Genomic DNA, 57,280 nt, shown 5'->3' on the forward strand with positions numbered 1-57,280 from the left:
GCCTCGGCCTCGAGCGCTCGGTGCTGATCGCCGCAGTCACCGCCGCGGCGATGCTGGCTCTGCGCGCAGCCGCGGTCGACGCGTGGTCGCTGCTGGGCGCGACGGCGGGAGTGTTCGCCGCGGTGGGCGTGGCGAATGTGCTGATCCCCACGGTGGTGAAGAAGTACTTCCCCGAGCGCATCGGCCTCATGACCACCGTCTACAGCACGGCGATGGCGGTCGCGACGTTCACCCCGCCGCTGGTCGCGGTGCCCTTGGCCGACGCGGTGGGGTGGCGCGGCTCGTTCGTGACCTGGGCCGTGGTCGCCCTGGCCGCCGTAGCCCCGTGGATCGCGCTGAGCCTGCGCGCCCGGGCGTCGCGGCGCGATGCGCTGGACGAGCCGCGGGCGGCCGTGCTGTCGCGGATCGTGCGGGTGCCGCAGACGTGGGCCCTCGTGATCACCTTCGGCGTCAACTCGTCGGTCGCCTACGCGATGTTCGCGTGGATGCCGCCCCTGCTCATCGATGTCGCCGGAGTGGATGCCGCGGAAGCCGGTGGACTGCTCGCGCTCTTCTCTTTCATGGGGTTGCCGGTGTCGCTGCTCGTGCCGATGCTCGTGGCCCGGCTCGGGCGCACGACCCCGTTCTACGTGGTGGCCGTCGCGGGCGGATTGACGGGGGTCGTCGGCTTGCTGGTGGCGCCCGCGGCGGCGACGGTGCTGTGGGTGGTGTTGATCGGCATCCCGCCGCTCATGTTCCCGCTGGCGCTCGTGCTGTTCGGGCTGCGTACGCGCTCCCACGAGACCACCGTCGCGTTGAGCGGCTTCGTGCAGAGCGTGGGGTACGGCTTCGCCGCTCTCATGCCACTGGCGATCGGGGTGACCCACGAGTTCACCGGCGGGTGGACGGCGGGGCTCGCGCTCATCGGAGTCGCGCTCCTGCTCGTCGTTCCGGCGGCGATCATCATGGTGCGCCGCGAGAGCGTCGAAGAAGCGTGGGAACGACGCACGGGGCGCGCCTGGTAGCGAGACATCCACCCCGCCCGAGCGGAACCTGCCGTCGTCAGTCGATGGTGATGGGGGTGCCGAGCGGCAGGAGGTTCGCGAGCTCGGTGATGTCGGCGTTGGAGAGGCGGATGCAGCCGTGGCTGGCCGACTGGCCGATGCTGTCGACGTCGTCGGTCCCGTGCAAGCCGATCTGGCCGGGGCCGCCGCCGAAGCTTGAGAGCACGTCCGAGAACGCGGACAGGCCGAACGCATACGGGCCGTAGCCTTCGTTCGTGGGCTTGAGCAGTTCGGTCAGGAAGAACGTGCCGTGCGGGGTCGGGGTGTTGCCGGTGCCGGTGGCGGCGCTGAAGGTCTTCACCGGCTGGCCGTTCTTGAGCAGCGTCAGGGTGTTGTTTTCGGTGGACGCCTCGAGGCTGTACTCAAGTTTGTGCTGCTGAACCGCGTCTGCTTTGATCCAGCCCGTGCTGCCGTTGGGGCGTTGGGCGAGGTGCACCTGCAGCCAGTCCCCCTGGGCCGCGGCCACGAGAAGCGTCAGGGGCGCGCCGGATTGTTGCGGGTTCTGCAGGGTGGCTGTCACGCTGCCGCCGGGCTGTGCGTAGACCTCCAGCGTCGCGCCTGTCGCGGTGGCCGAGATGGCGGTCGCCGCGGGGGCGGTGGCCGTCGGCGTTGCGCTGGGGCTCGGCTGCGTCGCTGCGGACACCGAGGGGGCGGCATCCGGAGTCGCCGCCGGAGAGCACCCGGTCAGCAGCAGAATCGTCAGGAGCGTGGAGGCTCCTACGATGACGGATGCAGTCGTGCGACGGAACATGGAGGACTCCAGGGGTCGTGAGAAGCGGAAGCGCCGGGCCGGAACGAAACATCCCGGCCCGGCGCTGACAGGCCGGAGTGATCAGCCGGTGAAAGTGGCGGCGCGCTTGACCGGGGTGGCCGGGCCCGCGACGGGGGTTGAGGCCGCCGCATCCGCCGTCACCGTGAAGCTGAGCGGCGCAGCCCGAATTGCGCCCGCTTCGGTGAACGCGTCGAGGGTGTAGGTGCCGTCGTTGGCATAGTTGGTGCCGGCCTCGGGCACGAAGCGCAGCGTGACGGTGCCGGTCGCGTCAGCGACGGCGTCGGGACCGGCTTGATCGCCCGTTGTGGGGGTGGAGATACCGAATGAGACCGTGGCTCCGGGGGTGAAGCCGGCGAAGGTCGCGGTGACGCCGTCCTTCAGATACTCCGACAGCGACTGCGTCGCCGGAGTCACCGTCGAGGTCGGCTGCGGAACGACGGTGACCTGGGTGGAAGCATAGACGGTGAAGGCGTCGCCCACGTGCGTGACGGAGACGAGGTGCTGGCCGGGGTCCAGACTGGCGGGGATGCGTGCCGTGCCCTGGTACTTGCCGTCACTGCCGGCTGCCACGGCACTGCCGGTGACGGGATGCGTGGTCAGCGGGGAGCCGTCGATGGTGAAGTCGAGGCTGCCGTTCTCAGGAAAACCCGAGGCGGTGAGCGTGATGGTGCCGCCAGCTGTCACCGTCTCGGAGCTTGCGGTGAGCTGCTGGTCGGGCGCCGCCTGAGCGGAGGCTGCTCCGACCACCGTCAGGATCGCCGCGAGAAGGCCGGCGGTGAAGGTCGCTGCGGAGCGTCCGCGATGCGAACGCGTATGCCGGGGTGTGGTCGACATGAGTGTGTCCCTGTTCTGTGCAGTGACGGCATCCGACGGAAAGGGTGGACGCCATCGGCGAGCAGAGCGTCCAACGGGATCCGAAACCGGAACGGGCGCTCCGAGGGTCATCGTGTCAGAACGGAACAGAAATCACCAATATGCGCAAAACGGGACGAAACGGTTTTTGGTGCGATAGGCGAAGCCGCGCTCACCGTCTGCGGGTACGACGATCACACGACCGTGGCACCGAGGTACGAGCGGTACGAGAACGCGCGGGAAGGTGTCAGGCCTTCTCGTTGTCGTATTCGTCGCTGTACTGGTCGGCCCACTTGTCGACGTACGCGTCTTCACCCGGAGCGGGTGCACCCAATTCGCGCTCGAGAGCGGAGTAGTTCACCGAATAGGTGTCGTACTTCAGCTCACGGGCGATCTTGGTGTTCTTCGCCTTCTGACGGCCACGCCCCATGCGAGACCCCCTCACGATCGACGTCGAGGGCCGACTGTGGGCCCTGCGTATTGCGGTTCCGGACCGAGCCGGTAAGAGTAACAGCCAGGATATCACGGCGTATTCCGGCCGAGCCGTCGAGCGGCGGCCGCCGGGTCCATCGCCGTCGTCGAGAGGAGCCGTCATGACCGACCAGCCCCGCGCGAGCACCGGCAATGGAATGGTGATCGCAGGCGTCGTACCCGGGCAGTCCGCCCGCATCGTGCGCGAGGCAGCCCACTATGCAGCTCTCGCTCACGCCGAGCTGGTCGTCGCCCACGTCGATACGACGCGCTTCGTGGCCTTCGAGGATCCCGACGGCTACGTGCACTCGTCCGCCGTCGATGTCGCCGGGGCTGCGGCCAAAGCCGCCCTCGACGAGGTGCGCCGCATGACGGCCGAGGTGCTGGCAGGCAGCTCCGTCACCTGGACCGTGCGCCAGCTCATCGGAGACCCGGCGCTGGCGCTGATCCAGCTCGCCGATGAGAACGACGCCTCGCTCATCGTGGTCGGAACGCGAAAGCGCGGCCTCGGTGAGTCCTTGCGCGAGTTCCTCACCGGCTCCGTCGCCGCGCGCCTGAGCCACCGGCAGCGCCGACCGGTTCTCGTCATCCCGCAGGGAGAATCGGTCGGCCCCGAGGACGAGTTGCCGTGGGAGTGACGCTCTAGCCGCGCATCGCCCGCGCGACGGCTTCGGAGGCCTGGCCCAGCGCCGACTCGATGTCGTCGACTCCGGATGCCGCGAGCTCCCCGCCGCGCGCGACGTGCGCCCGCAGCTCGGAGCGCACGCGCCCACGGAACTCGTTGATCGCCGCATCGGCGCGCGACAGCTGCTCGCGGCTGCGCGATCGCGCGTCGTCGGCCGGGGTCGCCTGTGCCTGCTCGCGTTCGTCGCGCGAGGCGGCGGCCAGGTCGGCGCGCAGGCTCCGCATGGCGTCGCGCACACTGCCGCGCACCTCGTCGGCGATCAGGCGGACGCTGTCGGCGAGACCGGCCTGGATGCCCTCGAGGTCGCCCGAGCGTGCTGCGACTTCGGCGTGGCCGGCATCGGTGATCTCGTAGACGGTCTTGCGGCCGTCGACGGTCTTGGTGACCAGTCCCTCTTCCTCCAGCTTCGAGAGCCGGGGATAGATGGTGCCGGCAGACGGGGAGTACGTGCCGCCCGTGCGCTCCGACAGGGCCTGCATGAGGTCGTAGCCGTGCCGCGGGGCCTCGTCGAGCAGACTGAGGATGTACAGGCGCAGGTCGCCGTGCGAGAAGACGGGACTCATCACCACTCCTCCTCTCCGGCGAGTTCCTCGGGACGCAGGCCCGAGATGCCGCGGCGCAGCACGGTGATCTCGCCCGAGACGGTGTTGGCGCGCACGTCGACGAACGAGCCGGCGAGGGTGCCGGTCGAGCCGGTGTAGTTCGTCGGGCCGGAGCCGGAGCGCACGTGGCCGTCGATCTGCACGCGCCCGCTCACCGACCGCGAGACGTAGTTCGCGGGCAGGGACCGGTCGAGGCGGATGGTCGCCGTGCCGTTGACGGAGTTGAGGGTGATCGACTGGGTGGGCCCGCTCGAGTCGACGAGCATGGCGCCCGAGACGGTGTCGATCGAGGCCTTCGTGATGCGGCCGGTGGCCGCGACGTCTCCTGAGACGCTGTTGGCGCTGAGTGCGCCCTCGAGCTCGCGCACCTGCACGTCGCCCGAGACGGCGTTGAGGCTGACATCGCCCCGCAGGCCGTCGACGATGATGTCGCCCGACACGGTGTTGAGTCGTACGTCGGTGCGCAGACCCGAGACGAGCGCGCTCGCGCTCACGACGCCGAGGGTAAGGGCGACCGTGCGCGGCACCGCGACGCTCACTTCGGCCTTGGGGCCGCCGGATCCGAAGTTGCGGAAGACCTCGAGGAAGTTGTCCCACCGTAGCTGCGGGTGGTCGATCTCGAGGCGGCCGTCGACCATCTCGATGCGCAGGTCTTTGACCGTGACGCCGTGCACCTCGATGCGGGCGTCGGGCTCATCGTGCGCGATGACGTCGATCTGTCCGCCGACGAGGCCGACTTTGAGTTCACGCAGCGAGTCGATGTCGATGACGCGCGTCTCGCCGGGGTGGATGATCCACTTCTCCATGGCAGGTTCTCCTCACTCGCGATATATCGCGTTGTTCCGAGTATCGCGATATATCGCGAGTTCGTCAACCCGGACCCGCGGCGCGAGGGAGCGGAAGCTTCCCGGGTGCATCGCCGGTTGATGCTCGGGCGCGATGTCAACCCCGAGCGCGCCGGACGGCCCCCGGTCGTAGCGTCAGGAAGCGCAACGGAAGGAGACGGCCATGCCGCAGGGCAGCCTGAAAGACCCGGATCTGTACGAGGAGCTCCGCAAGCAGGGCGACTCGAAAGAGAAGGCCGCGCGCATCTCGAACGCCGCCGCCGCGCGGGGTCGAGACAAGGTCGGCGAGAAGGGCGGTCACGCCGAGAACTACGAGGACCGCACCGTCGCGGAGTTGAAGAAGCGTGCGAAAGAACTCGGTCTCACCGGGTACTCCGGCAAGAAGAAGGCGGAGCTCATCGACATGCTCCGCACCCACTGACGCGATGGCCCGACTCGTCCGCGTCCGCCCCTACGAAGATCCCGGTTACCGCCGGGTGCGCTCCGGTTCGGGGTTTCGATTCGTCGACCACACGGGCGCGTCCGTCCCCGAGCGCGACGCCGAGCGTGCCCGGGGTCTGGTGATCCCTCCCGCGTGGCGCGAGGTATGGATCGCGCGTGAGCCGAACGCGCACATCCAGGCCGTCGGCACCGATGAGGCCGGCCGCCGCCAGTACACCTACCACGCCGACTGGTCGAAGCGTCAGGACAAGGGCAAGTTCGCCCGAGCCCTCCAGCTCGCCGAGTCGCTGCCGCGAGCGCGGTCGCGGGTGACCCAGTCGCTCCGCCGCGCCGAGGCGGACCGCGAGCGGGTGCTGGCGGTGTCCTTCCGCTTCCTCGACCTCGTCGCTCCGCGCGTCGGAAATGCCCGCTACTTCGTCACCAACGGCAGTCGCGGGCTGACGACCCTGCAGAGACGGGATGCCACGGTCGAGGGCGACCTGATCCGCCTGTCGTTCCCCGCCAAGAGCGGCAAGCGCGCCGAGCTCTCGCTGCGCGATGCGGAGCTGGCATCCATCGTCGAAGAACTCGCCCTGGGGCGATCGCGGGCGGCGCTGCTCAGCTACACGCGCGGGCGCCGGCGCGTACCGCTCACTCCCGGGGACGTCAACGGCTACGTGCGCTCGCTCACGGGAGGGCCGTTCAGCGCCAAGGACTTCCGGACGCTGCGCGGAACCATCCTCGCGGCGGAGTCGCTCGCCCAGGTGGGCGCGACGGGCGGCAAGAACGAGCGCAAGAAAGCCGAGGTCGCGGCGGTCCGCGCCACCGCCGAAGCGCTGGGCAACACCCCGGCCGTCGCCAAGGCGAGCTACATCGACCCGCGCGTGTTCTCGCTGTACCGCAAGGGGCGCACCCTGGAACTGGGCGGGTCGAAGGATGCCGCGATCCGGCGGCTCATCCTCGGCGAGTGAGTCCGCCTCTCGGCGGGGTCGAACCGGCCGGTCGACCGATAGCGTGAAGGCGTGCGAGCCGAGACCCCCGACGACGGTGACCGGACGGCCCCGGCGGCGACGCCCCGCCAGACCGGAGCCGTTCCCACCATCCACGATGTGGCCGCGGCCGCGGGGGTGTCGAAGTCGGTGGTTTCGCGGGCCCTCTCGGGGGCGTCCGGTGTCGCCGCGCAGACCGTCGAGCGCGTCCGGCGGGCGGCGACAGACCTCGGCTACGTCGCCAACGCTCACGCGCGGGGGATGTCGGCTCGCCGCAGCCACACCCTCGGCGTCTTCGTCCGCGACGCCTCGACGCCGTTCTACGGTCATCTGCTGACCGCGTTCCAGGAGCAGGCGGCCGCTCGCGGCTATCGGGTCGTCACCGCGACCGGGGCCGGCTCCTTCTCGGTCGACGACGAGCGTCGCGCTCTCGAGACACTCGTGGCGCTGCGGGTGGAGGGACTGATCGTCTGCAGCGGTGCCCTCCCCGTCGAGGACATCACGCCCTTCGCGCGGCGCATCCCCGCGGTCGTCGCGGGGCGCCCGGAGCAGGATCCGACGATCAGCAGCGTGTACTGCGATGAAGTGGGGGGCGGTCGCGCCCTCGCCGACCACGTGGCCGATCTCGGGCACCGCAGGGTCGCGGTGATGACGTTCACCCCGGTCTCGTCGATCACTCAGTCCAGGCGCACGCACGCGATGGCCGAGCGCCTGAGCGAGCGCGGTGTCGACGTCGTCACCTTGCGTGGTGACGATGCCGGACCGGGGTTCGGCGGGGCTGACGCGATCGTCGCGGCCGTGCTCGCAGCCGGTGGGGTCACCGCCTTCATGGCACCGAGCGACGCGTGGGCGGTGGCGGCCCTCGAGGCGCTGCGCGTGCGCGGGGTCGCCGTTCCCTCCGAGATGTCGGTCACGGGCTACGACGGCGTCACGCCGTTCATGACCTCTCTGTTGGGTCTGACGTCGTGGCGTCAGCCGCTGCGGACGATCGGCCGGCTGTCGGTCGACGCGGTCGTCGATCAGATCGATGGCCTCGTCACCACGGTGACGCACCACGCGATCGACGGCGAGTTGATCCCCGGGCGTACAGCCGTCGCCCTCTGACGTCGTCACCGTCCGTTCACCCACCGGATGCCGCGCCGTCGACCGGGTCGCGACCGTTCCGCCCAGAATAGGGAACGTTCCCTATCGGCATCACGGAGAGTCCGCATGAACGACCACATCGCCCACAAGCTGCCCCGAGACGACAGTGATCCTTTCCGCTACGGCGTCTATCTGCGACCCGACGCGAAGACCTGCCGCGCGGTGACCACGGTGACCGATCAACTGCGCGCCCAGTACGGCTTCCTCTCCGCGGGCGCGTTTCCCCCGCACGCCACCCTCGTGGGCAGCCAGCCGTTCGGATTCTCGGAGCCCGCGGTCGTCGATGCGCTCACCGAGATGCTCGACGATCGCCCGGCCTTCGCCGTGCATAACGCCGGCGTCCGCGCGCAGGGCCGGGGCTACGTCTACGACGTGAGCGAGAACCCGGACGGCTCGGTGAACGACGACCTGGTGAGCCTGGCTCGCGACATCGAGGCGACGGTCGCCCCGTTCCGCGCGTCGATGAACAACCCCCTGCCCAACGACTTCGTCCCGGAGCTCTACCGTGGGCACCTCTCGCTCGCGTCGCACGACCTGTACGTGCGTCCCGACCTGTACGAAGAGGTGGGGGAGTTCATCCGCGAGCTCGAGGTCCCCGTCCCGGGCGGCTTCTCGGGCCGCACGGTGGTGATGTACCGCACGTCGAGTCCCGATTGGTCGGGACGCTGGTGGCAGACGATGACGTGGGAGCACGTGCGCACCTGGAATCTCGCCGGCGCGTAGTCCGGTTGGAAGAGTCCGGATGCCGCACGGTCGCGGCATCCGGACTCCCTCACTGCCCGGCCGGCATCCACTGCCCGGACAGGGCGCGCAGGTGTCGGATGAGCACTCCGTGCTCTCCGCCCGCTCCCTCCGCGACGTAGTCGAGGCTCTCCTGGGCGCGAGCGACCTCGACGCCGGAGCGGAAGCCCGTGTACGTGCCGCCGGCCCGTTCGAGGATGTGGGCTCCTGCGGCCACGTCCCAGGGGTGGGTGTCGAAGCCCATCGTGGCGTCCGCCCACCCGGCTGCGACGTGTGCGAGGTTCAGGGCCCCGCTGCCGGTGCTGTGGTGGTGCTGGTACGTGCGAGTGATCTCGGCGAGCAGGTCGAAGGCGCCCTCGCCCAGGAGGTCGACGTCGTGCTGTCCGGGAAAGCTCGTGAGCAGGGTGGAGAGTTCGGCGGGGCCGGATGCCGATCGCATCGGCGCGCCGTTCAGGCGGGCGTGCTCGGCGTCGGCCGAGAACATGTTGTCGGCCACGGGGTCGAACACGACGCCCGCGACGACCTCGCCGTCGAGCTCGGCGGCGATCGAGATGCACCAGTAGGCGAGACCGCGCGCGAAGTTGGCGGTGCCGTCGATCGGGTCGACGATCCATCGCAGGGGGGCCTCTCCCGAGCTGCCGGTCTCTTCGCCCAGGATCACCGAACCGGGTGCACCGTCCTGGAGGATCCTGGCGATGGCGGCCTCGGCCGCTCTGTCGTGGATCGTCACGACGTCGTGCACGTCGCGTTTGAACGACACGCTCATGCCCGAGCGGAACGCCGAGAGCAGGGCTGGCGCGGCCATTCGTGCGGCCGTCTCGGCCACGGCGCGGAGGTCGTCGGGGGAGGGGGAGGGATGCGTGGTCATGGTTCTCCTCGGGGTCAGGGGGATTGATTCAGGTGCTCGTGAACGCCGCGTGAACGCTCGGCGACCGCTCGCCGGTCGCCTTGACCCGGTCTCTCGCGGTGTCGCAGAGTGAGTCCGTTCTCAGAAAAGGGAACGTTCCCTATGACGGAAAGGTAGCCGATGACGCTCTCGACACTCGACCGCCGGCCGACGCTCGCCGACCGTCGTCGGCCGGCCCCGACCCTGGCCTGGCGGCGCGCCGACCGGCGCGTGGGGGCCGCGCTGATGGTTCCGGCGCTCGCGGTCTTCGCGGTCTTCGTCTTCTACCCCCTCGGCAAGGTCGTCTGGCTCAGCACCCAGGGGACCGACATCTTCGGTCAGGCCGCCGGCTTCGTGGGTGCGAAGAACTTCGCGACGATCTTCACCGACCCGCAGTTCGGCGACACGCTGTGGCGGACGGCCGTGTTCTGCGTCGCGGTCGTGGTCGGTCGCATCGTCGTCGGGCTGCTCATCGTCCTCCCGTTGACCGCGAAGCTCCGCGGCATCCGCGTCTTCCGCGCCCTACTGACCTCACCGCTCGTGGCCTCGGTCTCGGTGGCATCGGTCGCCTTCGCCGCGATGCTCTCCCCGGCCGGCGGGCTGATCAACTCCGTGATCACGCGCTTCGGCGGGACGCCGGTGCCCTGGCTGACCAGCACCCCGTGGGCCATGCCGAGCGTGATCGCCGTCACGGTGTGGGGGTCGCTCGGATTCACGGTGCTCCTGCTGCTCGGGGCGTTCGGGGCGATCGATCCCGACGTGATCGAGGCGGCGCACCTGGACGGGGCGGGTCCGCTCCGCACGCTCTGGTCGATCTCGCTGCCGCTGATCACGCCGACGCTGTTCTTCATCGTGGTGACGGGTGCCGTCGAGGCGCTCACGACGTTCGGGCAGATCCAGATCCTCACCGGCGGAGGGCCGGCGAACTCGACGACGACGTTGGTCTACACGATCTATCAGGCGGCGTTCGGGGCGGGGAGCGCCAACTTCGGCATCGCCGCAGCGGTGGGAGTCGTGCTGTTCCTGCTCGTGCTCGGCCTCTCGCTCGTGCAGTTCGGCGTCCTCGAGAAGCGGGTGAACTACTGATGGCGCGGCCGCTGACCGTCCGCGCGCGTCTGCGAAGCACCCTGCTCTACGGCTGGCTCGTCGTCGCGGTGATCGTCGTGTGCTTCCCGCTGTACTACGTCTTCGAGGGCGCGCTCACACCCACCGCCTGGCTCGACGAGGGTCTCGAGGGTCTGCTGCCCGTCCATCTGACGCTCGACAACGTGATCCGCGCCACCCAGGTCATCCCGCTCGGCCACCAGTTCCTCAACAGCGTGGTGGTGACGCTGGTGCAGACCTTCTTCCAGGTCGCCATCGGCATCGCCACCGCCTACGCCCTCGTCTTCTGCGGGCTGCGGGGCACGCGGGCCCTCTTCCTCCTGATCCTGTCGAGCATGATGGTGCCGGGCGAGACCATCCTCATCGCGAACTACCTGACGATCTCGTCGTGGCGGCTGATCGACACCCTGCCGGCGGTGTTCCTGCCGTTCCTCGCCTCGGCGCTCAGCATCTTCCTGTTCCGGCAGGCTTTCCTGAGCTTCCCGGGGGAGCTGCGCGACGCCGCCCTCCTCGACGGTGCGGGGCACGCCCGCTTCATCCGGTCGATGTTGCTGCCGATCGTGCAGCCGACGCTCATCTCGGTGACCCTCGTCAGCGCGACCGCCGCGTGGAACGGGTTCTTCTGGCCGTTGCTGGTGACCAACTCTCCCCAGAACCGCACGGTGCAGGTCGGCATCGCCCAACTCTCCAGCGCCGAGGCCGCCGACGTCGGGGTCGTGCTCGCCGGCGCGGCCATGGTCACCCTCCCCGTTCTCGTCCTCGTGCTGCTCGCGCAGCGCTTCCTCGCCGGTGGGATCACCGCCGGCGCCCTCAAGTAAGACCCGACAGAAAGAAACCCGAGCCCATGTCTCTGCGCCCCCGCACCACGATCGCGGCGACCGCCGCGGGAGCCGTCCTGCTCCTCGCCCTCGCCGGGTGCACGGCATCCGGATCCTCCTCCGGAGACGATTCCGGCCCCGTGACCCTCCAGTTCTGGCACGAGATGAGCGGACCGGCGGCGACCGAGCTCGACGCCCTCGTGTCGCAGTTCAACAGCGAGCACGACGGGAAGATCACCGTCGAGTCGTCGTTCCAGGGGTCGTACGCCGACGCGCAGACGAAGTACACCGCCGCCGTGCAGTCGGGTACGACGCCCGACGTGCTGATGATGAACGACATCTCGACGGGCTTCATGGTCGACTCGAAGAAGACCGTCCCCCTGTCGACCTTCACCGCGAGCGACACCTCGTTCTCTCTCGACAGCTTCCCCCCGGCGGTCAGCGCGTACTACGGCGACGGCGCGGGCGGGCTCGCCGCCATGCCCTTCGCGGTCTCGCAGCCGGTGATGTACCTCGACCGCGACCTCGTGACGCGCTCGGGGTTGAACCCCGACTCCCCGCCGCGCACGCTCGCCGAGGTGGCCTCGTGGGCCGAGAAGATCCACGCGGCGACGGGTGCCTCGGGCCTGACGATGAACATGGCGGACTCGTGGATGATCGAGCAGATGTCGGCCGCGGGCGGGGTGGACTTCTGCACCCCCGACAACGGTCGCGGCTCCGACCGCGTCACCGGACTGCAGCTCACCTCGCCGACGCAGGTGGACTTCATGCAGCGACTGCAGAAACTGTTCCAGGACGGCTCGATGCTCAACCCCGGCACCGACAACAGTGCGATGGTCTCGGCGTTCGCGAGCGGCAAGGTGGGCATCATGCTGACCTCGACCGGCGCCTACACGACGGCCGATCCGAAGAAGACCGCATCGACGGTCGCCGCCTTCCCCTCCACCGCCGATTCCGACGACGCGGGCGTGGTCATCGGCGGTAACGCGCTCTGGATCTCGGGGGACGGACACTCCGATGCGCAGCAGCGCGCGGCGTACGCCTTCGTGAGCTTCCTGCACTCGGCCGAGGTGCAGGCGGCGTGGGCGAATGCCACGGGGTACCTCGCGTCGAACACGGGGGCGGCCTCCACCACGACCGGCGCGGCCTCGCTCGCCGATCCGAACGTCCGGGCCATGGCCGACCAGCTCGCGAACACTCCGGCGTCGAACGCCGCCGCGGGGTGCCGCACGGGCGCTTTCCCCTCGCTGCGATCGACCGTCATCGGGGCATTCACCCAGATCGCCGAGGGAGCCGACGTCACCTCGACGATGTCGGATGCCGAGACGAAGGCGGCGTCGCAGATCTCCGCGTACAACGCGGCGGCGGGCTGAGCCGCGGACTTCCCGCCCGCGCCCCCGGCCTGATCAGGTGGAACGGGGGCGCACGCTGTTCGAGGCGATGAGCGTCTCTGACGACTTCCCCGATCTCGTCGCCTGGTTGCAGGCGAAGACACCCCAGCAGTGGGCCGAGAGGGCACGACGGCTCCGATCCGCGGCCGACGCGGGCGTAAGGTGGCGCGGTGAGCATGTGGCGCGACGTCGGCCTGGTCGCCGTGGGTGGCGCGATCGGCACCGCCGCACGCGCCGGACTCACCCTCGCGTTCGGTGAAGACCTGGGCCCCGCCCTCGTGCCGGTCATCAACGTGGTCGGGGCGTTCGCGATCGGCGTCCTGTACGGATGGCGGGCCCGGATGCCGGAATCCTCGCGCGCGCAGCGGGTGCAGCTGTTCATCGGCACCGGCATCCTCGGCGGGTTCACGACCTACAGCTCCCTCGCGGTCGAGTCGGCTGATCTCGCGCTGCTGTGGTGGGGTGTGGCGACAGTGATCGCGGGGACGGTGGCGGCCTGGGGCGGAGTGCTCCTCGGGCGCGGAGGGGCACCTCGATGACACCGCTGCTCTTCCTGGTCGTCGCGCTCGCCGGCGGCGTCGGCGCCGCGCTGCGGTACCTCCTCGACGTTGCGGTGCGGCGGCGGACGGGGGAGCGCTTTCCCTGGGGCATCCTCGCGGTGAACCTCACGGGCGCCCTGGCTCTCGGCATCCTGAGTCCTCTGCCCGTGGACGAAGCATGGCGCTGGATCGTGGGAACCGGTCTGCTGGGGGGATACACGACCTTCAGCGCGGTGGCGGTGACGACCGCTCTCCTGGCGGAAGAGGGCCGGACGCGGGCATCGGTGACCTATGCGGTGGCGTCCTTCGTCGGGTCGGTGATCGCGGCGGCTCTCGGCCTCTCGATCGGCTCGGCGCTGTGAGCCCCGCGCGGTCCGACCGTCCGGAGCGCATGGGATACTGAGCTTCGATACATTCCTGTATCGAACTTATCCGGAGGGTCCCCCCGTGTCGTACCTGGCCGTCCTGAGCCTGAAGAACCGCGCCCTCATCGCCCTCGTCACGATCGTCGCCGCGATCTTCGGCGGCCTCGCGTTGACCAGCCTCAAGCAGGAGCTCATCCCCTCGATCGAGTTCCCGCAGCTCGCCGTCGTCACGACCTACCCGGGCGCCTCGCCCGAGGTCGTCGAAACCGACGTGTCGACGCCGATCGAGAACGCCATCCGCGGCGTGGAGGGGCTCGAATCCAGCACCGCGACGAGCACGACGAACTCGTCGATCGTCTCGGTCAAATTCACCTACGGCACCGACCTCGCGGGGGCGCAGCAGAAGATCCTCGCCGCGATCGCGCGCATCAAGGACCAGCTGCCCGACTCCGCCGACACCACCGTCGCCTCGGCCAGCATCGACGACTTCCCCGTCATCCAGCTCGCCGTCACCGGCTTCACCGACGCCCAGGCGACGCAGTCGATCCTCCAGACGAGCATCGTGCCCGACCTCGAAGACGTCGCGGGCGTGAACGGCGCGCAGATCGTCGGCGGCACGGCCCAGCGGGTCACGATCACCCCCGACACCGCCAAGCTCGGCGAGCGCGGCTTCAGCCAGCAGGCGATCACCGACGCTCTCGACGCCAACGGTGTGCTCTTCCCCGGCGGCTCGCTGACCGAGGGCGGCCAGACCCTCACCGTGCAGACGGGGTCCAAGCTGACCAGCGTCGACGAGATCGCGGCGCTCCCGCTCGTGCCCACCGACGCCGCGCAGTTCCAGGCCGGCCAGACGAAGATCAGCGACGTCGCCACGGTCGCGCTCGAGCCCGACCCCGTGACCACGCTGTCGCGCGTCGACGGGCAGCCGGCGCTCACGATCGCGGTCACCAAGCTCCCCGCGGCCAACACCGTCGACGTCTCGCGCGGGGTGCTCGCGGCGCTCCCCGGCCTCGAATCGCAGCTCGGCCAGGGTGCGACATTCACGGTGGTCTTCGACCAGGCGCCGTTCGTCCAGCAGTCGATCGAGGCTCTCGCTCAAGAGGGGCTTCTGGGCCTCGTCTTCGCCGTCATCGTGATCCTCGTCTTCCTCGTATCGGTGCGCTCGACGCTCGTGACGGCGATCTCGATCCCGACCAGCGTGCTCATCACCTTCGTGGGGCTCCAGGCCTTCGGCTACTCGCTGAACATCCTGACCCTCGGCGCCCTCACGATCGCGATCGGCCGCGTCGTCGACGACTCGATCGTGGTGATCGAGAACATCAAGCGGCACTACGTCGGCGACGCCGACAAGATCCCCACGATCGTGCGAGCGGTGCGCGAGGTCGCGGCGGCCATCACGGCCTCCACGATCACCTCGGTCGCGGTCTTCCTCCCCATCGCGTTCGTGGGAGACGTGACCGGAGAGCTCTTCCGGCCCTTCGCCCTCACCGTGACGATCGCCATGACGGCGTCACTGCTCGTGTCGCTGACGATCGTGCCCGTGCTCGCGTCGTGGTTCCTCCGGCCCGGAAAGGTGATCCGGGATGCCGACGGCAATCCGGTCGACCCGGAGTCGCCGACCGCGCCGCCCTCGCGCCTCCAGAAGGCCTACGTCCCGGTCCTGCGCTGGACGCTGAAGCACTCGTGGGTCACCCTCACCCTGGCCGTGCTCGTGCTCGGCGGGACGCTCGCGTCCGTCCCCCTGCTCAAGACCGACTTCCTCGGCGACTCCGGCCAGAACACCTTCACGGTGACGCAGAAGATCGGCTCCGCCCCGAGCCTGGATACCGAGGACGCGGCGGCGCAGAAGGTCGAAGCCGTCCTGCTCGACACCGACGGCGTCCAGACCGTGCAGACCTCGATCGGATCGAGCGGTTCCGCTCTGCGTGACGCGTTCTCGGGCGGGGGATCGGGCATCACGTACTCGATCACCTCGGAGTCGGGCGTCGACCAGGTCGAGCTCCGTGACCGCGTGCGCACCGCGCTCGAGGCGCTGCCCGACGCGGGCGACATCCAGGTCGCAGCCTCCGGGGGCGGACTCGGCTCCGCCGGCATCACCGTCGACGTCACCGCGGCCGACGGGCAGTCGCTGCAGCAGGCGAGCGACGCGGTGGTGGCGGGTCTGCAGGGGCGCGACGGCATCGGTCAGGTCACCAGCAGTCTCTCGGCATCCCTTCCCTTCGTCTCCGTGCGCGTCGACCGCGAGGCGGCCTCCGAGAGAGGGCTGTCGGAGCGCGCGGTGGGAGCCCTCGTCTCGGCGACGCAGCAGCCTCGGCAGGCGGGCACCGTCGAGATCGACGGGCGCGGGGTGACCGTCTACGTCGCCACGGCCAACCCTCCGAAGACGATCGACGATCTGCGCGCCCTCGAGATCCCGAGCGCGCGGGGCGAGGTGCGTCTCGACCAGATCGCCACGGTCGAGCAGAGCCAGACTCCGCCCTCGATCTCGACCTCGCGGGGACTGCGAACGGCCACGATCACCGTGACCCCCACGACCGACGACCTCGGCAGCTCCTCGTCGACCGTCAATTCGGCCCTGGCCGACACCGCCTTGCCTCAGGGGGCCACCGCCAAGGTGGGCGGTTCGGTCACCGACCAGGCCGATGCGTTCAGTCAGCTCGGCCTCGCCCTGCTCGCGGCGATTCTCATCGTCTACGTGGTGATGGTGGCGACCTTCAAGTCGCTGCGTCAGCCGCTCGAACTGCTCGTCTCGGTGCCGTTCGCGGCGACGGGCGCGATCCTCATGCTGCTCGTCACCGGTGTGCCCCTCGGCGTCGCCGGCATGATCGGTGCGTTGATGCTGGTCGGCATCGTCGTGACCAACGCGATCGTGCTCATCGACCTGGTGAACCAGTATCGCGCCCGCGGTCTCAGCGTCTTCGAGGCCACGGTCGTCGGAGGCGCGCGTCGCCTTCGCCCGATCCTCATGACGGCCCTCGCGGCGATCTTCGCCCTGGTGCCGATGGCGCTCGGGATCACCGGCCACGGCGGTTTCATCTCGCAGCCGCTCGCGGTCGTCGTGATCGGCGGACTCGTGTCGTCGACTCTGCTGACGCTGCTCGTGCTGCCGACGCTCTACAACCTCATCGAGGGAGCGAGCGAGCGGCGCCGCGAGCGGCGGGCGGTGCGAGAGGCAGAGCACGTCGAGTCGACGGCCGATGACGGGCACCCGCTGAGCCGCCGAGAGCTGCGCGAGAAGCACTGACGCGCGAGGGTCGGGATGCCGTGACCCGCCGTCGCGACCTCCGCGCCGGCTCCGCCGGGCGATGCCCGATATCGCCCGCCGGGGCGAGGGTGCCACCGCTGTCGAGCGGCGAGCCGTCGACGCCGGGTCGTGCGGCGCGGGCGAGGCGTCGCGGCCGCGCCGCCGAGGAGGCCGGTCGGGTGCCGCTTCCAGTTGAAGCTCGGCGAGCAGTTGTACGCGAGCTTCTTGCCCGGGTAGCGGGCGTGGATCGCTTCGGCGAAGCGGCGGGCGAGCTCGATGTCGGGCTCGCCGGTCTCGACCCACAGCAGGTCGGCGTACGGGGCGAAGGCGAGGCCGCGCGCGATGACCGAGTCCAGCCCCGGACGAACGCGGTAGAAGCCCTCGGTCGTTCGCTCACCGGTCAGGAACTCGGCGTCGCGCGGGTCGACGTCGCTCGTGAGCAGGTCGGCGGCCAAGGCGTCGGTGCGCGCGATGATCACGGTCGGCACTCCGGCGACGTCGGCGGCCAGACGCGCGGCGTTCAGGGTGCGGATGTGCTGCTGGATCGGCACGAGCACCTTTCCGCCGAGGTGACCGCACTTCTTCTCGCTCGCGAGCTGGTCTTCCCAGTGGATGCCGGCAGCTCCCGCCTGGATCAGCGACTGCGCGAGTTCGTAGGCGTTGAGCGGCCCACCGAAGCCCGCCTCGGCGTCGGCGACGATCGGGGCGAGCCAGTCACGAGTGATCTCCCCCTCGGCGCGCTCGATCTGGTCCTGACGCAGGAGGGCGTTGTTGATGCGGCGGACGACCGCGGGGACCGAGTTCGCGGGGTACAGGCTCTGGTCGGGGTAGGTCTGGCCGGCCAGGTTCCCGTCGGCGGCGACCTGCCAGCCCGACAGGTAGATGGCCTTCAGCCCCGCGCGCACCTGCTGCACGGCCTGGCCGCCGGTGTAGGCACCGAGTGCGCGGACGTACTCCTCGGTGTGGATGAGGTTCCACAGGTTCTCGGCCCCGCGACGGGCGAGGGTGGACTCCTCGCGGACACTGCCGCGGAGGCGGACGACGTCTTCGGCCGAGTAGGTGCGCTCGATGCCGTCCCACCGCGGGTCGTTCTCCCACGCGACACGGATTTCGTCGGCGGTCTCGGTCTGGTCGCCGGGACGCAGGGGCTGCGGGGCGGGGGTGGCCTGGATCGTCATGAGCGTTCTCCTTTCGGATGCCGGGGCGGCGGTGCCCCGTGGAGACCACTGTCGGCGAAGAACGTCGTGTCGAAACAGGATTCGAGGTGTGAAGATCGCGCGATCTTCTGTTTTCGTGAGAACGTGGCGTATGGACACCGGCGTCACCGCTTCTTCGGCATCCCTTCCCTTCGACGATGGGGAGGTGGACACGCTCACCATCGGACGACGCATCCGACAGCTGCGCACTGCGCGGGGGATGACCCTCGACGACCTCGCCGGAGCGGTCGACCGTGCCCCGAGCCAGATGTCGATGATCGAGAACGGCCGCCGCGAGGCCAAGCTCACGCTGCTGCAGGCGATCGCCCGCGCGCTGGAGTGCAAGCTCGATCAGATCCTGGATGCCGAGCCCCTCGACCCCCGCGCCGTCCTCGAGCTGTCGGTGGAGAGGGCCATGCGCGGCCAGACGTTCCAGGCGCTGGGGATCGAGCCGTTCCGTGTGGGCCGAGCGGTGCCCGACGAGGCGCTCGCGGCGATGCTCGCGCTCCAAGCCGAGATCGAACGCCTCCGCGAGGAGCGCTCGGCCACGCCCGAAGAGGCGCGGCGAGCGAACGTGGCGCTGCGACGGCTGATGCGCAGACAGGACAATCATTTCCCGGAGCTCGAGCGAGTGGCATCCGGGATCCTCGATCGGATCGAGCATCCCGGTGGACCCCTCACCCAGCGGGGCGCGAGCGATATCGCCGCCCATCTCGGCTTCACGCTCCACTACGTGCCCGACCTCCCCTCATCGACCCGCAGCATCGCCGACGTCAAGAACGGGCGGCTGTACCTGTCGACCAAGGTCGCGAAGGGCGATCCGCGAGCGGCGGTCCTGCAGGCGCTGTCGAGCCGGATCCTCGGGCACGGCGAGCCGACGAGCTACGACGAGTTCCTCCGACAGCGCGTCGAGACGAATTACCTCACCGGGGCGCTGCTCATGCCCGAGGCGCACGTCGTGCCGGCGCTGCGCGAGGCGAAGGAGCGACGCGCCCTCAGCATCGAGGACCTCCGCGACGCCTACTCGGTGTCGTACGAGACCGCGGCTCACCGCTTCACCAATCTCGCAACCGTGCACCTGGGCATCCCGGTGCACTTCCTCAAGGTGCACGAGTCGGGAACGATCACGAAGGCGTACGAGAACGACGACGTGAACTTCCCCACCGACCGCCTCGGCTCGATCGAGGGCCAGATGTGCTGCCGGCGGTGGACGAGCCGCGTGGTGTTCGAGGAGGACGACCTCTTCAACCCGTACTACCAGTACACCGACACCGGCAACGGGACGTACTGGTGCACCGCCCGTGTCGAGCAGTCGAGCGAGGGGGCCCACTCGGTGAGCGTGGGCGTGCGCTTCGACGACACGAAATGGTTCCGGGGGCGAGACACCCCGAATCGCGGCGTCTCCCGGCATGCGGTCGAGACGTGCTGTCGCCGCGCGCCGGCGGAGCTCGAGGCCGCGTGGCGCGACAAGGCGTGGCCGAACGTGCGGACACCTCGGACGCTGCTGGCGACCCTGCCGACAGGGGCGTTCCCGGGGGTCGACACGACGGAGCTGTACGAGTTCCTCGAGGCGCACGCGCCGGGCGAGTAAGCGCGCGGTGTGCAACATGCACAACGGCGAGGCAATGTGGGGCGAGGTGCCCATGTCGTGCGTCGAGCGGCGGCAATAACGTGTCCAGCACCCGCACCGTCCCTCTTCCGCAAAAGGACACTCCCATGGCACGTATGGCCCACGCCGACGACTTCGCCCTCAGCCGCGTGACACCCGACGCCCAGAAGCACTGGTTCGGCATCGCCGTGCAGCGCTTCGGTCAGGTCTCGGCCCTGTCGCAATTCCTCCTCGGTGCCACCCTCGGGTACGCGATGACCTTCAGCGAGGCCTTCCTGGCGCTGCTGCTCGGCTCGATCATCCTCGAGGTCATCATGTGCATCGTCGGCATCATCGGGCAGAAGGAGGGGCTCAACACCGCGCTGCTGGCTCGCTGGACCGGCTTCGGCGAGATCGGGGCCTCCCTGGTGGGGCTCGCGATCGGTATCAGCCTCATCGGCTGGTTCGGCATCCAGTCGGCCATCTCGGCCGAGTCGCTCGACTCGCTGCTGCCGGGTCTGATGCCGATGTGGGCGTGGAGCCTGCTGTTCGGTCTCGCCGTCACCGCGATCGTGGCCGTCGGCTTCGTCGGCATGCAGTGGCTCGCCAACATCACCGTGCCCCTGTTCCTCGTGCTCGTGGGCTGGTCGATCATCACCGAGCTCAGCAACCACTCGATCGGCGACCTGCTCACCTCGCCCGCCCCCGGACCCACCATGTCGGTGTGGCAGGGAACGGCGATCGTCGCCGGAGGTCTCATCGTCGGCGCCATCATCACCGCCGACATGACCCGCTTCAACCGCTCCAAGGCCGACGTCGTCAAGCAGACCGTCGTGGGCGTCTCGCTCGGCGAGTTCGTCATCGGCCTCTCGGGAGTGCTGCTGGCCCACGCCGCGCAGACGGGCAACATCGTCGCGATCGTCACGTCGTCGGTCGGCCTCGTGGGACTCATCATCGTCATCACCGGCACGTTGAAGATCAACGACTGGAACCTGTACTCGTCGACCCTCGGCCTGGTGAACTTCATCTCCACCGCGTTCGGCAAGAACCTGAACCGTGTCAGCACCACCATCGTGCTCGGCGTGGTCGGGTCGATCCTCGCGGCCGCCGGCATCCTGTCGCAGTTCACCGGCTTCCTCATCATCCTCGGCGTCGTCTTCCCGCCCATCGCCGGAATCATGGTCGCCGAATACTTCATCGTGCGTCGCTGGCGCGGCGAGCTCGACGCCTCGCGCGCCGAGGGCCGCCTGCCGCTCACCGCTCCCCGCCTGGTTCCCGTGACCCTGGTGGTCTGGCTCGTCTCGGCCCTCGTCGGCTACTTCGTGACCTGGGGTATTCCGGCGATCTCCTCGCTCGTGCTCTCGATCGTGCTGTACACCGTCGCCGGCAAGCTCGGCTGGGTGCGCGGTGTCGGCGAGGCGACCACCGCGCAGGCTCCCGTGCGCGACGCCGCCCCCGTGGCATCCTGACCCACCCCCTCCGAACGAAAAGAGCTCCACCCATGCACATCGGCATCGACGTCGGCGGCACCAAACACCGACGCAGTGCTCATGGACGGCAAGGACACCCTCGCCGGCGTGAAGAAGTCCACCAGCCCGGATGTCACCACCGGCATCGTCGACGCGATCGCCGCCCTGCGCGCCGAACGCGACTTCGCCGGCTCCGACATCGACGCGGTCATGATCGGCACGACCCACTTCATCAACGCTCTCGTGCAGGCCCAGCGGCTCGCCCCGACCGCCGCGGTGCGGCTCGGTCTTCCCGCCACGAAGGCCCTGCCGCCGCTCGTGGACTGGCCGAGCGTCCTCACCGACGCGATCCAGGCGCGCAGCTACCTGGCCCACGGCGGCTACGAGTTCGACGGGCGGCCGATCTCCCCGCTCGATGAGGACGAGCTGCGCGGCATCGCCGACGACATGAAAGCGAACGGCGTGCGCTCCGTGGCGATCTCGTCAGTGTTCTCGCCGGTCAACCACGACCTCGAGGTGCGTGCCGCCGAGATCCTCGGCGACGTGCTGGGGCCCGACGTGGCCATCTCGCTCTCGCACGAGATCGGACGCATCGGCCTGCTCGAGCGCGAGAACGCCACGATCATCAACGCCGCGCTCCGCGAACTCGCCTCCGAGATCGTCGACGGGCTCACCGCTGCGGTGCGCGCGGAGGGGATCGAGGCCCCGATCTTCCTCAGCCAGAACGACGGCACGCTGATGGACGAGGACTACGTGCGCCTGTATCCCGTCGCCACCTTCGCATCGGGTCCCACCAACTCGATGCGCGGCGCCGCGCTCACCAGCGGCCTGCAGACGTGCGCGGTGGTCGACATCGGCGGCACGACGGCCGACATCGGTCTGCTCAACGCCGGCTTCCCCCGCGAGACGGCGAACGAGGTCAAGGTCGCCGGCATCCGCACCAACTTCCGGATGCCGGACGTGCTGTCGATCGGCATCGGCGGCGGATCGATCGTCGATGAAGAGACCGCGGAGGTGGGGCCCGCATCGGTCGGTTACCGCCTGACCGAGGAGGCGCTGGTGTTCGGCGGCTCCACGCTCACCGCGACCGATATCGCCGTCGCGGCGGGGCGCGCGAACGTGGGTGACCCCTCGCGCGTCGCGCACCTGGACCCCCACTTCGTCCAGCGCGTGCTCGCACGCATCGCCGAGCGCGTGGCCGAGGCCGTCGACCGCATGCGCACCTCGCCCGAGCCGATCCCGGTCGTCGCCGTCGGCGGCGGCAGCATCCTCCTCCCCGAGGAGCTGCCGATGTTCGGCGCTGTGCATCGCCCCCTCAACTACGCGGTCGCCAACGCCATCGGCGCGTCCATCGCCCAGGTGGGCGGCGAGATCGACAAGGTCTATGCGATCGAGCCCGGCCGCCGCGACGAAGGCATCGCCGCGATCCGCTCCGAGGCCGTCGACAAGGCCATCGCCGCGGGCGCGCGACCGTCGTCGGTGTCGATCGTCGACTTCGACGAGGTGCCGATCCCCTACCTGCCGGGTAACGCCACCCGGGTGCGCGTGAAGGCCGTGGGCGATCTCGACATGGGCGTGCGGGCGTGAGCTGGCAGCTCACCCCGTCGGTCGTGGGCGACCTCGCCCGCGGCGCCGCGGTGCTCGGCACCGGCGGCGGGGGAGACCCGTACATCGGCGCGCTGCTCGCCCGCCAGGCACTGGCCGTCCACGGGGCGGTCACGGTCGTGGGCCTCGACGAACTGCCCGACGACGCCCTCGTGCTCACCGTCGCGATGATGGGGGCCCCGACCGTCATGGTCGAGAAGCTCCCGAGCCTCGAAGAGGTCGTCGCACCCGTGCACGCGCTCGGCGCCTCGCTCGGGCGCCCCGTCACCCACATCGCGTGCGCCGAGGCCGGCGGGGTCAACTCGACCATCCCGATCGCCGCCGCCGCCGCTCTGGGCCTGCCGCTGCTGGATGCCGACGGCATGGGCCGCGCGTTTCCCGAGCTGCAGATGGTGCTCCCCACGCTCTACGGCATCACCGCATCGCCCCTCGCCTTCGCCGACGAGAAGGGCAACACCGCCGTGCTGTCCACGATCGACAACACCTGGACCGAACGCATCGCGCGCGTCGCGTGCGTCGAGATGGGGTGCTCGGTCATGCTCGCCGGTTTCGCCATGTCGGGGGCGAGCGCACGCGAGGCGCTCGTGCCCGCATCGCTGTCGGCGTGCCTGTCGATCGGACGCGGCATCGTCGCGGCGCGCGAGGCGAAGACCGACCCGGTCGCCGCCGTCGTCGCCGCCCTCGGCGGGCGCGAGGTCTTCGAGGGCAAGGTCGTCGACGTCGAGCGCGGGACCACCGCGGGCTTCGCCCGCGGCAACGCCCGCATCGAGGGCCCGGGCGACACGCTGACGCTGTCGTTCCAGAACGAGCACCTCATCGCGCGCACGACCACCGGCATCCTTGTCACGACCCCCGACCTCATCATCGTGCTCGATGCCGAGAGCGCCGAGCCCATCACCACCGAGGGGCTGCGCTACGGCCAGCGCGTGCGCGTGGTCGCCGCGCCGAGCGACGAGCGCTGGCACGGTGCCGACGCCCTCGCCATGGTCGGACCCGGCTACTTCGGCTACGACCTGCCCTCCCACCGCTTCGACGGAACCATCGAGAACTCGGAGACCGCCGCATGAGCTGGACCCTGACTGCCGCCGACCTCCCCGACCTGGCCCGCGGCGCAACGTTGCTGGGAACCGGGGGCGGCGGCGACCCCTACATCGGGCAGAAGCTCGTGGAGCGCGTGCTCGGCGCGGGGAGCATCACCGTGCTCGACCCCGACGAGATCGCCGACGACCTGTTCGTCATCCCCACCGCGCAGATGGGCGCCCCGACCGTGATGGTCGAGAAGATCCCGGCCGGCACCGAGCCCACGCTTGCGCTGCGCACTCTCGAGAAGCACCTCGGCCGCACCGCCGATGCGACCATGCCGATCGAGTGCGGGGGCATCAACTCGATGATCCCGCTCCTCGTCGCCGCCGAGACCGGTCTCCCGGTGGTGGATGCCGACGGCATGGGCCGCGCCTTCCCGGAACTGTCGATGGAGACCTTCGCCGTCTACGGCGTGCACGGTTCGCCCCTCGCCCTCGCGGGGGAGCGCGGCGAGACCGCCGTCATCGACACCGGCGCCGACGACCGTCAGATGGAGTGGCTGGCCCGTGGTGTCACGATCCGCCTCGGCGGAGTGTCGCACATCGCCGAGTACGCCATGACCGGGGCCGACGTGCGCCGCACGGCGATCCCGCGGACGCTGTCGATGGCGCTGGCACTGGGGCGTGGCATCCGCGAGGCCCGTGAGCAGCATCGCTCGCCGTTCGAGGCCATCGCCGAGACCCTCTCGACGACCCTCTATCCGCATGTGCGGGAGCTGTTCGTGGGGAAGGTCGCCGACGTCGAGCGGCGCACCACCGACGGCTTCGCGAAGGGACGGGCGACCATCGCCGCCCTCGGGCCCGACGACGACTCGATCCTCGAGGTGGCGTTCCAGAACGAGAACCTCGTCGCCCACCGTGACGGCGTGCTCGTGGCGATCGTGCCCGACCTCATCTGCATCACCGACATCGAGTCCGCCGAGCCCATCACGACGGAGGGTCTGCGCTACGGCCAGCGCGTGCGCGTGCTCGGCATCTCGACGCCCGACATCATGCGCACCCCCGGCGCGCTCGCCGCGTTCGGCCCTTCGGCGTTCGGTCTCGCCGACGCGTTCACCCCGGTCGAGCAGCTCGAGCCGGAGGACGCCCGCGCGCTGATTAGCCTGTGAGCATGAGAACCCTCGGGCCCGACCGCCTGCCGGCGCTGGCCCGGGGGTTCTCGCTGCTCGGCTCGGGCGGGGGCGGGGCCACCACCCTGCTCGAGCTCATGGCCGCCGAACTGCTCGACGGCCCGGTCGAGTTGCATGACGTCGACGACCTCGACCCGCTCACCCCCTGCGTCGCCGTCGGTTTCGCCGGGTCGACCTACCTGCTGGGCGAACGCGTGCCCGCTGAAGACGCCTTCGTGCCGCTGCTGGCTGCGGCCGAGCGCTGGACCGGGGTGGCCGCAGTGGCCGTGTGCGCGATGGAGGGGGCCGGCCTGAACGGCCTCACGCCGTTCCTCCTCGCCCGCGACCACACGCTCGTCGACGCCGACCTGATGGGTCGCGCGCTGCCCGGGATCGACCAGCTCTCCCTGGTGGTCGACGCCGTGCCCGGTGTGGTGCTGGTCGCCGACACCGGAGGGGGCGTCATGGTCGTGGAATCCACGCGGCCCGCCGACGTCGAGAGCCTCGTACGCGCGAGTCTCATCCGAGCCGGGGGCGCGGGCGCCGTTCTCGTCGCGGGCTTCACCGTCGGCGACCTGGCGGCCCATGGCATCCCGGGCACCTTCGCCCGGGCGGCCGCGCTGGGCGACGCCGATGTCTTCGGCGAGAGCCTCCCCGGTGGGCGGGTCCTCGCGGCGGGACGGGTGAGTGCGGTGGACGCCGTTCCCGACGACCCCTTCGTCCGATCGGTCGAGCTGACCGGCGACGACGGTGCGCTGCTGCGCCTGGTCGCACGGTCGGAGTTCCTCGCGGTGACCCGCGACGGGCGGACGATCGCGGCATCCCCCGACATCCTCGTGGCGATCGACAGCGTGTCGGGCGACGTGCTTCAGGTCGACGCGGTCACGCTCGCCCGTCACGTGCGCGTGGTGTCGCTTCCGGCGCCGGCGTGGTGGACGGCCGCCGCCGGCCGCCTCGCGCACGTGGTGCCCGCCGTCTACGGGTTGCCCGATCTGGAGGTGGAGTCGTGACGACCGTGCTGCGGTCCTCGCGCCGCCAACCGAGGAGAGCGCCGTGACGCCCCTGGATCTGCGCGCGCTGCTGGCGCACCCCGCGAACGGCCGGGTCCGTGTGCTGGTCGACGCCCCGGGCGTCGAGGCCTTCGCCGGTGTGGTGGTCGCCGCGCGCGAAGCGCTGCTGCCCGAGCGGGGAGACGGCGACCTCGCCGCGCTCATCGAGCCACCGCCCGCGGCGCCCTGGCAGCAGGACGCCCTCGTGCGCCGCGTGCGCGACCGCGGCTTTCGCGGTCTCGCCCTCTCCGGGGCGGATGTGCTGGGGGCCGGCAGTCGCGGCCTCGCCGCGCGCCTCGGGCTCACCCTGCTCGCCGTCGACGACCCGATGGCCCTGGCCCGCGCCGGGTGGGAGCTCGTTCAGGGCCGTGATGCCCTGACGCTCGGGTACGTCAGGCGCGTGGCGCAGTCGATCGAGTACTCCGCCGCGCACCTGGCCGACCTGCTGCGCCACCTCTCGGCCAGCGTCGGACACGGTGTCGCGCTCATCGACGCCGAGGGCGTGCTGCTGCAAGCCGGTGGTGACCTGCCCGAGCCGGTGAGAGCGGCGATCGACTTCGGCCTCTGGCAGGACGTGGTCTCGGTCGCCGAAGGAGCGGCCGCTTCGGTGCGCGTCGACAGCCCGAGCCGCGCGGGGCTGCGGCTGGCCGTCTTCGGGACGGGGCTCAGCGCCGCGCAGCTGTCGGCCCTGGCCGTGGCGGCGGAGGTGGCGATGCCGGGCGGTGGCCGCGCGCATCCTCATCGACGAGGTGGCCGACGTGAGCGATGCCGCCGTGGCATCCGGTCTGCTCCGGGAGTTCCTCGAGGCCCGCGACGCCCGCGACCCCGATGTCGAGCAGCGTATGAGCGAGCGGGGCTGGCGCACGGGTGGGTACCACCTCGCGTTCCGCATCGCCGGGCGCCGTCGGCTCGAGACACTCGAGCTGCTGCGTTTCGTTCGGCGGATCCTCGCTGCCCTCCCCGTCGACTCGCAGGCCGTGACCAGCGGCCGCGGCGTGACCGGCTGGCTGAGCTTCGCCGAGCCGCCGGCACCGGACCGCCTCGACGAGCACGTCGCCGCCGTGCGCGCCCTGCACGACCAGGCGCGCCGCTCGTTCGACGTCGCAACCGGCGTCGGCTCGCTCGACAGCGGCGCGAGCGGGCTGTTGCGCAGCATCGACGGCGCGGTCGACGGCGCGCGCATCGCCGCCGGACGCGCCGCGACGGGCTGGTTCGTGCGCGTCGACGCCCTGGGCATCGAGCAGGTGCTGCTGTCGTGGGCCGGGTCCGACACCTTCGTGCCCGCCGCCGAGTCGCTCCTCGCTCCTCTCGCCTCGCAGGGCCCGGAACTGCTCGAGACGTTGACGGCCTACCTCGACCACGAGTCCGGCGTCTCGGCCACGGCGACCGCCCTGGGCCTGCATCGCAACACCGTGGCGATGCGCATCGCTCGCGCGCAGGAGCTGCTCGGCGTCGACCTCACCGACACCGACGCCCGTCTCGCCCTGCACCTCGCCTGCCGCGCGCTGCGCTGAGGCCGTCGCGGGGGCGCCTGGCGGCTGGCGGCGAGCCGTCCTGCGGAGTGTGGGCCTGACACGCCGTTCGGGATGCCGGTGAATCGGCGTGTCTCGGACGAACTCCGCACGACGGTTCACGCTGCGAGCACCGACCCCGCGGGGCGACGGGGAGGGTTGCATGAATACCTGCCATGTGTAAGGTTTTAGAGCAGTGAGCTCCGTCCCCCCGGAGCGCTTTCGATGAGGAGAGCCAGTCATGAAGCACACCCTCGCGGCATCCACCGCGGTCGTCGGACTCGTCCTGGGCGGTCTCGCCGCGGCATCCCCCGCCGTCGCCGCACCGGCAGAGAAGCCCGGTCCGCCCGCCCACCCCGGTCCGCCCGCGCATGCCGGATCCGGCGCACGTGACCTCGAGCGCTATGCCGCCGACACCTGGGCCTCGCTCGCGGCGATGGCCCACGAGAACACCGGCCTTCCCGACGACAACATCGGGGGTGCGCTGGAGGAGTCCACGGCATCCGGCTACACCTCGCCGACCAACATCGGCGGGTACCTGTGGTCGACGGTGACCGCGCGCGACCTCGGCATCATCGACGCCGACGAAGCGCGGGATCGCTTGACCGCGACGGTGTCGACGCTCGAGACGATGGAGCGCAACGACGCCAGCGGTATGTACTACAACTGGTACGCGCCCGACACCGGCGCCAAGCTCGAGATCTTCCCGACCTCGGGCGAGGTCATCCACCCGTTCCTCAGCACCGTCGACAACGGCTGGCTCGCGGCGGGGCTGAGGATCGTCCGCGAGGCCGAGCCGACGCTCGCCGATCGGGCCGACACGCTCTACCGGTCGATGGACTTCTCGGCGTTCTTCGACGTGGCGGGGGCGGCGGGACTCCCGGCCGGCACGAACCGCGGCGGCTTCTGGGAGGCCCCTCCCGGCGACGGCTGTGCGGTCGAGGCGCCGATGTACAACGGCAGCGGTGAGACCGCGTTCTACACCTGCCACCATTACGACACGACCGTGAGCGAGAGCCGCATCGCGACCTACCTCGGCATCTCGGAGGGGGCGATCCCGGCGACGGGGCTGTACGGCACCCACCGCACCATGCCCGCCGGCTGCGACTGGGCGTGGCAGGAGCAGCTGCCCACCGGCGAGACCCGCACCTACGACGGCGTCGACGTCTACGAGGGCGTGTATTCCTACGACGGCATGTCGTTCGCGCCGAGCTGGGGCGGGAGCATGTTCGAGGCGCTCATGCCCGATCTGCTGATCCCCGAGACCGAATGGGGACCGCGCTCGTGGGGCGTGAACCACCCGATCACCGTCGAGGTGCAGAAGCGTCACGGGCTGAAAGAGGCCGGGTACGGGTACTGGGGCTTCTCGCCCGCCAGCAACCCCTTCGGCGGCTACGCCGAGTACGGCGTCGACATCGCCGGCATGCGCTCCGACGGATACACCTCTGATGCCGAGAAGACCGACGTCGACATCGACCGCCCGGGTTGCACCGAGGGGACGAACCCCGACCCCACCTTCGGTGACGGCGTCGTCACGCCGCACGCCGCGTTCCTCGCGTTGCCGTACGACCGCGCCGGTGTGCTGAAGAACCTGCGGGGCCTGGAGAAGAAGCTCGGCGCTTATGGGCCCGGCGGGTTCTACGACGCCGTCGCGGTGAAGAGCGGCACGATCGCCGAGCGATACCTGTCGCTCGACCAGTCGATGATCATGGCCGCGATCGGCAACGCGCTGACCGGTGACTCCCTGAAGGACTACATGGTCGATGACAGGATGGAGCAGAACCTCCGGCCCGCCATCGAACAGCAGGTCTTCGGCTCGTCGTGGGGCGCCTCGCGTCCCTGACGGATCGACCGCTCGATGCCCGGTGCCTCGCGGAGGTGCCGGGCATCGGTGTGTCCGGACGGGGAGGGGATGCCGATGACCGACGCACCAGCACAGCGCGGGCGTCGCGGCAGCTATGCGAAAGGGCAGCAGACGCGCCAACGCATCGTCGACGAGGCGGTCGTCGTCTTCGGGCGGTCGGGCGTCACGGCAGGGTCGCTCCGCGAGGTCGCCGCCCGAGTCGGCCTCACCCCCGCGGGGCTCCTGCACCACTTCGCCTCGAAGGAGGAGCTGTTCGCCGAGGTGTTGCGCCAGCGCGACGAGCGCGTCCGCGCGGCCGCCGGGGACCCGGACGAGCACACCCTCGTCGAGCAGATGCGCAAAGTTGTCGCGCACAACGCCACCACGCGCGGCCTCACGTCTTTGTACACACTGGTCGTCGCCGAGGCTGGCGACCCCGCCCACCCCTCGCACGAGGCTTTCGCCGAGCGGTACCGCCGCAGCGCCGAGACGGCCGCCGAGCTGCTGCGGGCCGGGCAGGCCGCGGGGGAGGTGCGCGCCGACGTCGATCCGGAGCGCGCCGCGCGGCTGCTGAGCGCCGTGATGGACGGCCTGCAACAGCAGTGGCTCCTCGACGAGTCGGTGGACATGCCCGCACTTTTCGCCGAGTTCGTGCGGGGTTATCTCGAGCCTCACGGCTGAGGTGGCGGCATCCGTTCCGTCCGTGGGCTGGTGGTGCTCGTGGGCCGTCCGGCGGAGTTCGTGGTGAAACGCCGGTTCTGGCTCCCGGTGGCCCGGCGTGTTGGCGGGCGATTCCGCCGGAAGGTTCTTGTGGGGTCTGGCAGTGGTGGGCGTTGGTGGGGGTCGTCTGGGCCGTGCGGCGGAGTTCGTGGTGAAACGCCGGTTCTGGCTGCCGGTGGCTCGGCGTGTTGGCGGGCGATTCTGCCGGAAGGTTCGTGTGGGGTCTGGCAGTGGTGGGCGTTGGTGGGGGTCGTCTGGGCCGTGCGGCGGAGTTCGTGGTGAAACGCCGGTTCTGGCTGCCGGTGGCTCGGCGTGTTGGCGGGCGATTCTGCCGGACGGTTCGTGTGGGGTCTGGCAGTGGTGGGCGTTCGTGGGGGTCGTCTGGGCCGTGCGGCGGAGTTCGTTGCGAGACGCCGGTTCTGGCTGCCGGTGGCTCGGCGTGTGGGAGGTGAATTCCGCCGGAAGGTACGTGCCGTGCGGCGATCACGCCCGGTGCAGACCTCGGTCGAGGTGAGCACGGATGGCGAGCTCGACCGTCGGCCAGTCGTGCACGACCATCGCGTAGTCGAAGCGGAGGGTGACGAAGCCCCACGCCGCGGCGTGGGCGTCGCGCACGAGATCGCGGTGCCGGTGGTCGGGGCTCGCATGGTTGTCTGCGCCGTCGAGCTCGACGATCAAGCGTTCACCGAGCAAGAGGTCGACGCGTCCCACCGACACGATGCCGTGCTGTGTCCTCACCTCGACGCCCCAGTCTCGGAGACGCCATCGGACCAGGGTTTCCAACCCGCTCTCGGCGTCGCTCCGTGCGAACGCGATCGCCTCGCGGCCCGTGTCGTTCGTGTGTGCCGCGAGCCACGACAGCTCGGCCGGCCCGATCTTCCTCTGATGGAGTGCGGATTCCAGCGCGACGACGAAGTCTTCGACCCCGCGGCAACGGAGGATTTGCCGCAGGGTCTGACCCACTGCGGGAACGCCGAAGGGGTCGGCGACGTCGTGGTCCCAGTGCGGCACCCATCCGGTCCCACGCCGGTGCCCGCGTGGACTCAGACCGACGTGCAGCGGCTCCGGAGCGGCCATGGTCCACAGGCCGTGATGTCGCGCGGCGCTGACGCACGCCGGTGGACCGCCGAGCAGGGCGGCGCTCATGACGGGCTCACACGCATCGGCATCCGCGTATACCCCGCGCCGCAGGCGTACGAGCCTCCCGGCCTGCAGAGCGCTCTCGATCGCGCGACGGGTCATCCCCGCGGCGAACAGCTCGGTGCGGGTGTGTATCGACGAGCCGCTGCACATCGCCCCAGGCTTGCGGACTCTGCGGCGTCCGCAGTGCGGTTCGGTCCGCATCTGTGGATGCCGTGGTGGATTCGTCACCTGGGGAGGAGCCGCGGCGGCCGTCAGGTGGGGTGGGCCGGGTGTGGGAGTGCGGATCGGGGAACGTACCGCCGGGCGGAGGTTGCGCAGGACGCGCGGGGGCGATGGCCCCTTGGGCGGCGTGTTGCCGCCGAGCTCCGCGAGACGGCACGCTGGCCGGGGTTGTCCGCCGTGCCGTCGAGCGGAGTTCAAGCTCGACGTGCCGACAGAGGAGGGTGCCGGGTGGTGTGTTGCCGCCGAGCTCCGCGGGACGGCACGCTGGCCGGCGTTGTCCGCCGTGCCGTCGGGCGGAGTCGAAGCTCGACGCGCCGGCAGAGGAGGGTGCCGGGTGGTGTGTTGCCGCCGAGCTCCGCGGGACGGCACGCTGGCCGGTGTTGTCCGCCGTGCCGTCGAGCGGAGTTCAAGCCCGACGCGCCGGCAGAGGAGGGCGCCGGGCGGCGTGTCGCCGCCGAACTCCGCCTGACGGCGCGCGGCGCAGGTGGACGGGCCGACGGGCCCACGGGCCCACGGGCCCACGGGCCGACGGCACCCAGCCCACGGGGTTGCACGGCAAAGGTTATGCGCTTAAACTCAACCGCGACGTGCAAGCGGCACCCGACGGCGGGTGCCTCGTTCGAGGAGGAACAATGAAGATCACCCGATGGAGCGCGGTGGCCGTGGTCGCCGCGGCCGCGATCGCCCTCACCGGTTGCGGGCGCACCTCCGACACCGGCTCCGGTGCCGCCGAAGCCTCGACGATCGGCGACGCCAAGGCCGAGGGCACGCTCACGATGTGGGCGATGGGTGCCGAGGGCGAGGCGCTTCCGGAGTTCGTGAAGAAGTTCGAGGATGCCAACCCCGGCGTGACCGTCGACGTCACGCCCGTGCCCTGGGACGCCGCGTACAGCAAGTTCCAGACGGCGATCGCCGGCGGCAACACCCCCGACCTCGCGATGGTCGGCTCGACGTGGATGGCCGATTTCGGCGACGCCCTGCAGACGGTTCCCACCGACCTGTCCACCGACGGGATCTTCCCCGGCGCGCTGGATTCCACCATGATCGATGACCGCGCGACCGGTGTGCCCTGGTACGTCGACACGCGCGTGCTGTACTACCGCACCGACATCGCCGCCCAGGCCGGATGGACCAAGGCTCCGTCGACGTGGGACGACCTCAAGCAGATGGCCGCCGACATGCAGTCCAAGGGGGGCGCCGACTACGGCATCCGCTTCCCCTCCGGCAACGACTCGTTCCAGGGCAACGTCTGGATGCCGTGGTCCAACGGTGCTCAGCTCGAGGACGGGTCGAAATGGACCCTCGACACCCCCGAGACCGCCGAGGCGTTCCAGTACTACCAGAGCTTCTACACCGACGGCATCGCCAACCCGGCCGCCGATCGCTCGGCCGGGGCGCAGGAGGCGGACTTCGTCTCGGGCAAGACCCCGATGCTCATCGACGGCCCCTTCCTCATCGGTCAGCTCGAGACGCTCGGCGGCGCCGGCTTCAGCGACAAGTTCACCACCGCGGTGCTGCCGGCCAAGGAGTCGTCGACGTCGTTCAGCGGTGGCGCCAACCTCGCCGTGTTCGACAACTCGAAGAACGCCGCGAGCGCGTGGAAGCTCGTCCAGTGGCTCACGCAGCCCGACACGCAGGCCGCGTGGTACGACGCCACCGGTGACCTCCCCGCTGTTCAGGATGCCTGGAAGGCCGACGCCCTCGCCTCGTCCAAGACGCTCGCCGCGTTCGGCACGCAGCTCGAGACCGCCAAATCGGTGCCCGCCGTCACGACCTGGGTGCAGGTCGCCGCGGCCGGCGACGCGATGCTCGAGAAGATCCGTCTCGGCCAGCAGTCCCCGGCCGACGGGTTGAAGGAGCTCCAGGCCACCGCCGACCAGCTGGGTCTGGGCTGAGGCCGTGACGCAGGCAGTCGTGGGCGCGACCGGGACGCGTCGTGCGCCCGGTCGCGCCCGCGCCGGCGGGGCGTCGAGCCGCCGTCGGCGCCAGGGATGGGTCGCGTGGGGCTTCGCCCTGCCGTTCGTCGCGGTCTTCGCGGTCTTCATGGTCGTGCCGATCGTGGGCTCGTTCGCGATGTCGTTCACGGACTTCACGGCCCGTGACATCCGCTCGCCGTTCTCGGTGAACTTCGTGGGACTCCAGCAGTACGCCGGGGTCCTCGGCGACCCTGTCTTCCTGACCTCGCTGGGCGTGACCGCGACGTTCGTCGTCGTCGGCATCCCGGTGACGATGGCGCTCGCGCTGGCTCTCGCCCTCGCGCTCAACGCCAGCAACGGCCGCATCGTCTCGGTGCTGCGGGTGGGCTTCTACGCTCCGGTCGTCACGAGCATCGTGGCCGTCGCGGTGGTGTGGCGCTACATCCTCCAGCCGGAGGGGCTGCTGAACTCGGCACTGGCCATCATCGGCATCCAGGGTCCGGACTGGCTCAACGACACCCGCACGGCGCTGCCGTCGCTCATCGCGATGGCCGTCTGGCGCAACGTCGGCACCCTCATGGTGATCTTCCTCGCCGGGCTCCAGGCCATCCCCACCGACGTGAAGGAGGCCGCCCTCATGGACGGCGCCTCGTCGTGGCGGCGCCTGACCTCGGTGACACTGCCGCTGCTGCGTCCGACGCTGCTGCTGGGCGCGGTGCTCATCTCGGTCGGGTTCCTGCAGTTCTTCGAGGAGGCCTTCGTGATGACCCAGGGCGGCCCGCTCAACTCCACCCTCTCGGTGGCGTACTACACGTTCAAGCAGTTCGGTTTCGGGCAGTACGGCGCGGCCTCGGCTGCGAGCTACCTGCTGTTCCTCGCGATCGCGCTGCTCAGCCTGGTGCAGTTCCGCGTGCTGCGCTCGAAGGATTGAGGGAGGATGCCATGACACTCACGTCTCCCGCGGCTCCGGCCGCCGCCGCCCAGACCGTCGAGCCGCCGCGCCGGCGCCGGTCGCCCGACCGCATGGCCCCGGGCCGGTTGCTCACCTACATCGTGCTCGTCATCGGCCTGCTCGTGTGGATCCTGCCCTTCGCCTGGATGCTGCTGGGCTCGGTCAAGACGCAGCGCGAGATCCTCCAGCGTCCGCCGACGTGGTGGCCGCAGCAGTTCACCTGGGACAACTTCGGCGCCTGGTTCGGGCAGCTGAACTTCGGTCAGTTCTTCGGCAACAGTGTCGTCGTGGCCTTGTTCACGGTCCTGGGCAACCTCGTGTTCTGCTCGATGGTCGGCTACGCGCTGGCGAAGATGGACTTCCCCGGCAAGAAGGCGCTGTTCGTCGTCGTGATGGTGACCCTGATGGTCCCACGGCGTGGTCACGTTCGTGCCGCTGTTCGTGATGGTGTCGTCGCTGGGTCTCGTCGACAGCTACGCCGCGCTCATCCTGCCGTTCGTCACGACCCCGCTGGGCGTCTTCCTCATGCGGCAGTTCATGCTCGGCATCCCGGACCCTCTGTTGGAGGCCGCGCGCATCGACGGTGCCGGTGAGCTGCGGATCTTCGCCCGGATCGTGATGCCGCTGTGCGGGCCGCCGCTGGCGACCCTCGGCATCCTGACCTTCCTCGCCTCGTGGAACAACTTCCTCTGGCCTCTCGTGGCGGCGCAGACCGAGGCGAAGTACACCCTGCCGGTCGCGCTTTCGCTGTACTCGACGGGCCAGAACGCCACCGACTACGGTCTGTTGCTGGCCGGTTCGGTGCTGGTCATCGCGCCCATCATCCTGCTGTTCGTCTTCTTGCAGCGCTACTTCATCCAGGGCATCGCTTCGACCGGCCTGAAGTGAGGCGCGGGCGGGCCCCTGTCACGGCGGCCCGCCCGGCCCCGTGTCGGCCCGCCCCCCCGAGCTCCGCCGCCGGCTCCTGCATCGGCGGCCTCGAAAGGACCCCCCATGACCTCCGCCCGCTTTCTCACCGCGCCCGACGGCACGCGCTTTCGCGACCTCAACGGCAACGGTGTGATGGACCCGTACGAGAACCCGACGCTCGGCGTCGACGAGCGCACCGACGACCTCCTCCAGCGCCTCAGCCTCGAAGAGAAGGTCGGTCTGATGTTCCAGACCGTCATCGAGGTCGGCGACGACGGCGAGCTCCTCGAAGCCCCGGGCAAGATCTCGAAGTCGCCCACGACCACGGTCGTGGTGCACAAGAACATGAACCACTTCAACGTGCACGCGATCCGCACCGCGCGTCAGGCGGCGACCTGGAACAACAATCTCCAGGCGCTCGCCGAGACCACACCTCACGGCATCCCGGTCACGATCAGCACCGACCCGCGTCACGCGTTCGTCGAGAACACGGGCGTCGCCTTCTCGGCCGGTCCCTTCTCGCAGTGGCCCGAAGGGCTGGGGCTCGCCGCCCTCGACGACGTCGACACCGTGCGCGAGTTCGCCGAGGTCGCGCGGCGCGAGTACGTCGCCGTCGGCATCCGCGCCGCTCTGCACCCGCAGATCGACCTCGCCACCGAACCGCGCTGGGGTCGACAGGCCCAGACCCTCGGACAGGATGCCGAGCGGGTCACCGCCTTCACCGCGGCATACCTGCAGGGCTTCCAGGGCGACGAGCTCGGACCCGACAGCGTCGCCTGCACGACGAAGCACTTCCCGGGCGGTGGACCCCAGCAGGGCGGTGAGGACGCGCACTTCCCCTACGGGCGCGAGCAGGTGTACCCCGGCGGCATGTTCGACTACCACCTCGAGCCGTTCCGCGAGGCGATTCGCCGCGGCACCGCCGCGATGATGCCGTACTACGGCATGCCGGTGGGACTCGAGGTCGACGGGGAGCCGATCGAAGAGGTCGGCTTCGGCTACAACCGGCAGATCGTGACGGGCCTGCTCCGCGAACAGCTCGGGTACGACGGCGTCGTCGTCACCGACTGGGAGCTCGTCAACGACAACCACGTCGGCGATCAGGTGCTCCCCGCTCGGGCGTGGGGCGTCGAGCACCTCACCGCGATCGAGCGCATGGAGAAGATCCTGGATGCCGGCAACGACCAGTTCGGCGGAGAGGAATGCGTCGAGATGCTCGTCGACCTCGTCCGTGCGGGTCGAGTGTCCGAGGAGCGCATCGACGCGTCGGTGCGGCGGTTGCTGCGGGTGAAGTTCCAGCTCGGTCTTTTCGACGACCCGTACGTCGACGTCGATGAGGCCGAGCGGGTCGTGGGCAATGCCGAGTTCCGCGCCCTCGGCGAGCGGGCGCAGGCGCGTTCGCTCACCGTGCTGGTGAACGAGGGGTCGATTCTGCCCCTCCGTCCCGCGGGGAACGTCTACGTCGAGGGCTTCTCGGTCGACGACGTGGCCGAGCTCGGGCGCGTGGTGGCCGACCCGGCCGAGGCCGACCTCGCCCTGGTCCGCATCGGCGCGCCGTTCGAGCCTCGCGACGACCTCTTCCTCGAGGCCTGGTTCCACCAGGGGTCGCTCGAGTTCGCGCCGGGCCTGGTCTACCGGTTGAACCAGATCGCGGCATCCTGCCCCCTCGTCATCGTGGTGAACCTCGACCGTCCCGCGATCCTCACACCGTTCGTGGGGCATGCCGCGGCCATCGTCGCCGACTACGGCAGCTCGGCGGCGGCGGTGCTCGATGCGCTCACGGGTCGTGTCGCTCCGCGGGGTCGGTTGCCGATCGAGATCCCCCGGTCGATGGATGCCGTGCGTTCCTCGCGCGAGGATGTACCGTCGGACAGCGGCGACCCCGTCTTCCCCGTGCATCACGGGCTGGAGCTCGAGGGCGCGATGGCGACGGTGTCGCAGAGGGGTTAGGGCCGATCCGATGACGGAGGAGCGGACGACGCGTCGACCGACCGTGTACGACGTCGCGCAGGAGGCGAGAGTCTCGATCGCGTCGGTGTCGTTCGCCTTCCGTCGCCCCGACAAGCTCAGCGACGCGACGCGCCAGCGGGTGCTCGACGCCGCTCGGCGGCTGGGATACGCCCCGAGCGGCGCCGCCCGCGGGCTCGCGCGCGGGCGCACCGGGATCCTCGGTCTGCACGCCTTCGACCTGCTGCTCGAGCGGGCCGACCCGCGGGCGCAACCCCTCAGCGGGATGCAGTCGCCGGCGCTCGACACCGGGGGAGTGATCGCCTGGGACCAGACCGACGACGACGTGCTGTCGGACCCCCGCGCCTTCCCGCTGTACGTCGACGAGGTCCAGCGCGGTTTCGAGCTGGAGTGCTGGGCGCTGGGACGACCGGTCATGCTCAGCAGTGGATCGGATGCCGATGTCTCGGTCGCCGACACCGTCGGCCGCGTCGATGGACTGGCGATCTTCCCGTCCCCCCAGACCGCCCCGACCCTGGCGCGGCACACACCGAGCATTCCGATCGTGCTCTTCAGCGCCGCCCCGGCCGACGATCCCCACCACCGCGTGCGGGTCGACAATGCGCGAGGGATGCGCGACCTCGTCGCCCACCTCGTCGAGGAGCACGCCGCGACCGACATCGCCTTCGTCGGGCGCCTCGAGGCGACGGATGCCGTGGAGCGTCGAGACGCGATGATCGCGGAGCTCGAGGCCCGCGGCATCCGCCCTCGTCTCGACTCCATCGACGCGACCGTGCGCGGCGAGGACGAGCTCGTGCCGCAGGTGCGCGCGCTCCTGGCCGAGGGACGGATGCCGCGGGCCTTCGCCTGCGCGACCGATCAGAACGCCTTCACCCTTCTCGACGTCCTGGCGGCGGAGGGGGTGCGAGTGCCGGACGATGTGATCGTGACCGGGTTCGACGGCACGCTCGGATCGCGCCTGACCACCCCGCCGCTGACGACGGTCCGCCAGCCGATGGAGGCGATGGGACGAGCCGCCGCGCGGATCCTCGCCGGAACGGCGGGCTCGCCGCCGGAGGGCGGGGCGTTCGACGTCGTTTTCGAGCCGCAGGTGCTGGTGCGTCGCAGCTGCGGCTGCTGAGGTTCAGGTCGTCGTCGACGGGGCGGTGGGGTGTGCCGTTGGGCGGAGTTCGTGGGTGACAGGCCGGTTCGGGATGCCGTGGCTGGGCGTGTTGGCCGGGGGTTCCGCGGGACGGTTCGGGGGCGGTGGGGTGTGCCGTCGGGCGGAGTTCGTGGGTGACAGGCCGATTTGGGATGCCGTGGTCCGGCGTGTCTGCCGTGGGTTCCGCGGGACGGTTCGCGACCGTTCGGCTCAGGCCGCGTTCCACCGCAGCCGCGGGGCGCCCAGATCCGCCCGTAACGCCCCGGGATCGGCGACCGGGAACATCGTGATGAGGAGTCCGTCGACCGCGTAGGCCAGAGCCGCGGTGCCCTCGGGCAGCGGGGCGCCGAGCGCGATGCGCGCGGTGCGGCCCTCGGCCTGCTCGGTCAGGGCATCTGGGCGGGCCAGCAACGCCGACGCGGCCGCGGTGGCGCGCGACAGGAGCGTCTGCGTGCCGGCCCACGGGGTGAACGCCCCGGCCTCGAGTCCGCACGCGCGTTCCAAGTCGCTCGTCACCCACCGCTCGCGTTTCAGGCCGTAGGGGGTGGGGGTGGTCGAGAGCAGATAACCGTAGACGTGCAGGACCCCGGCGTTGCCGATCGGCCACGTCGCCGCCAGGCCCGCACGGCGGTGCAGTTCGTCGAACAGGGCGAGGGGGAGCACCGCCGCCCCGACGTTCTCGTCGATCACCGTCGAGTGTCCCCACGCGGCGAAGCGGCCGGCCGCGCGATCATCGGCGAGCGCGGCGGAGAGCCAGGGGAGGGAGTCGATTGCGGCGACGGGGTCGGTGACCGCGAGGTGCGCGGCGGCGTCGAGGGTGTGCACCGCTCCACGCTAGGGCGGGCGCGGGGGCGCACAGGCACCGTTCATCCATCGTTTACACGATGTGGACATTACGTCCACATGTGACATGCATCATGGACGCAACGTCCACGACAGGAGTTCACCCGTGCCCCGCCCCGTCCTCATCTTCGACTTCGACGGCACCGTCGCCCTCGGCGACGGCCCCCTGTTGGCCTACGCCCGCGCGGTCGCCGTGCACACGGCATCCGCCGACGACTTCGTCTCGGCCGTCGCCGCTCAGCTCGCCGCTCCCGCCGACGGCGTCATCGACGGCTACGACGCCGTCCGTCGCCTCGCGCTCGAGGCCGACGTCGACGACACCGCTCTCGCCGCGGCGTACACGCGCAGCCGCACTCAGCTCGGCGGGCCAGACGCGCCGGTTTCGGCGGCCCCGGGGCTGGCGGACTTCCTCGCGCGGGTGGATGCCGAGCGCTTCCTCGTCACGAACGCCCCCTCCACCCGCCTCGACGAGGCGCTCTCCGCCATGGGCCTGGACGCACTGTTCGACCGCATCGTCACCGACGCTGCCAAGCCCGCAGGGCTCGAGGCCCTGCTCGACGATCTCGGCGACGGTGTCCCGGTGCTCACGGTCGGTGACGTGTGGCGCAACGACCTCGCGCCCGCCCACGCCCGCGGCCTCGATACCGCCCTGGTCGGCGGGTACCTCGATCCATCCGCCACTCCGACCTTCCGCGCCGACACCCTCGACGAGCTGCTTCCCGCGCTCGCCGCCTGGGTCGAGGCCGCCTCCGTCGACGCTCCCCCCGCCGCACACCTGTCGTCCCACGCCTGAATCCCACCCGAACCGCAGAGGAATCATGAACACTCGTCGCACCCGTCTCGCCGCGGCCTTCGCCGCCGCCGCCCTCGCCTCGATCGCCCTGGCCGGCTGTTCCGGCACCGCGGGCGCCGCCTCCGGTCCCGCCGCCGACCCGAGCTCGCTCGTGCTCGCGCTCGTCCCGTCGCAGGACCAGGCGAACCTCGTCGACACCGCGAAGCCCCTCACCGACATGCTCACCGAGAAGCTCGGCATCCCGGTCACCGGAGTCGTCTCGAAGGACTACCAGGCCGCCGTCGAGGCGATGGGCGCCGGTCAGGCGCAGATCGGGTTCCTGCCCTCGCTGCAGCTGTGGCAGGCGAACGACCGCTACGGCGCCTCGGTCGTGCTGCAGACCGAACGCAACGGCAACATCACCTACCCGGGCCAGTTCATGACGAACAACCCCGACAAGTACTGCGAGACCCCGATCGTCGAGCGCGACGGCATGTCGTTCTGCAACGGTGCCGACGCCCTGCACGGCCCCGCGGGTCTGGACAGCATCTCGAAGATCGCCGGTGCGAAGGTCGCCGTCCTCGGGCCCGGCTCGCCCGCGGGCTACATCTACCCGATGCTCGCGCTCAAGGAGGCCGGCGTCGACATCGACAGCGGCTTCCAGAAGGTTCCCGTCACGGCCAACGACGCCTCGGTGCTCGCGGTCTACAACGGCGACGCCGAGGTCGGCTTCAGCTTCTGGGACGCCCGCACCCTGGTGAAGAAGGACAAGTCGGACGTGGGCCAGAAGGTCGTCGTCTTCGGCCTGACCAACGAGATCCCCAACGACGGCGTGGCCGTGTCGAAGGACCTCTCGCCCGAGTTGCAGCAGAAGATCTCGACGGCGCTCGCCGACTACTCCGCGACCGACGAGGGCTCCGCCGCCCTCAAGGCCGTGTACTCGATCACCAAGCTCGCCCCGGCCGACCCCTCGTCGCTCGACGTGGTCGCTCGCGCCGCCCAGCAGCTCGGACTCCAGTGACGACCGGATCGCTCACCCCGGGCGTCGAGGCACTGGCCTCGGCGCCCTGGGGCATCCGTCTGGACGGCGTCTCGGTGCGATACCCCAACGGCACGGTGGGGCTCAAGGATGTCTCTCTCGAGATCGCGCCCGGCGAGCTGATCGCCGTCGTGGGGCTCTCGGGTTCGGGCAAGTCCACCCTGATCCGCACGATCAACGGGCTCGTACCCGCAACCTCGGGCGTGGTCGAGGTCGGCGGTCGACGTGTCGACGGCGCTTCGGGGCGCCGGCTGCGCGAACTCCGCGGGCACATCGGCATGGTGTTCCAGAGCTTCAACCTCGCCGGGCGCACCACGGTGCTCAACAACGTGCTGGTCGGTCGCCTCGCGCACACCCCGCTGTGGCGCACGCTGTTCGGGGCGTATCGCGAGGACGACCGCCGCTTGGCGTTCGAGGCTCTCGACCGCGTGGGGCTGCTGCCCAAGGTCTGGGACCGCGCGTCGGCCCTCTCCGGTGGGCAACAGCAGCGCGTGGCCATCGCCCGCGCGTTGACGCAGCAGCCGCGGATCGTCCTCGCCGACGAACCCGTCGCGAGCCTCGATCCGCCCACGGCCCGCGGCGTCATGGACGACCTGCGTCGCATCAACGAAGACCTCGGCATCACGGTGCTCGTGAACCTGCACCTTCTCGACCTCGCCCGCGAGTACGGCACGCGCATGATCGGCATGCGCGCCGGCGAAGTCGTCTACGACGGCCCCGCGGCATCCGCCACCGACGCCGACTTCGCGCAGATCTACGGCCGCTCGGTGACCGCAGCCGACAGGCTCGAGCGATGACGGTCCTCACCGTCCCCCCACGTCCGAAGGGGAGATGGATGCCATGGACCGCCGCGGCGATCGTCGTCGCGGTGACCGTCTTCATGTGCCTGCCGGGGGTCGGGGTGGGCCTCGACGTCGCCGCGATCGCGCGCAACTGGCAGCAGGGCGCGCTCCGGATCGGCGAACTGCTAACCCCGGACTGGTCGTTCTTCCCGCGCACCGTCGGTCCGATCCTCGAGACGCTGCAGATGGCCGTGATCGGCACGGCGGTGGGGGCGGCGATCTCTCTGCCGGTGAGCTTCTGGGCTGCCCGGCCGACGAACCCCTTCACCCCGGCGCGGGCGGTGGTGCGCGGCATCCTGAACGTCATCCGCGCCGTGCCCGAGCTCGTGTACGCGGCGGTGCTCGTCGCGATGGTCGGGGTGGGGGCTCTTCCCGGCATCCTGGCGCTCGTGCTGTTCAACGTCGGCATCATCGTCAAGCTCGTCTCGGAGTCCATCGACGCGACCGACCTCGGCCCCCTCGAGGCGGGACGGGCCGCGGGGGCGACGCAGACGCAGATCAATCGCGCGATCGCCCTCCCCGACACCTGGCCCGCGTTCGTGTCGCAGACGCTCTACGTGTTCGAGCTGAACGTGCGCGCCTCGACCGTGCTGGGCCTGGTCGGCGCGGGCGGTATCGGTCTGCTCATCGACGCCGTCCGCACGTTCTACCGCTACGACCAGCTGTCGCTCGTCATCGTCGAGATCCTCGTGATCGTCGTCGTGCTCGACACCGTCAGCGACGCGATCCGCCGGAGGCTCGTATGACCGCCCTCGCCCCCGCACGCCCCGCGACGCTTCTCGTGCCGCCCCGCCGGCGGCGCCCCCTGCGCACCCTGTCGTGGGTCGTCGTCAGCGTCATCGCCATCGCCGCGTTCTGGTCCGCCGACATCGCGTGGTCGCGGCTGGGCGAGCTGCCCGCCGAGATCGCGCGCTACCTCGGGCTGATGTTCGCCTCGCCGAACTGGGCGAAGCTCCCCGAGGCGCTCTGGCAGACCTGGCGCAGCGTCGAGATGGCGTGGATCGGTACGGTCCTCGGCATCCTGATCGCCACCCCCCTCTCGCTGATCTCGGCGCGCGGGTTCGGACCGGCGCCCGTGCGCGCGGTGCTGCGCTTCGTCTTCTCTCTCGTGCGGGCGGTGCCCGAGCTCGTGTTCGCGATCATCATCCTGTCGGTGACCGGCCTCACCCCGCTGACCGGGGCGCTCGCCCTGGCGATCGGCGGCGTCGGCACGCTCGGCAAGTGGGGCTACGAGGCCGTCGAGAACGTCTCGCCCGGTCCCATCGAGGCCGCTCGCGCCGCGGGAGGCTCGACCGCGCAGGTGCTCCGCTGGGGTGTCTGGCCCCAGGCCTCGCCGACGTTCCTGTCGTTCTGGCTGTACCGTTTCGAGATCAACGTGCGCGCCTCGGCCGTGCTCGGTCTGATCGGGGTCGGCGGGATCGGCGACATGCTCACCTCCTACACCCAGTACCGTGAGTGGTCGACGGTCGGGATGCTCCTGATCGTCGTGGTGATCGTCACCGTCGCCATCGACGCGGTCTCGGGCCGCATCCGCCGCCGCATCATGGAGGGTCCGCGTGTCCGCTGAGGTCCCCGTGACCGCCCGCATCGCGGCCGTCCGCAACTCGCTGCAGCCGAGCGAGCGCCGCGTCGCCGACCTCATCGTCGACGATCCGGATGCCGTGATCGAACTCACCGCGCAGCAGATCGCCGACCGTGTCGGGGTGGGGCGATCCACCGTCGTGCGTGCGTGTCAGACCTTCGGCTACCGCGGCTACCCGCAGTTGCGCGTGGCGCTCGCCGCGGAACGCGGACGCCGCGCGGTGCCCCCGGTCGCCGAGGACGGCGCGCTCGGCGGCATCCGTTCGACGATCGACCGCATCGCCGACGACCTCCGCACCGCCACGAGCCTGCTGGACGCCGACGGGGTCGACGCCGCGGTGGATGCGGTGGTGGGCGCTCGACGCCTGCTCGTCGTGGCGAGTGGGCTGTCTGCTCCGGTCGCCACCGATCTCGCGATGCGCCTGACCGCCGTGGGGCGCCCGGCCGAGACGCTCGGCGACCCGATCGGCCAGCAGATCGCGGCTCGCCACCTCTCGACCGACGACGTCTGCGTCGTGATCAGCGGTTCGGGCGCCAACGAGGCGAGCCTGCGGGCGGCGTCGGCGGCGCGCGCGGCCGGGGCGCGCGTGATCGCGCTGACCTCGTTCGTCGCGTCCCCCCTGACCGAGCGCGCCGACCTGTCGCTCGTGCTCGCCTCGGGCGGGACGTTCCGCGACGAGCTCGAGCACACCTCGCGCATCGCCCACGCGGTCTTCGCTGAGGCGTTCGTCGACGCCGTCGCTCGCGCCCGGGCGGGCGATGCCGACCTCGCTCGCGAGCGCGTGCTCGAGATCCTCTCGGACAACCTCGGCGACGCCGGCTGAGGCTCGGCCCCGCGGCATCCTGTTCCGCCGTGGGCTTTCCGTGCCGTCGCGCGGAGACGGCGGTCGACACGCCGATTCGGGATGCCGGCGCCCGGCGTGTCGGGCACGGACTCCGCCCGACGGCCCGGGCCCGGCACCGCTACTGCGCGAGCCGCAGCGCCGTCCAGACCTCCGCCCGGACGGCGAACGACGACAGGTCGCGGCCGAGTACGCGCTCGGCCTGCGCGATGCGCGCGCGGACGGTATGGCGATGGATGCCGAGGGCGTGGGCCGTCGCCTCGTGCGAGCAGTCGTGGGCGAGCCATGCGTCCAGGGTCTCGAGCAGCGCGGAGCCCTGTGCCTCGTCGTGTGCGCGCAGGGGAGTCAGGGCGCCCGCCGCGACGCTGCGCGCGGCCTCGGAATCGAGGGCGGCGAGCAGCCCCGCCCGTGCCGTGTCGGCGAAGTCGGCGACCCCGGGGGTCGAGAGGCGCTCACGCGCCGTGCGCGCTTGCGCGAGGGCGCTCGAGAACGCGTCGTATCCGGTGGGGGCGGAGCACCCCACGACGATCTCGAAGCGGTCGGCGATCTCATCGAGCAGAGCTCGTCCCGCGGTGGGCACGACGATGACCAGTCCGTCGTCTCCGCGGCCGAAGAACACCTCGCCGCGTCCCTCCTGGGTCCGCGTCTCGAGCCACTCGCCGAGGGCGGCGGAACGTGAGGCCGCGGTCGGGGTCAGCGCGACGAGCACCGGGGCCGAGGGGAGGGGGCCGAACAGATCGCGCGACGCGCGACGCGCCAGGGTCGGATCGTCGGTGCCGAGCGACTGCACGAGTCCCGCACGGAAGGTGCCGATCGCGCGGCCCAGTCCGTCCTGCTGCTCGAGGGCGAGGGCTGCCATCGCCACGACGGCCGTGACGACGCTTCGCGCCTCGTGGTCGAGATCGTCGGCGGCGATCACGAGGGCTCCGCGCAGGTGCCCGCCCCGGCCGAGGGTCTGCACGCTCACCGGGGTGTCGGCGACCCGGAGGGCGGAGCCCGCTCGCGTGCCGCGGCGCAGCATCGTGGTCACCTCGGCCGTCACGGCCTCGATCACCGGGGCGGCGAGGGAGCCGGCGGGGTGGGCGGTGCGCAAGGCTCCCGCGGCGTCGAAGAGTGCGACCCAGCAGCCGAGTTGCCGCGAGAGCTCCGCCAGCGTGGCGGTGAGCCCGTCGGGGCGGAGGGCGGCGAGCGAGACGGCGCGCTGGGCGGCGAGCGACCAACTGCGCCGGGCGTAGGCGTCGGCGGCGATGGCTTCGGCTCCGGCTCGGGCGACGGCGATGAAGGGGGTGCGGTAGGGCACCTCGAACAACGGCATGCCCGCGGACAGGCACGCCGCCGCCAGCCCCGCCGGGATGCCGTCGCGCACCACCTCGGTGCCGAACCCCAGAGCCCGTACACCGCGGGCGAGCAGGCGGCCCACGTACGCCGGGTAATCGGCCGTGTCGACGAACTGCGTCCCCGTCGTCAGCAACACGAGACCCTCGCTGAGGAACGGCGTCGGATCGATGAGATCGCTGGAGTGCACCCACCGCACCGGGCGGTCGATGCTCCCGGGTGCGAGCTCGTCCTCACCGGTGACGAGGCGCAACCGCAGATCGCGTCGAGAGAGGAGGGCCCGCAGGCTCGGCGGGGCGGCGGTGTCGACCATGGCGGCTCCTGTACGACTCGTATACGACGCTGCCTGCGACTGTACATGGAGGAGAGTGCGGGCTCTGTCGCGGCGTCCGTAGCATCGCGCCATGAGCCTCGACATCCTCCCCCTCGTCGGCGGTCCGTCCCTCGCCCAGGAGCGCCGCCTCGTCACCGCCATCCCCGGCCCCCGCTCGCAGCAGCTGCTGGACCGTAAGGCCGCCGCCGTGGCATCCGGTGTCGGTCACACCGTCCCGATCCAGGCCGTCGCCGCGGGTGGGGGAGTCGTCGTCGACGTCGACGGCAATTCGCTCATCGACCTCGGCTCGGGCATCGCCGTCACCAGCGTCGGCAATGCCCACCCGGCCGTGGTCAAGGCCGTGCAGGAGCAGGTCGCGGCCTTCACCCACACGTGCTTCATGATCTCGCCGTACGAGTCCTACGTCGCCGTCGCCGAGGCCCTCAACCGCCTCACCCCCGGCGACCACGAGAAGAAGAGCGCCCTGTTCAACTCGGGAGCCGAAGCGGTCGAGAACGCGGTGAAGATCGCCCGCAAGTTCACCGGTCGCCAGGCCGTCGTCGCCTTCGACCACGCCTATCACGGCCGCACCAACCTGACGATGGCGCTGACGGCCAAGAACATGCCGTACAAGAGCGGCTTCGGCCCCTTCGCCGCCGAGGTGTACCGCGCACCCCTGTCGTACCCCTTCCGCGACGGGCTCTCCGGCCCCGAGGCCGCGGCCAAGGCCATCTCGCTGATCGAGAAGCAGGTCGGCGCCGACAACCTCGCCGCCGTCATCATCGAGCCCATCCAGGGCGAGGGCGGCTTCATCGTCCCCGCCGACGGATTCCTCAACGCGATCGTGGACTGGTGCCGCGACAACGGCGTCGTCTTCATCGCCGACGAGGTGCAGTCGGGTTTCGCGCGCACCGGCGCGATGTTCGCGAGCGAGCTGTTCGGCATCGTCCCCGACCTCGTCACCACCGCCAAGGGCATCGCCGCGGGCCTCCCGCTCGCGGCCGTCACCGGTCGCGCCGACATCATGGATGCCACCCACACGGGCGGACTGGGAGGCACCTACGGCGGTAACCCGATCGCGTGCGCCGCGGCTCTGGCATCCATCGACGCCTTCGAGAACGAGGGACTCGTCGAGCGCGCTCAGCAGATCGGCGAACTCCTGAAGGGGCGCCTGCACGAGCTGCAGCAGAACGACCCGCGCATCGGCGACGTGCGTGGACACGGCGCGATGATCGCCGCCGAGTTCGTCGACCCCGTCACGGGCGCACCCGACGCCGCCCTCACCGCGGCCGTGGCGAAGGCCGCGATCGCCGAGGGCGTCATCGTGCTCACCTGCGGCACCTACGGCAATGTGATCCGCTTCCTCCCGCCGCTGTCGATCGGCGACGACCTGCTCGACGAGGGCCTCGACGTCGTCGCGGCCGCCCTCGCGCGCAACTGACGAACGCCCCGACGGCGGCGTCGACGCGAACGCCGCCGTCGGGGCCACACCTCCGACTCCGCACGACAAGTAAGGACGTTTTCATGGACGAGATCACCCGAGACGTGGTCGTCATCGGAGCCGGCGCCGCCGGTCTCACCGCCGCCAACGATCTTCGCAAGGCCGGACTCTCGGTCACCGTGCTCGAGGCGCGCGACCGCGTCGGCGGGCGTCTGTGGACCGACGTGGTCGACGGAGCGATGCTCGAACTGGGCGGCCAGTGGGTCTCGCCTGACCAGCAGGCGCTCATCGACACCGTCGCCGACCTGGGACTGTCGACCTACAGCCGCTACCGCGAGGGCGACAGCGTCTACGTCGGCCCCGACGGTCGGGCCAAGCGCTTCACCGGCGAGATGTTCCCCGTCGCGCCCGAGACCGAGAAGGCCATCGACGAGGTGACCGCGCTCCTCGATGAGATGGTGGCCGAGATCGACCCGGACCGGCCGTGGGATCACCCCCGGGCCGCCGAGTGGGACCGGATCTCGTGGGACGCGTGGCTGCGCGAGCAGACCGACGACGACGAGGCCGTCCGCAACCTGGCGTTCGCCACGGGCTCCGCGATGCTCACCAAGCCCACGCACACCTTCTCGCTGCTGCAGTCGCTGCACATGGCGGCGTCCGCGGGCTCGTACTCGAACCTCGTCGACGCCGACTTCATCCTCGACAAGCGCGTCGTCGGCGGCCTCCAGCAGGTGCCCGAGCTGCTGGCCGAGCGCCTCGGCGACGACGTGCTGCTGAACCAGCCGGTGCGCCGCGTCATCTGGGGCGACGTCGCCGCGACGGCGGAGCGCCCCGCCGACTCGGCGACGGGACAGCGGGTCGACGACCTGCGCGCGTTGATCGCTCGCGTCGAGGCCGCGAAGACCTCCTCTTCTGGGGTCACGGTGATCGCGGACGGCGTCACCGTCCGTGCCCGCTTCGCGATCTTGGCGCTGGCGCCCGTGCTGTACTCGCGCATCTCGTTCGAGCCCCCGCTGCCGCGCCTGCAGCACCAGATGCACCAGCACCTCTCGATGGGCTTCGTCATCAAGGTCCACGCCGTGTACGAGACCCCGTTCTGGCGCGAGGACGGCCTGTCGGGCACCGCCTTCAGCCCGTACGAGCTGGCACACGAGGCCTACGACAACACCAACCACGGCGACGAGCGCGGAACCCTCGTGGGCTTCGTCTCGGACCACAACGCCGACGATCTGTTCCGCCTCAGCCCCGAGGAGCGCAAGGAGCGCATCCTCGACTCGCTCTCGCGCTACTACGGTCCCCGGGCGAAGAACCCCGTCGTCTACTACGAGAGCGACTGGGGCACCGAGGAATGGACCCGCGGCGCGTACGCCGCGAGCTTCGACATGGGCGGCCTGCACCGCTACGGCGCCGAGCTGCGCGAGAGCGTCGGACCCCTCCACCTCGCGTGCAGCGACATGGCCGGGGCCGGCTTCCAGCACGTCGACGGAGCGATCCGTCAGGGCCACCGTGCGGCCGACGAGATCCTCGATCGGACGCGCGGATGAGCGCCCGCCGCGTGGTGGTCGGCTACACCGCGACCGACGCCGACGCCGGCGCCGACGCCCTCGCGCTCGGCGCGCGGCTGGGTGCCGCACTCGACGCCCCGGTGCACGCGGTCGTCGTGCTGCCGTCGGCGGAGAACAACGTCTCCATCCCGACGGATGCCGGGTACGAGCGCCTCGTGCAGGACACCGCCCGCGGCTGGCTGCGCGAGGCCGTGGCGCCCTATCCCGGCATCCGGGGCCACGTCCGCCTCGCCCAGGCGGTGTCGGACGGACTCGTCGCGGCGGCCGAGGAATTCGATGCCGAAGTCATCGTCGTCGGCACCGGCGGGGGAGGACCCCGCGGCCGTCACCGCCTCGGCACGACCGCCGAAGAGCTCGTCCACTCGGCACCCGTGCCCGTCGCCCTCGCCCCCGAGGGCGCGCGCAAGGTCGACCCGTCCGTCGGGCTGCCGCGCATCACTGCCGCGATCGGCACGCGACCCGGAGCCGACGTCCTGCTCGACACCGCGGCATCCCTCTCCCGCCGGGCGAAGGCGCCCCTGCGGCTCCTCTCTCTCGCGGGCGTCGACCTGCCCGCTCGCGTCGACGTGTCGCTGACGCGGCTCACCGGCCAGGCGCACGCAGAGAGTGTCCTCGAGTCCGTTCGCTCGGCCCTTCCCGCCGAGATCGAGGCCGAGGCCGTCGTCGGCGCGGGCTCCGACATCGAAGACGCCGTCTCGCGCATCGACTGGCAGCCCGGCGAAGTGGCCCTCGTGGGCTCGAGCCGGCTCGCTCAGCCCCGCCGCCTGTTCCTCGGTTCCACCGCGGGGCGCATCCTCCGCGCCCTTCCCGTCCCCATGATCGTCGTGCCGCGCACCTCGGAGGCCTCCTCATGACCAGTACTCCCAGCGGCGCGAGCCCGGCGCCCGACAGCGCCGTCACCACCGGCATCTCGAACAAGGGTCTCCGGGTCGGCTCGATCGGCATGATCGGCGCCGTCGTCATCGGGATCTCGACCATCGCCCCCGCCTACACGCTGACCGGTGCCCTCGGCCCGACCGTCTCGGCCGTCGGCTTCCAGGTGCCGGCGATCATCCTCGTCGGCTTCATCCCCATGCTTCTCGTCGCGCTCGGCTACCGCGAACTGAACTCGAAGATGCCGGATGCCGGCACCTCCTTCACCTGGGCAGCCCGCGCCTTCGGGCCGTGGGTCGGGTGGATGGCGGGCTGGGGCCTGATCGCCGCCACCGTCATCGTGCTGTCGAACCTCGCCGGTATCGCGGTGGACTTCCTGTTCCTGCTGATCGCGCAGGTCACCGGCAACGCCGAGATCGCCGAGCTGACCCGGGTCGTCCCGATCAACGTCGCGGTCTGCCTGATCTTCATGCTGCTGGCCACGATCGTGTCGTATCGCGACCTGCAGACCACCCAGCGCCTGCAGTACGGCCTGGTCGGGTTCCAGATCCTCGTGCTGCTGGTCTTCGCGGCCGCAGCCGTCGTCGAGATGCTCAACGGGAACGCTTTCGATGCGAGCCCCGTCCAGGCGTCGTGGTTCAACCCCTTCGAGGTCCCGTCCTTCAGCGCCTTCGCCGCCGGGCTCTCGCTGTCGATCTTCATCTTCTGGGGGTGGGACGTCATCCTCACGATGAACGAGGAGACGAAGGACCCCGACAAGACACCGGGTCGCGCCGCCACCGTGACGGTGTTCCTCATCGTCGCCCTGTACCTGCTGATCGCCGTCGCCCTGCTGATGTTCGCGGGCAACGGCACGGGGGAGTTGGGCCTCGGCAACGAGGACATCCAGGAGAACGTCTTCTTCCACCTGTCGGGCCCGATCCTCGGACCCCTCGCGTTCCTGGTCTCGCTCGCGGTGCTCACCAGCTCGGCATCCTCGCTGCAGGCGACCTTCGTCGGCCCCGCCCGCACGCTCCTGGCGATGGCCCACTACGACGCCCTGCCGAAGAAGTTCGCGAAGGTCAGCCCGCGCTTCTTCACCCCGGGCTACGCCACCATCGTCTCGGCGGTCGTCGCCTCCGTGTTCTACGCGGTCATGCGCGTGCTGAGCGAGAACGTGCTCACCGACACCATCACGGCCCTCGGCGCGATGATCTGCTTCTACTACGGTCTGACCGCGTTCGCGTGCGTCTGGTACTTCCGAAAGCAGTGGTTCGACTCGGTGCGCAACGTCTTCCTGACGCTGCTCGCCCCCCTCGTCGGCGGGCTGATCCTCGCGGTGCTGTTCGTCACCACCCTCATCGACAGCGCGAGCCCCGACTACGGCTCGGGCTCCGAGATCGGCGGTGTCGGCCTCGTGTTCGTGATCACCGTGGTGATCATCGTGGTAGGAATCGTGCTCATGATCGCCCAGCGCATCGCGAGCCCCGGCTTCTTCCGGGGTGAGACCCTGGGTCGAGAAGCCCCCGCCAGCGCCCGCCGCCGCATCAGGTCCTGACAACGAAACGAAAAGGAGCACCATGAGCGACTACGCCGTCGTCAATCCCGCCACCGGTGAGACCCTCGCCGAGTACGACACGTTGAGCGATGCCGGGGTCGATGCCGCCATCGCCTCCGCGCACGACGGGTACCGCGTCTGGTCGCGCACCGCTCCGGCCGAGCGCGCCGAGGGCCTGCGGCGCGTGGCCCAGCTGCACCGCGAACGCCGTGACGACCTCGCCGCGATCATCGTCCGCGAGATGGGCAAGCCCCTCGAGGCGGCACTCGGCGAGGTCGACTTCGCCGCCGACATCACCGAGTACTACGCCGACAACATCGACAAGATCACCGGTGACAGCCCGCTGGACATCCTGGGCGAGGGATCCGCGGTGATCCGCCGCTCGCCGCTGGGCGTGCTGCTGGGCATCATGCCGTGGAACTTCCCGTACTACCAGGTCGCCCGTTTCGCGGCTCCGAACCTGGCTGTCGGCAACACGATCCTGCTCAAGCACGCACCCCAGTGCCCCGAGTCGGCCGAGGCCCTGCAGGCGATCTACCGCGACGCGGGCCTGCCCGAGGGCGCCTACGTGAACATCCGCGCCACCAACGAGCAGGCGGCGATCATCATCGCCGACCGTCGTGTGCAGGGCGTTTCGGTCACCGGGTCCGAGCGTGCGGGCGCCGCCGTGGCCGAGATCGCCGGCCGCAACCTCAAGAAGGTCGCGCTCGAGCTCGGCGGGTCCGACCCGTTCATCCTCCTCTCCACGGATGACCTGGATGCCGCGGTCCAGGCGGCCGTCGACGCGCGCCTCGACAACAACGGGCAGTCGTGCAACGGCGCCAAGCGCTTCATCGTGATCGACGAGCTGTACGACGCCTTCCTCGAGAAGTTCACGGCGGCGCTGGGCGAAGCCAAGGTCGGCGACCCCTTCGCCGACGACACGGTGCTCGGGCCCCTGTCGTCGCTGGCCGCGGCCGAGCGTCTCGACGAGCAGGTCCAGCGCGCCCTCGCCCAGGGCGCGACCGTCGAGGTCGGCGGAACCCGCGACGGAGCGTTCTACCCGGGCACCGTACTCACGGGAGTGACGCGCGAGATGGACGCCTACGGTGAGGAGTTCTTCGGCCCCGTCGGCACCGTCTATCGCGTCTCGAGCGAAGACGAGGCCGTCGACCTCGCGAACGACACCGGTTACGGCCTCGGGTCGTACGTCTTCACCACGGATGCCGAGCAGGCACAGCGCATCGCCGATCGCATCGAGGCCGGCATGGTCTACGTCAATGTCGTGCTCGCCGACTCGCCCGAGTTGCCCTTCGGCGGCGTCAAGCGCAGCGGCACGTCGCGCGAGATGGGGCTGCTCGCGGCCGACGAGTTCGTGAACAAGAAGCTCATCCGCACGGCCTGAGGGGCTTTACGACGACGGCGGCATCCCGCGGGATGCCGCCGTCGTCGTAAATGAAACTGCGGTCAGCTCGGCAGGGTGCCGCGCACCTCGGCCGCCTCGCCGTGGCGGCCGAGCGCCTCGAGGGCGTCGCCGAGGTCGATGGCGATCGCCTGACGCAGCTGCTCCTGGCCGGCGGCGTGCTCGTGAGCGGAGCGCAGTACCGCGGCGGCCTCCTCCGTGCGCTCCGCATCCCGCAGGATCCGGGCAGCGAGGAGTTCGGACGCGCCCGCCTGCGGCACGCCCCCGGCGGCGAGGAACCCGTCGGCGGCCTGGAGCGCATTCGCGACGGCGTCGTCGGTTCGCCCGGTGCCGGCGAGGATCCGCGCGCGCGTGTCGAGGAGGTCGGCCACGAGCCATTCCGCCTCGTCGGTCCGACCGATCTCGAGCGCTTCGTCGAGGACCGCGATCGCGTCGTCGTCCCCCCGATGTGCCTTGGCCTGCGCGAGGGAATGGAGGGCGTCGGCGAGCATGCCGCGGTTGTCGGGGTCGGTTCGAGCAGCCGCGACCGCCGTCGTGAGGGTGTCGACCGCTTCGTCCCCGCCGCCGAGCCGGCCGAGCAGGTGCGCGCGCGCCACGAGTGCCGATGCGCGGCGAGCCGGTTCCCCGGCCTCGACGTGCAGGTCGGCCGTGATCTCCCACGCACGCAGGGCGTTGTCCCATTCCTCGGCCTGTTCGAAGGCCCGCGCGAGCAGCCCCACCGTGATGGCTCGTGATCCCGGTGCCTCGTTTGCCGCTATCTCCCGCTCGAGCACGTCGTCGATCACCTCGATGGCCTCGTGGGCCGCGCCGGCGGCCACGAGGGCACGGCCGAGACCGTAGAGCAGTCCGGTCGTCGGCTCGCCGGTCGTCTCGAGGCGTTGCAGGGCGACTCGGTAGCCGGCGACGGCCCGGTCGTTCTCGCCCGCGCGTTCCGCGAGCTGCGCGCCCAGCGACATCGCGCTCGCGACGACGTGATCGTCGGCGTCCCACGCCAGGAGCAGCCGCGTAGCCTCGTCGGCGTCGTCGGCTCCGTGAAGGGGCTCGCCCAGCGCGTCGCGGATCGTCGCCCGATCCATCAGCAGGCGCACGCGTCGTCCGGGGGCGACCGCGTCCTCGGACAGCAGCGCGTCGAGCGACTCGAGCGCGCCCTCCGGGTCGTCGGCCGCCCGCCGCACGTCCGCTTCGAGGTGTGCCAGAGCGTGCGCCCGCTCGACATCGCCCTCCGCCGCGTACAGCTCCCGGGCGCGACGGCTCGCGTCGAGGGCCTCGTCGAGCCGCCGTTCGACGAGGTGGCGGTAGGCGACGATCGTCAACAGGTGGGCCGTCAGATCGGCGGGGGCGTCGGGGTGGGCGTCGAGAGCACGGTGCGCGGCGTCGTCGTCGACACCGAACAGGGCGAGGCCGAACTCGGCCTCGATGCTGGCGCGGGCGTCTCGCCCCATCGCGCGCAGAGCCTCTTCTCGCGCCGTGAGCACGGCTGCGGCGTCGTCGAGGCGGTCCTCGGCGACGAGGCGCGCGCAACAGCGCGAAGGTCAGGGGTACGCGATCGGCGGCCTCGGCGTCGTCGAGCACATCCGCGAGGGCGTCGATCGCGCTCGGGGTGCCGACGGCGGCGAGCACCTGGGCGCGCTCGATGCGTTCGGCGAGATCGCGCTCGCGAGGGACGGTGGCCGCAGCGGAGAAACCCGACGACGACAGCGGCACGTCGTAGTGCTCCTGTGCGAGCGCGCGCGTGCGCTCCAGCCGGCGCGCGTGCGCGTCGGTGCCGTTGCGGCGATCGAACGCCGCCGCGATCTCATCGGCGCGCGCCCAGCACAGCGAGGCGAGCTCGGATGCCGTCAGCATCTGGCCGCGCCCACCGAGCAGCGGCGCGAGCTCCGCGGCATCCGAGCCTCGTACGGGGGTGCCGCCGTGGCCGGCGCGGGTCACGGCGTCCAGAGCCAGCGCGAAAGCGGCCAAGGCCTCCTGATGGGCCTCGGCGTTCAGGCCATCGTGAGCCAGCCACCGCAGGTGCTTCTCGACGAGGGTCAGGGCGCGCGCCTCGTTGCCGGTCAGGGCGCAGAACACGACGTTGTCGGCGATGATCGTGAGGTTGTCGGGGTTCTCCCTCGCCAGACGGTAGCTGCGCAGATGGAACGCGCGGGCCTGATCGAGGCGACCCGCCCGCAACAGCGGGAGAAGGGCCAGAGCGAGAGCGCGCTCGGGCTCCTCTCCGCAGGTGAAGCCGCCCTCGACCATCTCCTCGACCAGGCGGATGGCCTCGTCCTCTCGACCTGTCTCGGCGAAGAACCCGGCGAACTGGCTGCGGACGCAGGCGTCGCAGTGGCTGTAGTCGTCACGCGGTGTCGCCTCGAGGCGTTCGCGCAGCGCGGCGGCCTCGTCGATGCGCCCGGCCGCCCACGCGTCCTCGAATCGCGCCATCACCGCACCGCTCATGCCCACACCGGCGCGGTGGTAGTGCTCTTCCATGTCATCGAGGACGGCGTCGATCTGCTCGCTCGAGAACTCCGGCGAGCCGCGCAGGGCGCCGGCCATCCACTTGTACTGCCAGAGCAGGTCGCCGGCCGGCTCCAGCTCGGCGGGGAAGCGCTCGGGATCCGCGTCGTGCTGCGCGAGGCACCACGCGAAAGACGTGAGCATGAGATCGGTGTCGCCGATCATGTTGGCGCTCGAGGTCTGACGCAGGCGCGCTTCGTACTCGAGGCGCGCGTCACCGCTGTCCTGCGCGCGGGCCACCGCCTCGGCGACGAGGGCTCGCTCCCGGGGGCCCCACGGCGTCCGGTCGATCTCGTCGAACAGGGCACGGATGCTCTCGGCGGCGGCGGTCATGCGGGTCCTTTCGTCGTGGGGTCGGAAGAAGAGGCGGCGAGTTCGACCAGATCGGCCAGGGCCGATGACATCAGCGCCCGGTCGCCCCCTCCGAGGGGGTGGTGGCCGGCGAGCAGCGCCTGGACGTAGAGCAGCTGCACGCCCGCCGTGAAGGCGCGCCCCTCCGGGGCGTGTGCGAGGCGTTGCACGGTCGGGTTCGTCCAGTTCAGGCACAGGCGAGAGGCGGGCGGGTCCTGCGCGTGGTCGCGCCCGCGCGCGCCGGCCCGCTCGGCACGGTCGAGGACCCCCGCCCACAGCGAGCCTCCCGCGCTGCGCGCGCGACCGCGGTCGAGCGCGCGCAGCACGTCGGGGTCGGCGACGAACAGTGCTGGTGCTTCCGCGCGTTCGAAGGAGCGCGTCACCACGTCGACGGTGCCCAGGGCGTCGCGAGCGCGCTCCTCGAGCGCGAGAGCGAGCGCGCGCTGGTCCCACGGCGCAGGGGCGAGGCGATCGATCTCGTCCACGACGTCGACGGCTTCGACGCGGACGTCCGGGAACACCTCGGGCAGCAGCCGGATGAGTTCGTCGTCGTACAGGTAGCCGCCGTTGACGAGGACCGAACCGGTCGATGCGACGCTCGCGACCTGTCGGAACGCCTCGACGGTCTCGGTGAACCGCACGGGGGAGGAGCGCCCGACGAGGTCGTCGATACGAAGACGCCCGACGTTCGTCTCGACCGAGAGCCAGGGCACGATGAACCGGGCCAGTTCGTCGTCGTGGCGGACCAGCGACTTCAACGCCACTTCGTGGACGCTCACGACCTGCGCGAGGCGGAGGGGGTCGCTGAGGGCGAGATCGAGGATCCACCGGCGAATGGCATCCCCCAGCTCGGTCCGGGTCTGCTCGAGCGCGTCGTCCGCCACGAGCGCCTCACGGCTCGCCGTGGGGTGCAGTCCCGCCGAGTCGACCACCGCGCGCACGAAGAACGCCCAGTCCGGCAGGAGGTCGTCGGCGCGTTCGGTGAGCAGCATGCGCTGCAGGTACACCCGGGTGCTCTGGCGAGCGGTGGATGCCGGGGCGAACGGCAGCACGAAGGCCAGGCCGCGAGTCTGAGTGGCGGGGACCGAGAGAGGGATGATCGCGAGCGGTTCCGCGCCCAGCAGCTCGCGCCCATAGGCGGCCTGCTCCTCCCGGTCATCGCCGAGGAACGGGGGAGCCGCGGTGATGGTCGTCTCGCCGTCGGCGGGAAGGTCGACGCTCACCGAGATCGGGAGGTACCGCCCGAAGGTCTCGGCGAGCTCGATGACGGTGGCGGTGCTCAGCAGCGCCCGGCTGTCACTGCGCGAGCGCAGGTGCACGCTCGTGCCCACCGGGGTGTCCTCGGGGCCCGGGCCGACCTCGAAGGTCCCGTCCGTGTACCCCCTCCACTGCACGGGCGCGGTGCCGCGAGCACTGCGGGAGCGGATGACGATGTCGTCGCACACCATGAAGCACGAGAGCATGCCGATGCCGAACTGCCCGAGGAAGTCGGAGCGCGGCAGATCGAACACGTCGCGCTTGGAGCTGCGGCCCACCGTTCCGAGCAGGTCGGCCACCTCGTCGGGCGTCAGCCCCACCCCGTCGTCGCGGAGGACGAATTCGTCGGACGAGGCGCTGATCGGGGTGATCCGAACGCGACCGCCGCCGCCGTCGACCTCTCGTCGGGCGGCGATCGCGTCGACGGCGTTCTGCAGGAGCTCGCGCAGGAACACGCG

46 protein-coding genes and 3 pseudogenes (2 of these 49 cut by a window edge) are annotated in these 57,280 nt (G+C 70.7%); 37 read left to right on the plus strand and 12 right to left on the minus strand.

Annotated features, from left to right (window positions below; genetic code table 11):
• Positions 1-1,004, plus strand: partial view of a CynX/NimT family MFS transporter gene (locus QE454_RS07940; protein ID WP_307456292.1) — the 3' portion only. It extends 214 nt beyond the left edge of the window; only the last 1,004 of its 1,218 coding nucleotides appear in the window; its start codon lies beyond the left edge, outside the window; the stop codon is at positions 1,002-1,004.
• 37 nt (positions 1,005-1,041) lie between these two features.
• Here the strand turns inward: QE454_RS07940 and QE454_RS07945 are convergent, their stop codons facing one another.
• The 3 genes from QE454_RS07945 to QE454_RS07955 all read right to left on the minus strand — a co-directional run bounded on the left by QE454_RS07945 (position 1,042) and on the right by QE454_RS07955 (position 3,097).
• Complete coding sequence (locus QE454_RS07945; protein WP_210110586.1) at positions 1,042-1,794, minus strand: L,D-transpeptidase family protein; 753 nt, start codon at positions 1,792-1,794, stop codon at positions 1,042-1,044.
• An 81-nt stretch (positions 1,795-1,875) separates the two neighbouring features.
• Positions 1,876-2,649, minus strand: a complete 774-nt coding sequence (locus QE454_RS07950; protein ID WP_307456290.1) for a hypothetical protein — start codon at positions 2,647-2,649, stop codon at positions 1,876-1,878.
• Positions 2,650-2,914: 265 nt separating this feature from the next.
• Positions 2,915-3,097 carry a DUF3073 domain-containing protein gene (locus QE454_RS07955; RefSeq protein ID WP_056225789.1) on the minus strand — a complete coding sequence of 61 codons (183 nt, stop codon included), beginning with the start codon at positions 3,095-3,097 and terminating at the stop codon, positions 2,915-2,917.
• Between the two features lie 163 nt (positions 3,098-3,260).
• Here QE454_RS07955 and QE454_RS07960 point away from each other — a divergent pair, with 163 nt between their 5' ends.
• On the plus strand, positions 3,261-3,776 hold the full coding sequence (locus QE454_RS07960) for a universal stress protein (RefSeq protein WP_307456288.1): 516 nt from the start codon (positions 3,261-3,263) through the stop codon (positions 3,774-3,776).
• A 4-nt stretch (positions 3,777-3,780) separates the two neighbouring features.
• On the opposite strand, the gene QE454_RS07965 is transcribed toward QE454_RS07960, so the two are convergent.
• Together QE454_RS07965 and QE454_RS07970 are read right to left on the minus strand one after the other, a co-directional pair.
• A complete protein-coding gene (locus QE454_RS07965; RefSeq protein WP_210072484.1) occupies positions 3,781-4,386 on the minus strand; it encodes a PadR family transcriptional regulator in 606 nt (201 codons plus the stop codon).
• Positions 4,386-5,231, minus strand: coding sequence for a DUF4097 family beta strand repeat-containing protein (locus QE454_RS07970; protein WP_210072483.1), 846 nt, complete (start codon positions 5,229-5,231; stop codon positions 4,386-4,388). Before QE454_RS07970 ends, QE454_RS07965 begins: the two co-directional genes overlap by 1 nt.
• Positions 5,232-5,433: 202 nt before the next feature.
• Between QE454_RS07970 and QE454_RS07975 the strand changes: the two genes are divergently transcribed.
• The 4 genes from QE454_RS07975 (at position 5,434) to QE454_RS07990 (ending at position 8,545) form a co-directional block, all read left to right on the plus strand.
• On the plus strand, positions 5,434-5,691 hold the full coding sequence (locus QE454_RS07975) for a Rho termination factor N-terminal domain-containing protein (RefSeq protein ID WP_210072482.1): 258 nt from the start codon (positions 5,434-5,436) through the stop codon (positions 5,689-5,691).
• A 4-nt stretch (positions 5,692-5,695) separates the two neighbouring features.
• On the plus strand, positions 5,696-6,661 hold the full coding sequence (locus QE454_RS07980) for a DNA topoisomerase IB (RefSeq protein WP_210072481.1): 966 nt from the start codon (positions 5,696-5,698) through the stop codon (positions 6,659-6,661).
• Between the two features lie 51 nt (positions 6,662-6,712).
• Complete coding sequence (locus tag QE454_RS07985; RefSeq protein WP_307456281.1) at positions 6,713-7,783, plus strand: LacI family DNA-binding transcriptional regulator; 1,071 nt, start codon at positions 6,713-6,715, stop codon at positions 7,781-7,783.
• A 105-nt stretch (positions 7,784-7,888) separates the two neighbouring features.
• Complete coding sequence (locus QE454_RS07990) at positions 7,889-8,545, plus strand: heme utilization protein (protein ID WP_210072479.1); 657 nt, start codon at positions 7,889-7,891, stop codon at positions 8,543-8,545.
• A 49-nt stretch (positions 8,546-8,594) separates the two neighbouring features.
• Here the strand turns inward: QE454_RS07990 and QE454_RS07995 are convergent, their stop codons facing one another.
• Positions 8,595-9,431 (minus strand): inositol monophosphatase family protein, encoded by an 837-nt coding sequence (locus tag QE454_RS07995; protein WP_210072478.1) that lies wholly within the window; start codon positions 9,429-9,431, stop codon positions 8,595-8,597.
• A 159-nt stretch (positions 9,432-9,590) separates the two neighbouring features.
• On the opposite strand from QE454_RS07995, the gene QE454_RS08000 reads away from it, so the two are divergent.
• From QE454_RS08000 to QE454_RS08025, 6 genes and pseudogenes are all read left to right on the plus strand, one after another.
• On the plus strand, positions 9,591-10,535 hold the full coding sequence (locus QE454_RS08000) for a carbohydrate ABC transporter permease (RefSeq protein WP_307456277.1): 945 nt from the start codon (positions 9,591-9,593) through the stop codon (positions 10,533-10,535).
• On the plus strand, positions 10,535-11,371 hold the full coding sequence (locus QE454_RS08005) for a carbohydrate ABC transporter permease (protein WP_307456275.1): 837 nt from the start codon (positions 10,535-10,537) through the stop codon (positions 11,369-11,371). Before QE454_RS08000 ends, QE454_RS08005 begins: the two co-directional genes overlap by 1 nt.
• A 26-nt stretch (positions 11,372-11,397) precedes the next feature.
• Entirely contained in the window at positions 11,398-12,744 is a 1,347-nt protein-coding gene (locus QE454_RS08010) for an ABC transporter substrate-binding protein (protein ID WP_307456274.1), read from the plus strand.
• A 194-nt stretch (positions 12,745-12,938) separates the two neighbouring features.
• On the plus strand, positions 12,939-13,301 hold the full coding sequence (locus QE454_RS08015; protein WP_210072754.1) for a CrcB family protein: 363 nt from the start codon (positions 12,939-12,941) through the stop codon (positions 13,299-13,301).
• Positions 13,298-13,663, plus strand: coding sequence for a fluoride efflux transporter CrcB (gene crcB, locus QE454_RS08020; RefSeq protein WP_307314683.1), 366 nt, complete (start codon positions 13,298-13,300; stop codon positions 13,661-13,663). The genes QE454_RS08015 and crcB overlap by 4 nt, the downstream gene beginning before the upstream one ends.
• An 85-nt stretch (positions 13,664-13,748) precedes the next feature.
• Positions 13,749-16,733: pseudogene (locus tag QE454_RS08025) on the plus strand (efflux RND transporter permease subunit); the annotation flags it as partial.
• 47 nt (positions 16,734-16,780) lie between these two features.
• Here the strand turns inward: QE454_RS08025 and aceA are convergent.
• Positions 16,781-18,088 (minus strand): isocitrate lyase, encoded by a 1,308-nt coding sequence (gene aceA, locus QE454_RS08030; protein ID WP_307456272.1) that lies wholly within the window; start codon positions 18,086-18,088, stop codon positions 16,781-16,783.
• Positions 18,089-18,218: 130 nt separating this feature from the next.
• Between aceA and QE454_RS08035 the strand changes: the two genes are divergently transcribed.
• The 9 genes and pseudogenes from QE454_RS08035 (at position 18,219) to QE454_RS08075 (ending at position 30,043) form a co-directional block, all read left to right on the plus strand.
• The gene (locus tag QE454_RS08035) at positions 18,219-19,697 is read left to right on the plus strand and encodes an XRE family transcriptional regulator (RefSeq protein ID WP_307456270.1); all 1,479 of its coding nucleotides are present in this window, start codon (positions 18,219-18,221) and stop codon (positions 19,695-19,697) included.
• Positions 19,698-19,822: 125 nt separating this feature from the next.
• Positions 19,823-21,163 (plus strand): cytosine permease, encoded by a 1,341-nt coding sequence (locus tag QE454_RS08040; protein ID WP_210073267.1) that lies wholly within the window; start codon positions 19,823-19,825, stop codon positions 21,161-21,163.
• A 32-nt stretch (positions 21,164-21,195) separates the two neighbouring features.
• Positions 21,196-22,750 (plus strand): annotated as a pseudogene (locus tag QE454_RS08045) (hydantoinase/oxoprolinase N-terminal domain-containing protein).
• Positions 22,747-23,835: a DUF917 domain-containing protein gene (locus QE454_RS08050; RefSeq protein WP_307456266.1), complete on the plus strand. Its 1,089-nt coding sequence runs from the start codon at positions 22,747-22,749 to the stop codon at positions 23,833-23,835. Before QE454_RS08045 ends, QE454_RS08050 begins: the two are co-directional and overlap by 4 nt.
• Complete coding sequence (locus QE454_RS08055) at positions 23,832-24,959, plus strand: DUF917 domain-containing protein (protein ID WP_307456263.1); 1,128 nt, start codon at positions 23,832-23,834, stop codon at positions 24,957-24,959. Before QE454_RS08050 ends, QE454_RS08055 begins: the two co-directional genes overlap by 4 nt.
• Positions 24,960-24,961: 2 nt before the next feature.
• Positions 24,962-25,969, plus strand: a complete 1,008-nt coding sequence (locus tag QE454_RS08060) for a DUF917 family protein (RefSeq protein WP_210073275.1) — start codon at positions 24,962-24,964, stop codon at positions 25,967-25,969.
• Between the two features lie 761 nt (positions 25,970-26,730).
• Positions 26,731-27,522 (plus strand): helix-turn-helix domain-containing protein, encoded by a 792-nt coding sequence (locus QE454_RS08065; RefSeq protein ID WP_309668579.1) that lies wholly within the window; start codon positions 26,731-26,733, stop codon positions 27,520-27,522.
• A gap of 238 nt (positions 27,523-27,760) precedes the next feature.
• A complete protein-coding gene (locus QE454_RS08070) occupies positions 27,761-29,362 on the plus strand; it encodes a glucoamylase family protein (protein WP_307456259.1) in 1,602 nt (533 codons plus the stop codon).
• A 75-nt stretch (positions 29,363-29,437) separates the two neighbouring features.
• Positions 29,438-30,043, plus strand: coding sequence for a TetR/AcrR family transcriptional regulator (locus tag QE454_RS08075; RefSeq protein ID WP_307313004.1), 606 nt, complete (start codon positions 29,438-29,440; stop codon positions 30,041-30,043).
• A 522-nt stretch (positions 30,044-30,565) separates the two neighbouring features.
• Here the strand turns inward: QE454_RS08075 and QE454_RS08080 are convergent.
• A complete protein-coding gene (locus QE454_RS08080; RefSeq protein WP_210073282.1) occupies positions 30,566-31,375 on the minus strand; it encodes a type IV toxin-antitoxin system AbiEi family antitoxin domain-containing protein in 810 nt (269 codons plus the stop codon).
• Positions 31,376-32,079: 704 nt separating this feature from the next.
• On the opposite strand from QE454_RS08080, the gene QE454_RS08085 reads away from it, so the two are divergent.
• The 5 genes and pseudogenes from QE454_RS08085 to QE454_RS08105 all read left to right on the plus strand — a co-directional run bounded on the left by QE454_RS08085 (position 32,080) and on the right by QE454_RS08105 (position 38,312).
• Positions 32,080-33,342, plus strand: coding sequence for an extracellular solute-binding protein (locus QE454_RS08085; RefSeq protein WP_307456256.1), 1,263 nt, complete (start codon positions 32,080-32,082; stop codon positions 33,340-33,342).
• A gap of 4 nt (positions 33,343-33,346) precedes the next feature.
• Positions 33,347-34,294, plus strand: coding sequence for a carbohydrate ABC transporter permease (locus QE454_RS08090; protein ID WP_210073286.1), 948 nt, complete (start codon positions 33,347-33,349; stop codon positions 34,292-34,294).
• Positions 34,295-34,305: 11 nt separating this feature from the next.
• Positions 34,306-35,203: pseudogene (locus QE454_RS08095) on the plus strand (carbohydrate ABC transporter permease).
• Positions 35,204-35,308: 105 nt separating this feature from the next.
• Complete coding sequence (locus QE454_RS08100; protein WP_307456252.1) at positions 35,309-37,174, plus strand: glycoside hydrolase family 3 protein; 1,866 nt, start codon at positions 35,309-35,311, stop codon at positions 37,172-37,174.
• Between the two features lie 10 nt (positions 37,175-37,184).
• Entirely contained in the window at positions 37,185-38,312 is a 1,128-nt protein-coding gene (locus QE454_RS08105) for a LacI family DNA-binding transcriptional regulator (RefSeq protein WP_307456250.1), read from the plus strand.
• Between the two features lie 231 nt (positions 38,313-38,543).
• Here QE454_RS08105 and QE454_RS08110 read toward each other — a convergent pair whose 3' ends face one another.
• Positions 38,544-39,158 carry an amino acid deaminase gene (locus tag QE454_RS08110; protein ID WP_307456248.1) on the minus strand — a complete coding sequence of 205 codons (615 nt, stop codon included), beginning with the start codon at positions 39,156-39,158 and terminating at the stop codon, positions 38,544-38,546.
• A gap of 124 nt (positions 39,159-39,282) precedes the next feature.
• Between QE454_RS08110 and QE454_RS08115 the strand changes: the two genes are divergently transcribed.
• Genes QE454_RS08115 through QE454_RS08140 form a run of 6 tightly spaced genes read left to right on the plus strand, consistent with a single transcriptional unit; the run spans position 39,283 to position 44,234 of the window.
• Positions 39,283-39,969 carry an HAD family hydrolase gene (locus QE454_RS08115; protein ID WP_307456246.1) on the plus strand — a complete coding sequence of 229 codons (687 nt, stop codon included), beginning with the start codon at positions 39,283-39,285 and terminating at the stop codon, positions 39,967-39,969.
• Positions 39,970-39,994: 25 nt separating this feature from the next.
• On the plus strand, positions 39,995-40,969 hold the full coding sequence (locus QE454_RS08120; protein WP_307456244.1) for a phosphate/phosphite/phosphonate ABC transporter substrate-binding protein: 975 nt from the start codon (positions 39,995-39,997) through the stop codon (positions 40,967-40,969).
• Complete coding sequence (gene phnC / locus QE454_RS08125) at positions 40,966-41,784, plus strand: phosphonate ABC transporter ATP-binding protein (protein WP_210073300.1); 819 nt, start codon at positions 40,966-40,968, stop codon at positions 41,782-41,784. Before QE454_RS08120 ends, phnC begins: the two co-directional genes overlap by 4 nt.
• Positions 41,785-41,822: 38 nt before the next feature.
• Complete coding sequence (phnE, locus tag QE454_RS08130) at positions 41,823-42,575, plus strand: phosphonate ABC transporter, permease protein PhnE (protein ID WP_307456243.1); 753 nt, start codon at positions 41,823-41,825, stop codon at positions 42,573-42,575.
• Positions 42,572-43,396, plus strand: a complete 825-nt coding sequence (gene phnE / locus QE454_RS08135) for a phosphonate ABC transporter, permease protein PhnE (protein ID WP_307456242.1) — start codon at positions 42,572-42,574, stop codon at positions 43,394-43,396. The genes phnE (QE454_RS08130) and phnE (QE454_RS08135) overlap by 4 nt, the downstream gene beginning before the upstream one ends.
• On the plus strand, positions 43,386-44,234 hold the full coding sequence (locus QE454_RS08140) for a MurR/RpiR family transcriptional regulator (protein ID WP_307456241.1): 849 nt from the start codon (positions 43,386-43,388) through the stop codon (positions 44,232-44,234). Before phnE (QE454_RS08135) ends, QE454_RS08140 begins: the two co-directional genes overlap by 11 nt.
• Before the next feature lie 139 nt (positions 44,235-44,373).
• On the opposite strand, the gene QE454_RS08145 is transcribed toward QE454_RS08140, so the two are convergent.
• A complete protein-coding gene (locus QE454_RS08145) occupies positions 44,374-45,900 on the minus strand; it encodes a PucR family transcriptional regulator (RefSeq protein ID WP_307456240.1) in 1,527 nt (508 codons plus the stop codon).
• A gap of 91 nt (positions 45,901-45,991) precedes the next feature.
• Between QE454_RS08145 and gabT the strand changes: the two genes are divergently transcribed.
• The 5 genes from gabT (at position 45,992) to QE454_RS08170 (ending at position 52,700) form a co-directional block, all read left to right on the plus strand.
• Positions 45,992-47,341, plus strand: a complete 1,350-nt coding sequence (gene gabT / locus QE454_RS08150; protein ID WP_309668580.1) for a 4-aminobutyrate--2-oxoglutarate transaminase — start codon at positions 45,992-45,994, stop codon at positions 47,339-47,341.
• Between the two features lie 83 nt (positions 47,342-47,424).
• On the plus strand, positions 47,425-48,885 hold the full coding sequence (locus QE454_RS08155; protein ID WP_307456239.1) for an NAD(P)/FAD-dependent oxidoreductase: 1,461 nt from the start codon (positions 47,425-47,427) through the stop codon (positions 48,883-48,885).
• Positions 48,882-49,760, plus strand: coding sequence for a universal stress protein (locus tag QE454_RS08160; RefSeq protein ID WP_307456237.1), 879 nt, complete (start codon positions 48,882-48,884; stop codon positions 49,758-49,760). Before QE454_RS08155 ends, QE454_RS08160 begins: the two co-directional genes overlap by 4 nt.
• On the plus strand, positions 49,757-51,316 hold the full coding sequence (locus QE454_RS08165) for an APC family permease (protein ID WP_267787904.1): 1,560 nt from the start codon (positions 49,757-49,759) through the stop codon (positions 51,314-51,316). The genes QE454_RS08160 and QE454_RS08165 overlap by 4 nt, the downstream gene beginning before the upstream one ends.
• A 22-nt stretch (positions 51,317-51,338) precedes the next feature.
• Entirely contained in the window at positions 51,339-52,700 is a 1,362-nt protein-coding gene (locus QE454_RS08170; protein ID WP_210073319.1) for an NAD-dependent succinate-semialdehyde dehydrogenase, read from the plus strand.
• A 62-nt stretch (positions 52,701-52,762) separates the two neighbouring features.
• On the opposite strand, the gene QE454_RS08175 is transcribed toward QE454_RS08170, so the two are convergent.
• On the minus strand, positions 52,763-54,193 hold the full coding sequence (locus tag QE454_RS08175; RefSeq protein ID WP_309668581.1) for a hypothetical protein: 1,431 nt from the start codon (positions 54,191-54,193) through the stop codon (positions 52,763-52,765).
• A 1,350-nt stretch (positions 54,194-55,543) separates the two neighbouring features.
• A protein-coding gene (locus tag QE454_RS08180) for an HSP90 family protein (RefSeq protein ID WP_307456233.1) crosses the window boundary here: on the minus strand, positions 55,544-57,280 show its 3' portion. 87 nt of this gene lie beyond the right edge of the window; the window shows 1,737 of its 1,824 coding nt (coding positions 88-1,824); its start codon lies off the right edge, out of view — the gene reads right to left on this strand; the stop codon is at positions 55,544-55,546.

Origin of the sequence: Microbacterium sp. SORGH_AS_0454 (genome assembly GCF_031453395.1) — a bacterium.
Lineage (GTDB): Bacteria > Actinomycetota > Actinomycetes > Actinomycetales > Microbacteriaceae > Microbacterium.

What these genes read in the sequence shown, in the direction of transcription:
- phnE (WP_307456242.1), top strand. Translation starts at nt 42,572, where the DNA reads ATGACCGCCCTCGCCCCCGCACGCCCCGCGACGCTTCTCGTGCCGCCC.
- QE454_RS07965 (WP_210072484.1), bottom strand. Translation starts at nt 4,386, where the DNA reads ATGAGTCCCGTCTTCTCGCACGGCGACCTGCGCCTGTACATCCTCAGT.
- QE454_RS08160 (WP_307456237.1), top strand. Translation starts at nt 48,882, where the DNA reads ATGAGCGCCCGCCGCGTGGTGGTCGGCTACACCGCGACCGACGCCGAC.
- QE454_RS08170 (WP_210073319.1), top strand. Translation starts at nt 51,339, where the DNA reads ATGAGCGACTACGCCGTCGTCAATCCCGCCACCGGTGAGACCCTCGCC.
- QE454_RS07945 (WP_210110586.1), bottom strand. Translation starts at nt 1,794, where the DNA reads ATGTTCCGTCGCACGACTGCATCCGTCATCGTAGGAGCCTCCACGCTC.
- QE454_RS07975 (WP_210072482.1), top strand. Translation starts at nt 5,434, where the DNA reads ATGCCGCAGGGCAGCCTGAAAGACCCGGATCTGTACGAGGAGCTCCGC.
- QE454_RS08010 (WP_307456274.1), top strand. Translation starts at nt 11,398, where the DNA reads ATGTCTCTGCGCCCCCGCACCACGATCGCGGCGACCGCCGCGGGAGCC.
- QE454_RS08085 (WP_307456256.1), top strand. Translation starts at nt 32,080, where the DNA reads ATGAAGATCACCCGATGGAGCGCGGTGGCCGTGGTCGCCGCGGCCGCG.
- QE454_RS08100 (WP_307456252.1), top strand. Translation starts at nt 35,309, where the DNA reads ATGACCTCCGCCCGCTTTCTCACCGCGCCCGACGGCACGCGCTTTCGC.
- QE454_RS08080 (WP_210073282.1), bottom strand. Translation starts at nt 31,375, where the DNA reads ATGTGCAGCGGCTCGTCGATACACACCCGCACCGAGCTGTTCGCCGCG.
- QE454_RS07980 (WP_210072481.1), top strand. Translation starts at nt 5,696, where the DNA reads ATGGCCCGACTCGTCCGCGTCCGCCCCTACGAAGATCCCGGTTACCGC.
- QE454_RS08120 (WP_307456244.1), top strand. Translation starts at nt 39,995, where the DNA reads ATGAACACTCGTCGCACCCGTCTCGCCGCGGCCTTCGCCGCCGCCGCC.
- QE454_RS07950 (WP_307456290.1), bottom strand. Translation starts at nt 2,649, where the DNA reads ATGTCGACCACACCCCGGCATACGCGTTCGCATCGCGGACGCTCCGCA.
- QE454_RS08055 (WP_307456263.1), top strand. Translation starts at nt 23,832, where the DNA reads ATGAGCTGGACCCTGACTGCCGCCGACCTCCCCGACCTGGCCCGCGGC.
- QE454_RS08035 (WP_307456270.1), top strand. Translation starts at nt 18,219, where the DNA reads ATGGACACCGGCGTCACCGCTTCTTCGGCATCCCTTCCCTTCGACGAT.
- QE454_RS07995 (WP_210072478.1), bottom strand. Translation starts at nt 9,431, where the DNA reads ATGACCACGCATCCCTCCCCCTCCCCCGACGACCTCCGCGCCGTGGCC.
- QE454_RS08105 (WP_307456250.1), top strand. Translation starts at nt 37,185, where the DNA reads ATGACGGAGGAGCGGACGACGCGTCGACCGACCGTGTACGACGTCGCG.
- gabT (WP_309668580.1), top strand. Translation starts at nt 45,992, where the DNA reads ATGAGCCTCGACATCCTCCCCCTCGTCGGCGGTCCGTCCCTCGCCCAG.
- QE454_RS08070 (WP_307456259.1), top strand. Translation starts at nt 27,761, where the DNA reads ATGAAGCACACCCTCGCGGCATCCACCGCGGTCGTCGGACTCGTCCTG.
- QE454_RS08075 (WP_307313004.1), top strand. Translation starts at nt 29,438, where the DNA reads ATGACCGACGCACCAGCACAGCGCGGGCGTCGCGGCAGCTATGCGAAA.
- aceA (WP_307456272.1), bottom strand. Translation starts at nt 18,088, where the DNA reads ATGACGATCCAGGCCACCCCCGCCCCGCAGCCCCTGCGTCCCGGCGAC.
- QE454_RS07960 (WP_307456288.1), top strand. Translation starts at nt 3,261, where the DNA reads ATGACCGACCAGCCCCGCGCGAGCACCGGCAATGGAATGGTGATCGCA.
- QE454_RS07990 (WP_210072479.1), top strand. Translation starts at nt 7,889, where the DNA reads ATGAACGACCACATCGCCCACAAGCTGCCCCGAGACGACAGTGATCCT.
- QE454_RS07955 (WP_056225789.1), bottom strand. Translation starts at nt 3,097, where the DNA reads ATGGGGCGTGGCCGTCAGAAGGCGAAGAACACCAAGATCGCCCGTGAG.
- QE454_RS08000 (WP_307456277.1), top strand. Translation starts at nt 9,591, where the DNA reads ATGACGCTCTCGACACTCGACCGCCGGCCGACGCTCGCCGACCGTCGT.
- QE454_RS08040 (WP_210073267.1), top strand. Translation starts at nt 19,823, where the DNA reads ATGGCACGTATGGCCCACGCCGACGACTTCGCCCTCAGCCGCGTGACA.
- crcB (WP_307314683.1), top strand. Translation starts at nt 13,298, where the DNA reads ATGACACCGCTGCTCTTCCTGGTCGTCGCGCTCGCCGGCGGCGTCGGC.
- QE454_RS08060 (WP_210073275.1), top strand. Translation starts at nt 24,962, where the DNA reads ATGAGAACCCTCGGGCCCGACCGCCTGCCGGCGCTGGCCCGGGGGTTC.
- QE454_RS08145 (WP_307456240.1), bottom strand. Translation starts at nt 45,900, where the DNA reads ATGGTCGACACCGCCGCCCCGCCGAGCCTGCGGGCCCTCCTCTCTCGA.
- phnE (WP_307456243.1), top strand. Translation starts at nt 41,823, where the DNA reads ATGCCATGGACCGCCGCGGCGATCGTCGTCGCGGTGACCGTCTTCATG.
- QE454_RS08015 (WP_210072754.1), top strand. Translation starts at nt 12,939, where the DNA reads ATGTGGCGCGACGTCGGCCTGGTCGCCGTGGGTGGCGCGATCGGCACC.
- QE454_RS07970 (WP_210072483.1), bottom strand. Translation starts at nt 5,231, where the DNA reads ATGGAGAAGTGGATCATCCACCCCGGCGAGACGCGCGTCATCGACATC.
- QE454_RS08155 (WP_307456239.1), top strand. Translation starts at nt 47,425, where the DNA reads ATGGACGAGATCACCCGAGACGTGGTCGTCATCGGAGCCGGCGCCGCC.
- QE454_RS08005 (WP_307456275.1), top strand. Translation starts at nt 10,535, where the DNA reads ATGGCGCGGCCGCTGACCGTCCGCGCGCGTCTGCGAAGCACCCTGCTC.
- QE454_RS08165 (WP_267787904.1), top strand. Translation starts at nt 49,757, where the DNA reads ATGACCAGTACTCCCAGCGGCGCGAGCCCGGCGCCCGACAGCGCCGTC.